Origin of the sequence: Bacteroides sp. 41_26, assembly GCF_949740115.1 — a bacterium.
Lineage (GTDB): Bacteria > Bacteroidota > Bacteroidia > Bacteroidales > Bacteroidaceae > Bacteroides > Bacteroides nordii.
Genome location: NZ_CATJGZ010000041.1, coordinates 1 through 57,671 on the forward strand (window position 1 = coordinate 1; position 57,671 = coordinate 57,671).

A 57,671-nucleotide genomic window follows, 5' to 3' on the forward strand; every position below is an offset into this window, starting at 1 on the left:
AAAGGCTGAAAGCAGGATGGGATGAAAAATACCTGTCAACACTTTTACAGGACAGCGCATTTTAATGCGTCGGCCCTGCACCGAGGCTTTATACGTTACTCTACGAGAGGGGGCTTTGTCAATACCGGAGAAAGAGACTGATGACAATGACAAACACCATTAAGTTCAAAATAGATCGGAAATGAGTAAAACCCACCACAGAGTAACACAGAGTTCCACAGAGTTTAAATCTTTATTGAAACGCGGATTAACACATATAAACACAGATTAAAAGACTGTATTTCTTTATCTTATATTTGTTTCCCTTTGCGAAAATCTGCGTTAATCCGCGTTTCAATAAAGATTTAAACTCTGTGGAACTCCGTGTTACTCTGTGGTGAAATACATTCAAAACCATACAGAAATGAATCGAACTTGCACAGAATTTTTTATCTGCGTTACAATTAGCCATCACCCGGCGTACTCACCGTGCAGGAAGCATTTTAATAGCTTGTCACCTTCTGGTATTCGGCTACTGCCATTTTAGCGGCAAGGTGTGCATTAATAAGATTTGAGTGTGCCTGCGTCCATGAAAGCTGGGCCGAAAGTACATCTACCATACTCGCTTTCCCTTCATTATAAGAGAAGGTGGCCAGACTGAGATTTTCTTCTGCCAAATCCATTGTTTCTTGTGCAGTAGTCACTTGATGTTCCGTTTCCGTTAGTTTGGTAAGAGCGGCTGAGAGTTCTTCGCTGATATTATCTGTCACATAACTTTGCTGTAACTTCTGGATACCAATATAGGCTTTCTGCTGACGGTTCGTTTTGAAGCGTGCCCCCCAACGGAAAATAGGAATGTTTACGTTTAATCCCAAGATCGGAGTGAAAGCAACATCATAGCCCATGTTGGGAGATGCAGTAGCCCATCCTCCGGATAGAAATAGGTTTACTTGCGGGTTGTACTGACTAAGGGCAGCCTTTCGTTGTGCTTCGCTTTTTTCTATGTTGATTTCCGTACTGGCATAGTCGGCACGGCGTTGCAGTACATCGTCCAGGCTAAGGAGTGTAACCGCTTCGCACGGTATCCCAATTTCATACAGACTGTCTACGGGAGTATTGGGACTTTCTCCCATCAGTATATTCAGTTTTTGTAAAGCCAACGTATAGTTCTGGCGTGCTTTGATGTATTGCAGTTCCGCTTCTTTTTTGCGGGTAGAAATCATCAGCAGATCTGTACGGCTTATCATTCCGTCGTCAAAACGGTCTTGAATAATATTGAATTGTTGCTGCACAATGTCCTCATATTGTTTGGCGGACAGGAGCATGGCATGGGCGGCAGAAGCATTCCAGTATACTGCATCACTTTGATAATGGATCTGATCGAGGGTGAGTTCCGTACTGAGTCGGTCCAGTTTCTCGTCTGCCTGGGCCACCTTGTTTTGGGCTTGCAGGGAACCACCGGCATAGAGAGGCTGAGCAACAACAAACGCCCCCTGATAGGTATAATTACGATATTGTCCGGCAGGACCATCCCAGGCATCCATTTCTTTGAGATTCAATGTACCTTCTCCAGTAATATCTATCTGCGGTAGGAATCCGGTGAAGGCAATTTTGCGTCCTTCGGTACTTGCCATACTTTTCAGTTTCTGTTGTTTTAACACCTGACTGTAGTTCTCTACCCGGTTACGATAGGCTTCGCGGGTGAGTTGTGCCGGTTGTGCCAGGAGGTTCAATCCGGAGCACAACCATGCGAATAGTATTATCTGAGTTTTCATTGTCATTATTTTAATCGTTTTAATGATGATGATGATGCACTATGTGCGTCCGGCAACTTTGCGAGTACAAAGTTAATCCTATTTCACCAATCTTATCCTTTAATTTTTAGTATCGTACAATAAGCTACCGGAAGTACAAACAATGTCAGTGCCGATGCTACCAGTAAGCCACCCATAATGGTTGCTGCCATACCGCCAAACATAGCGTCAAACAATAGTGGGAGCATACCCAGAATAGTGGTTCCCGAGGCCATTGCTACCGGAACAATACGGCTAACAGTTGCACTAACTACAGCATCAAGTGGGGTTTTACCCGAACGGGTTTCAATGTCTATCTGATCTACCAGTACAATTGCATTTTTGATATTCATACCAATCAACCCTAACAGACCAAGAACGGCAAAGAAGTCGAACGATTTGCCCAATACGAGTAAACCCAATACAATGCCGATAAAGATGAGCGGCAACATCAGCAGAATAACAATCGGTTTGCGATAGGTTTTAAACAGCAGCAGTAATACGGTAAACATTAAGAAAAATGTCAACGGCATGTTTGCTGCCAGTGCTTCGTTGGATTCTACCTGACTCTCTTGTTCACCAAAATACTTCATGGTATATCCTTCCGGTACTTGTATTTCCTTTTGCACTTGAGACCATACCTGGTTGAAGGCAGTAATGGCATTCACTCCGCGACGTGGATCACACTGTGCCATCATCACCATCTGGCGATTGTAGTCTTTTACATTCGAGAAGCGATATTGGAAATCAAACTCCGATACTACCTGTTCGAGACTGGTGGTTTCTGTGCCTGTACCGAATACGGGTAACGTGCGGAGATCATTGATTTTGAATGAATCCACGGTATTTCCTTTTAGTAAAATAGGGAGTACCTGATCACCTTTGCGGTATTCGCCTAAGGGCATGCCGTTCGTCCCGATCTGGATACTTTGTGCCATTCCCTGGCGGGATACACCGAGTGGTTGGGCACGTTCCTGGCTATATATCGGTTTCCATACCGGAATCTTATTCCCCCAGGAGTTACGTATATTGATCAGATCGGGGTTACGGTGCATTATTTCCAGCGCTTTATTGGTGAGCATTACCAACGTATCGACATTGTTGCCGATAAAACCAATTTCAATGGCGGCATCCACAGGCGGTGATAGTTTGAAGAGGCTGGTGCGGGTGATGGCATTCGGATAGTTTGCCTTCATGTATGCATCGAAATTCTCTTCCTGCTCTTTGGTGTATTTGCTGTCTTTAAGTTCTACCAGTATATTACAGAAGTTAGGTTTGGGTCCTACAGAAGTAGATGCCAGGTAGTAACGCAGCGGGGTACTACCGAAGGTGATGGATACTTTGTCTACTTCTGGTTGTGCCAACAGGTGTGCTTCAACCGTTTTCATCTCTTGGGCTACTTCATTGATACTGTAACCATCGGGGTAGAAGACGTCTGCCCGGTAATAAGGTTTATCAAGAGATGGGAAGAAGTTTTGAGGCATCATTCCCATTATCACTAAGGAGATTACGAAAAGAGCAATTACTGCACTTAGTGTCAATGCTTTTTTTCGTATCAGCACATGCAGGATAGAAGCAAATTTGTGATAGAACGGCTTATCGTACGGATCTTTTGCTCCGTTGGCAGGCTTTGCTTTCAAAATGAAATTACCGAATGTAGTGGTTTGTGTCAGTGCCAATACCCAACTGAGTCCGAGTGATATGGCAAGAACCACAAACAACGGTTTCACGATTTCTGCAACGGCGGAAGGTGCCAGATACAAAGGTAAGAAAGAACAGACGGCGATGAACGTAGCGCCTAATAGCCCCCATTGTGGTCCGGTAGCCCCGTTAATCAGTGCTTTGCGCCGGTCCATACCTCGTGCAATAGCTATCTGGGCATTGTCAGTTACTACAATGGCATTGTCTACCAGCATACCCATGGCTATGATAAATCCTGCTAATGAGGTACGGTTTAGTCCTACTCCCAGGAAAGACATGATAAGCATTGTACCGCCGATAGAAAAGATCAGTGATGAACCGATAAGTAGTCCGGCACGAAGCCCCATTACCAGCATGATGATGATGATAACGATAAGGATAGATTCTACCAGGTTGATAATAAATCCGTTGTTGGCCTCTTTGGCGATCACATTTTCCAGATAGAGTGGCTCCAGTTGCATTCCTACAGGTATGAGTGGCAGGAGTTCGGCAAGCTTGGCATCTACCATTTCGCCTGTTTGTACCACATCACGCTGCGGGTCGGTAGATACACCGATACCGATAGCGCGTTTTCCATTGACGCGCATAATGGTAGAGGCCGGATCCATATATCCACTTTCGATGACGGCAATATCACCCAGTTTTACTTGTCCGGCTTTAGTGGTGATCACCTGATTGCGTATATCGTCGACGGTGGTGTACATTCCGTTTGCTACAACCCGTAGTTGCTGTTCACCGGCACTGATTTCTCCAGTATTGATAATCTGGTTTTGTGATTGCAGTAAGGATGCAAGTTGTTTGGGATCGATACCCATTCCCACCAGTTTGTTTACGGAAATGAAGATATTGACAACTTCCGTTTGTACACCGAACAGAGCAACTTTCATTACTCCATCAGCAGTGACTACCTGCGTTTTGATTCGTTCGGCCCAGTCGCGCATCTCTTCATAGCTGAACCCGTCATCGGCGGTCAGCCCGTAGTAAATGCCGAATACGTCTCCAAAGTCATCCGATACAGTAGGTACGGATGATCCGCTGGGAAGTTGAGGCTGTATATTGAGTACTTTGCGTCTCAGTTCGTCCCATTTTTGTGGGATGGAAGAGGCGGACAGGGAGGGTTGCAGTTCAAAAGTGATCTTTGAAAGACCATACATAGATTCGGACTTTATCTTATATACTCCGCTCATACTTTGTATTTCGCGTGAGATAGGTTCTGTGATGAGCCGTTCCACTTCTGCAGGTTCAGCTCCCGGATAGCGCGTCATGATGACGGCTGATTTGATGACAAACGGTGCATCTTCTTTCTTTCCCAAATTGCTAAAGGAGAAAATACCTCCAAGTAGCAATACAGCAAGGAAAAAATAGATGACTTTGGTGTTGTCTAATGAATATTTGGCTAAATTCATGAAAGTAGTGTTTAGTAAATTAGTGATTAGTGAGTAGTGATTAACGATTAGTGAGTAGTGATTAGTGATTAACGATTAGTGAGTGATAAGTGCTGGATGGTTAGTAAGACTATAATGCCGCATGGCACTAATCACTAATCACTAATCACTACTCACTACTCTAATCCTCTCTCCCTCTACGAGCTGGTTAACTCCTGCGGTGATTATCTTTTCTCCGGCTTTCAGCCCTTTGGTGATGAATGCCTGTGCATCTCCGGTAGGAGACATGACGCTTACTTCGCGACGGTTTACTTTGTTGTCGTTTACTACCCATACATACATCTGTTTTCCATTGCCTTCACTAAACAGGGCGCTCAAGGGGATTACAGTCATACTTTCTTCCAGGAACGGACCTACATTGGCAGAGAAGCGGATGCTACACGTGAATCCCGGTTTTACGTCGTACAGTGCACGGTTAAATGCCGGATCGTCAATCGTGATTGTCACAGGAATACCTGTTCCGTCAGTTGATATATCCAGATATTCCTCTAATTTAGCATTGAATTTCTGTCCTTTATATGTATCGAATTCTACGCGGAATTTCTGATCGCTGGAACGCAACAGATAGAGGTAAGCATCTGGAATGGTGAATTTGATACGTAGCTTTTTGGTATTTACCAGTTGGACGATACCTTCACCGGCATTGACGCGCTGGTAATTTTCTACCAGTCGTGTTTCGATAGATCCATCGAAAGGAGCGGTCAACTTGGTATCGCGCATATTGTTGGAGGATAATTCGAAAGCTGATTTGGCCCGTTGGTAGTTTGATAAACTGATTTCGTACTCTTGTACAGAGATAGCCTGCCGTGCCAGCAAACGTTTGTTACGTTCTACCTGAGCGGCAGCTGTTTCATAAGAAGATTTGTCTGCAGCATATTGCAAGGCGATGTCTCTGGGATCAATGGCAGCTATCAGCTGTCCTTTTTTCACTTTCTCTCCTTCGATGACCGGTAGGTTGATAATCTGTCCGCTCACGCGGAAAGCAAGCTTTACATAGTCTACTGCTTCTACAATTCCCGAAAAATCTTTGTTGATTTCCGATCGTGATTCTACTATTGCTGTCTTTACAGGCCGGATTGTAGTGCCGTTGTCTTCTTGTTTCTGTCCGCATGCAGCCAGAAGAAGGGCCGCAGTCAAAGCGATTACATAGTTTTTTTTCATACTCCCTTGGTTGGTTAAAGTCGTTTAAACAGGGGAGCGTGAGTAGTGATTAGTGAGTAAGTGATGAGGGATTAGTACCATGCGGTATGTAGCGCAGCTATTAATCACTGATCACTAATCGTTAACCACTACTCACTAATCACTTTCACATCTCCTCTGGTGACATGATAAACAACTTTATGGATAAGGATGTTCAGTTCATCCCCTTCTATCATCGAGATTTTTATTTCCTCTTTTCCTATCTCTATCTGTAGAGTACATTGGCGGAAGTGGATTTTGAAGGTGTATTTATTCCATTTTTCAGGGATGACAGGATTGAAGCAGAGCATGTCGTCTTTTATTTGCATTCCTGCAAACCCATGAACGATGGCAAGCCAGCTACCTGCCATACTTGTGATATGTAACCCCTGGTCCAGTTCATTGTTATAATCGTCCAGATCTAATCGGGTGGCATGGAGAAAAAGGTTATATGCTTTTGTTATGTCGCCTATTCGGGAGGCGAGGATGGAATGTACATAAGGAGAGAGTGAAGACTCGTGTACCGTTCGTGGTTCGTAGAACCGAAAATTACGTCGCACGGTTTCATCATCGAAGTTAGAATAATAAAGGTAAAGCCCCAATAGTACATCGCTTTGTTTGATGTAGCACGAACGCAGAATACGGTCCCACGACCAATGTTGATTAATGGGAAGTTCTTCTGTAGGGATGTCGTCTATTGTTTTCAGTTCCTTGTCCAGATAACCGTCGTTTTGCACAAATATTCCCAGTTCCCGGTCCTCGGGGAGGTACATGTTATCTATAATTTTTTGCCAGAGAGTCGTTTCCGGATATTGGAAACCGGTAACTCTGCGGATGCGTGCATATTCTTCCGGATATTGATGGGTTACTAATTCTATGGTTTCAATAGTGGCTTTTAGTGTTTGTACACAAGAGTAATTGGTATACCAGTTATTGTCTACATTATTTTCATATTCGTTGGGCCCTGTTACTCCCAGTATCACATATTTTTGTTTAGGTTGTGAGAAAGAGACGCGCTGGCCCCAAAAGCGCGAGATGGCTATCATCATCTCCAACCCATATCGGGCTATGAAATCAGTATGTCCCGTCATCGTTACATATTGCACTATTTCGTGCACGATGATATTATTGCGATGTATCTCTTCAAAGGTGATCTCCCATTCGTTATGGCACTCATCTCCATTGAATGTCACCATAGGGTAGAGGGCTGCTCCGTCTTTAAAGCCTAATTTCCGGGCATTGTCAATAGCTTTCGGCAGTTGATTATAGCGATAGAGCAGCAGATTCTTGGCAGTCTCTTTCGGACTGGACAGTAAGAAGAACGGTACGCAGCAAAGTTCTGTGTTCCATTGGGTGTTACCTCCGTATTTCTCGCCTGTAAATCCTTTCGGACCGATGTTGAGACGCGGATCGTCTCCACGGTAGCTTTGACTGAGCTGGAAAATATTGAAACGGATGCCTTGCTGTGCTTCCGGATCGCCTTCAATGGTGACATCTGTCTCATCCCAGATATGCTGCCATACATTTTGGTGGTCTTGCAGGAGTTTTTCCCATCCCTGTGCCTTGGCTTCTTTACTCTCTGCCACAGCGTGTTCTACGAGTTCCTGCCGGTCATAGTAGAGTGAGGAGAGGATAGTGGTATATTTGATAAGTGTAATTCGTTCACCCGGTTTGACGTCGGCACCGGCACTGAATCCGGTGAGTTTCTCTTTCTCTATTTTGATAGGACTGATGCTTAGCTCTTTACTGTTTTTGAAAACCTGATAAGTCATAGCGCAACACACTTGTGAGTCCTCTCGTTTGGTTTGTGTCCATAGATAAGCATATTCATTGGTGGTTTCGGCACGCAGTATATTCCACATCTTTTCGTTGAAGTTGGAGTTTTCGTGTTTCACATCTCCGTTAATGTAAGGGACAACGGAGATTTTACCTTCGTAATTGACAGAGGTTACGCTGTATTTAATGAGACACAAGTTCTGATGGGCCATGCTGTTGATATGTTCCACATGTATTTTCAGTGTATTCCCTTTGGGGGAAGTGACTTCAAAGTCGCGATAAGATATGCCCTTTTTCATGTCCAGCCGTCGTTCAAAGCTATCCACATCCCATTGGGCCAGATCTACTTCTTCATCAATGAGGCGCAGATGGATACCACTCCAGTTGGGAGCATTCGGTATACGTGAAAAGAAGTGGGGATATCCGTTTTTCCACCAACCAACGCGTGTACGGTCCAGAAAACTGATACCTGCCACATAGGAGCCTTGCAGACTGTCGCTGCTATAAGTTTCTTCAAAATTGCCTCGTTGCCCTAACCGTCCGTTGCCCAGGCTGAATATACTTTCTGATGCCCGAAGGTTATCTGCATGAAAACCTTCTTCTATAATGTTCCACTCGTCTGTCTTGAGGAATTTTTTCATAGCTATCTTCTTTATCATGTGTTTAATTGCGCAGAAAGATAGTGAAAAAAGTTGAAAGTTGAAAGTTGGGAGTTGAAAGTTAGCTGCACTGCCACGCTGTATAGCAACTTTTAACTTTCAACTCTCAACTACAACAGAGATGTTTTCAGTTTTTCGTTGAAAATGTCTCTGTTATGAAGTGTACACAAACAGCTCCTATAATTAATAGAACACCTGCCAATACAAGCATGTTGACCTGCTGACCACCTACCAGATGAAGTAATCCGCCGCCAATGATGGCAGCAACAATCTGGGGGATACAGATTGTCCCGTTGAATAATCCTAAGTATGCACCCATGTTCTTGCCCGATATTGAGTTGGTCAGGATGGTAAAAGGCATTGCCAGCATAGCTGCCCATGCGCAACCTATCAATAGATAGGAGATGAATAACAGATACTGGTTATCGAAGAACAAAGTAGAGATAAAGCCGATCCCACCTAACACAAGGCTCATTGAGTAAGCCAGTTTCCGGGCTTTGAACATAGGAAGGATAATTGCCCATATAACAGAACCAATGGCTTGTACGGCAAAGAGTACACCTACCCAGTTGCCTGCTTCCTGATATCCTGAAGCCTGTACGTCTGTTGTATTCCATACGGTTTCTGCGATGGCTCCGTTGGTATAAGTCCACATATACATAAATGCTGCCCAGCAGAAAAACTGTACCAGGCCGACTGTCCAGAATACTTTAGGTGCATGTTTCAGCAGATAGAAGAAATTTGTCTTTTCTTTCTTTTCGGCAGCGGTGATGCCATGGAACTCTTCAAACTCTTTGGGCGGCATTTCTTTTACCTTCAAAGTAGTGTAAATCACACAAAGAATGAGAATGGCTGCTCCAATATAGAAAGAATAGATTACAGAATCGGGGACGGTTCCTTTATCGGCAATGTTACTGATACCTATCCAAGTGAAAATAAACGGGAACAGGTAACCTACCAGACTTCCGGCATTGCAGAGGAAACTCTGGATGGAGTAGGCAAGCCCTTTTTGTTTTTCGTTCACCATGTCACCCACAAGCATCTTGAAAGGCTGCATAGCCATGTTGATAGATGTGTCGAGAAACATGAGTGACACAAGTCCGAATATCATAGCTGTACTGACTACCATGCCGAAACTTCCGGCATTGGGCAATAGGCACATAACCAATACAGCAACCAGTGAACCAACAAACAGATAGGGAATACGTCGTCCGAATCGTGTCCATGTTTTGTCACTGGCCGAACCAATGATGGGCTGTACAATAATTCCTGCCAATGGCGGTAATATCCAGAAATAACTCAAACTATGCGGATCGGCACCCAATGTGGCAAAGATACGGCTGATGTTAGCACTTTGCAGTGCATAGGCTATTTGTACGCCGAAAAAGCCAAAGCTGATATTCCACAGCTTCCAAAAACTCAGATCAGGTTTTACTTTCATGGTAATTAATAATGTGCCAATATGCCAATGTAGTAATATACCAATTGGGTGGCACTCGTTTTTTTAATTGGTTAATTATTTAGTTTCATTCTTTTTCCATTCAGTTTTAAATACAGCTCGCCACAGGTTTTCACAGATTTCTCACTGTAATCATCGCCTGGCGTACCTCCCCGTGCGGGAAGCACCTTATTTCGTTGTTCCTCTTACTACCAGGTTGGTTCTTACAATTTTGTTTGCACTTTTGGTATTGGGGTTCTCTTCTATTTTATCGATCAGGATATGTATGGCACTTTTTCCTACTTCCTCACCGTGCTGTTCTACCGTTGTTAGTTTAGGATCGGTACTTTGCGCAATTGCTCCGTCGGTAAATCCACAGATGGATACTTCATCCGGTACTTTCAGTCCCACCAGTTTGCAGGAGTATAGAATGCCCGAAGCAGTTTCGTCATTAATGGCGAAAAATCCATCCGGGCGGTCTTCTCTTTCCAGTATATCGGGGGTAATGGCAATGGCTTGTTCGCGGGTATCACAAAGTTTTATCATGCTCTCGTCCACAGGTATTTTATACTTTTTCATGGCATCCAGATAACCGTTTCTCCGGTTTTTTGAAATTTCGAGGTGGGGTGCAGCGCTATAAAAAAAGATGCGTTTGCAGCCTGTTTGTATCATATACTCCACAGCAGAAAATGAACCTGCGTAATCATCCACTACCACCCGTTCGGTATTAATACCCGTACAGATACGGTCATAAAAGACGATTGGAATATTATTGTCGAGTAATTCCTGATAATGATCATATTGAGAAGTATCTTTGGCGAGTGACGCAATAACACCACAAACCCGGGCTGCCTGAAAAGAGTGAACAATCTTAACCTCTTGCTCATATTTCTCGTTGCTTTGTGCTACAAGAATGTTGTATCCGGCCTGAGATGCCGTTTCCTCAATGCCACTCAATACACATGAAAAGAAATGATGTACCAGTTGCGGGATAATCACACCAATAGTATTGGAACGGCTGGTTCGGAGGTTTAGGGCCAGTGCATTTGGTTTATAATTATGTTCGCGTGCGTATGTATGTACAGCGTTTCGGGTTTCCTGGCTGATGTCCGGATTATCCTTCAGTGCCCTTGAGACAGTGGAAGGGGATACTCCCAATTCACGGGCTATGTCTTTGATGGTAATTTGCGGTTTGCTCATAGATTTCTATTAGTTTCAGCCAAAGGTACTTATCTTTGTCTTTATATGCAAAAATAAGAGAATTGGAAGGAAGAATTTTAAAGAATCTTCCGTTTCTGTATCAGAATTAAGTGCAAACGTTTGCATACTCTGCCGGATTGAAGATATAAATTTTATCTGAAATAGGGTATGTGCTTTTGTTGTTTTAGGTGCCCCCGACCTTCTTAATTGTATAAATACGTATTTAACTGTTACTTAAAATGCATATTAACAGTGTGTTAAAATGCATAGTTTGACCTTATAAAATACGTATTTTAATAATGTAGATTTACTAATGTTTTTTAAGAACAATCCTGTTTTCATAATCGTTTTATATTTGACATTAATAAAAATAAAATTGAATATGGAACAGTCATTTAAAAAAGGAGTTGTGCTCAATCTGGCTTCATTGGTAGAATATTCTGAAGGAGGAGTTATTAGTAAGCAGCTAATAAAAAGTCCGGCTGGAAATGTAACATTGTTTTCTTTTGATAAAGGAGAAGGACTCAGTGAACACCGTGCCCCGTTCGATGCTATTGTCCAGGTGCTGGAAGGTGTGGTAGATATTGTGTTGGATGGAAAAACATTTACCTTAAAAGCAGGAGAAAGCATTGTGTTTCCGGCTAATGCTCCACATGCTTTAACTGCTGTAGAAAAGTTTAAAATGTTACTGACTATGATGAAGGGATAAATACTCCCTGCCTCATGTAGGTAAAGAGTACCTGTGTATCATGTACAATAGTATATCTTTGTTTGTCTTAAATTGAATATTTATAAATAAACACAGTACAAAGATATCTTATTAAGAAAGTACTTTTATACGCGTACCTTGACTATATGCTTCTTTGGGGCTTTGCAATGCAAACGATTGCGTAGTTGCAAGCAGCGTTTTTCATATTTTTTCATTTGTTTGATTGACAATAAGTCTATTTTTGTTTCGTCGTAAGATAGGAACTTGAGTTACGTTCCTGTTTCGATAGAGAGAAATCATATTAATTTATATTGTTAACTTTAACTTATTAAATGCATGAAGCAAGTTAATCTTAGAATCTATCAAATGATTCTGCCCTTATTGTTGGGGCTATTCTTGTCATTAGGCGCTTATGCACAACAAATTTCTGTAAAAGGAAATGTGAAAGATGTTACAGGTGAACCTGTCATTGGTGCAAATGTCGTAGTCAAAGGTACTACTAATGGTTCAATTACTGATTTGGATGGTAATTTTCAACTACAGTCACCTCAAGGTGCAACACTCGTCGTTTCTTTTGTGGGATATCTTCCAGCCGAGGTAAAAGCAGCTTCTAGCGTAAATGTAGTGTTGCGTGAAGATTCTCAGTTACTTGACGATGTTGTAGTTATCGGTTATGCAACCGGTAGTCAGAGAACTATTTCAGGGGCAGTACAGAAGGTGGGGCGTGATGAAATGAATGCGGGTGTGGTGGTAAGTCCACTACAAGCCATTAAAGGAAAGATTGCTGGTGTAAATATCCAGAAGACCGGTGGCGACCCTACAGCTGGAGCCTCTATTCGTGTCAGAGGTACAACTTCTCTTTCCGGCGGTAATGATCCGTTAGTAATTATTGATGGTGTGTTTGGTGATTTAAACATGCTAAATGCTATTTCTCCCGCTGATATTGAAAGTTTTACTGTTTTGAAAGATGCTTCGGAAACTGCTCAGTATGGATCCCGTGGTGCAAGCGGTGTTATTGTAGTTACAACAATTAAAGGTAAAAATGGTACAAAAACATTAAGCTATGATGGTAGTTTCGGTGTTGAGACTGTTTACAAGAATCTGAAAATGCTTGACGGAAATGAATTTCGTAAAGTGGTTACAGACAGAGGTTATGCGAATGCTTTAGATGGGGGAGCTAATACTAACTTCATTGAAGAAATGCAGCGTATGGGTTATACTCAGAATCATCGCGTTTCATTTGGTGGAGGTACCGAAAGCTCAAACTATAGAGCCTCTATTGGTGTTATCGACCAGAAAGGTATCATCAAAAACAATTATATGCGTAATTATACTGCGAAGTTGGATGCTTCTCAAATGATGTTCAATAATAAACTGAAGATTGATTTTGGAATGTTTGCGGCAAGAAAGGATATGCGCTATCTTAATGATTATCAAAAGACATTCTATTCTGCCGCTTCTTTTAATCCTACACTTCCCAGTGTGGCGAATGCCGATGGTACATGGCCGGAAGATCCGAATGCAAATGAAACCCAGAACCCACTGGGACGTTTGACAATTGACGATCAGGAATCTAATTCGTATGTTAATGCAAATGCACGTTTGACGTGGACTGTTGTTGACGGTTTGAAATTGAGTGTATTTGGTTCGTATACTTATAATGTAAAAGAGAATTCCAAGTATGTTCCCAATAATATTAAAGAAGGAATTGGTACAAAAGGATTGGCTTCTAAAAATGACAATAAATCCAATATTCTTTTAGGTAACTTCACTGCTAATTATAAAAAATCTTTTGGAAAGCACTATATGGATGTATTGGGCTTGGCTGAAATACAGGATTATCAATATAGCGGATTTGGTTCGAATGCACGTTATTTTGCTACTAATTTCTTTGGTTTCAATAATCTGATGGCAGGAGCTGATATCAAACACGGAGATGCAACATCTTATGCCAACGGTAATAAACTGGTGTCGTTCATGGGACGTTTCAACTACTCTTATGCTGACAAGTATATTGCTACAATTAATATGCGTGGTGACGGTTCTTCAAAACTTGGAGCAAATAATAAATGGGGCTTCTTCCCTTCTGCTTCTTTGGCTTGGGTACTGAAAGAAGAAGATTTCCTGAAAGATGTAAGTGCTGTATCTAATTTGAAGGTGAGAGTTGGTTACGGATTGACCGGTAATCAGGATGCTATTTCTGCCTACAATTCTTTAATGCTCATGAGTCCTACGGGTACTACTACCGTTAATGGGAAGCCGGTGGTTACTTATGGTATTAATCGTAATGACAATCCTGATTTGCGTTGGGAGGTGAAGAAGATGTTTGATGCAGGTATTGACGCTTCTTTCTTTGATAACAGATTGTCTGCTACATTTGATTATTATTACTCAAAAACTACAGATTTGCTTTATAATTATTCTGTTCCTGTACCTCCGTTTGCATACGGTTCTATGCTTGCCAACTTGGGTTCTATGATGAATGAAGGTGTTGAATTTTCGGTTACGGCAATACCTTTGAAAAAGAAAGATATGGAATTAACTGTTTCTGCAAACTTCTCATGGCAGAGGAATGAATTACTTTCTTTGGATGGAACTTATAATGGGCAGCCTTTGAGTGCTGAAAAATATATGTCGCTCGCAAGTATGAATGGTGCAGGCTTTATTGGTGGTAATAACAAAGTTGTTTATCAGATGGTAGGTCAACCTGTTGGTGTTTTCTATTTGCCTAAGAGTGATGGTTTGGTTGATAAAGAAGGTAATGGCGTATATACATATCACGTTGTAAACTTAGATGGAAATAAGAAAATTGAACTTGAAGACGGAAAAGACCGTTATATCGCTGGTCAGGCAATGCCTAAGTTTTATTTAGGTGGTAACATTAGCTTCCGCTACAAACAGTTTGATATCCAGACTCAGTTTACTGGTGCTTTTGGACATAAGATTTATAATGGTACTTCTTTGACTTACATGAATATGAGCCAATTCCCTACTTATAATGTAATGACCGGTGCTCCCGAAAAGAATATTCATGATCAGACGGTTACTGATTATTGGTTGGAAAGAGGTGATTATGTTCATTTTGACTATGTTACACTTGGATGGAATCTGAATACAAAGAATTTAAAGAACGTCAACGCTTTACGTCTTACTTTCTCTGTAAATAATTTGGCTACTATTACGAATTATTCAGGACTTTCTCCTATGATTAACAGCTCTACGGTAGGTAGCGATCTTGGATTGGATGATAAACGCTTCTATCCTTTAACCCGTACTTATTCATTAGGACTTAGTGTTAACTTCTAAAAAGAAATATATCATGAAAAAAAGAATATTATATAGTTTTATTTTAGCGGCTTCTTTGAGCCTTGTCGGTTGCTCTTCATTCTTGGAGGAGGATCCAAAAGACCAGATGCCGGAATCGGAAGTGTACAAAAATCCCGATTTGATTTATCTGAATACTGTAGCGAATTTGTATACCATGATTGGTGCCGACTATGGTGGCGGTGGTCTCGCCGGTACTGACCGTGGGTTGTATGACCTGAATACATTTACAGCCGATGAGGCTATTCTGCCTACTCGTGATGGTGACTGGGATGATGGTGGGTTATGGCGTGATTTGTTTCAGCATAACTGGGGTACCAGTAATGATTTGGTGATTGGGACATGGGATTATTTGTATAAAGTGATCGTATCTTGTAATCAGTCAATCGATAAGTTAGTTATGTTGCAGAAAGAATATCCGGACAATGAGTTGTTTGGAACTTATAAATCGGAAGTTCGTGCGTTGCGCGCTATGTACTACTATTATTTGCTGGATATGTTTGCACGTGTGCCTATCGTAGAATCTTCTACTATTGAAATCAAAGATGTAAGACAATCCAAACGTTCTGAAGTATTTGCTTTTGTCAGAAAGGAATTGGAAGAGTCACTTCCTGATCTCTCTGATGCAAAAAGTGCAGCAGAAGGCGAATATTATGGACGAATGACTCAGTCTGTAGCGAATTATATTTTAGCTAAACTGGCTTTAAATGCAGAGATATATACCGATGATGACTGGACGGATGCTGTGAAGCCGGATGGAAAGAATATAAAATTTACCGTAGATGGTGAAGAAGTCAATTGCTGGGAAGCTACTGTGAAGTATTGTAATAGAATTACTGCATCGGGATATGCTCTGACTCAAGGTCTGAATGGTTTTTCTGCAAATTTTGCAGCAAAAAACGAAGGTTCTATAGAGAATATTTTTGTAATTCCGATGGATCCGACTCTATATAAAGCAAATATGATGTACCTTACTCGTTCTCGTCATTATGCTGTAGGAGCTGCTTTGGGTTTCGGTAATGGCGGATGGAACGGTTCATCAGCAACTTTGGAAGCAATGAAAGCCTTTGGCTATGGAACAGATACTCCGGATCCACGTTTGGATCGTACTTACTATACCGGCAAGGTGATGGTAAACGGACAATATGTGGAAGCGGATGGCAAAGTGCTTGAATATAAGCCATTGTCGGTGAAATTGAAATTTGATAAGAGTGATGCGGATATGAAAGTTGCGGGTGCGCGTATGTTTAAATATGAAGCTGATCCGGCTGCTACGAATGATGGCAAATTACAGCATAATGACTATGTGTTGTTCCGCTATTCGGATGTATTGTTAATGAAAGCTGAAGCTCTTTTCCGGGATGGAAAAGGCGGACAGTCCGAATTAAATCAGGTACGTGATCGTGTGGGTGCTTCTCAGGTTGTTATTAGTCTGGAAAATATTCTGAAAGAACGTTTACTCGAATTAGCTTGGGAAGGTGTTCGACGTCAGGATTTGATTCGATTTGGCGAGTTTACAAAAGCGATTACTGACAGGCCGAAGTCACAGGCATATAAAACGGTATTCCCGATTCATGAGAAAACTCTTTCTGTTAATAAGAATCTAAGTCAGAATCCAGGATACGGCAAATAAGTATAAGAATAACTAACTATTATAATAAAGAAATGTTATGAAAAAGATAATTCAATATATGGTAGCCGGACTGTTGCTTATGATGGTTAATACCAGTTGCAAGGATAATGAGAACTGGAGAATTATTCCTTATGAACCGGAACCACCTCAAACCATCAACATTACAGGTACTGCCACTGTTTATCCGCAAGTTGGAGAAGCTTCTCTTTTAAAAGAGATTCCTTTGGATAAAGGAGACGGATTCGATGAAAAAGCTGATATGATAGGTATCCTTACCTGGCTAAAAGCAAGTGGTGAATTTACTATTACCGATTCGGGGATTGCGTATGGAAAAGGAGATGTTACTTCTACCGATCCGTTTGAGACGGTTAACTTGAAAGAAGGTGGTGCAGGATTTACTGTTGCCGAAGATGGTTTGTATTATGTTGTTATGAATAATACAGAGCGCCAGTTGACTGTTATTCCTGCAAAAATAGGTATTATTGGCGATGCTACTCCTAATGCATGGAATGGTGAAACAGTAATGGAAATGTCTTTTGATCCTGCCGGATTGGTTGTTACTTCAAAATGGTCCGGTACGCTTAGTAATAAGCAGTTGAAATATCGCTTCTCGGGCGATTGGGGAGCTTCTCTTCCTTATGGCGATGTAAAAGCCAGGGTTCATACCAATTTTGGTAGTGTAGGAGAAAATGATGGCGATATTGAATTGGGAACAGAAGCGGTTCAATGTGTTGGCGGCGGTAAAAACTTTAAAATAGCCAAGAATGGCGAATATGATGTAACATTGGTTATTAATTTGAATACGCAGGATGTAACAGGAACAGCTAAGTTGACCAAAGAAGATACTTCAACAGCTACTTTACCGGAACATATGTATATTAACGGCAGTCCGTTCTCTGCGGATTGGAATTGGAGCGTTGCTCCCGAACTGACTTCGCTTCAGGATCTTGATGGAGTATTTTTCGGAATCTTCTATTTTGAAGCAGGTGCAGGCTTGAAATTTAACTCAAACAGAGACTGGGATGGCGGAGAATTTGGTGCAACAAACGATGAACCTTGTGACTATGGTGAACATGCTACTGGTGGATCTAATATGAATATTGCAGAAGCAGGTTTCTATCAGGTCGCTATTGTTTGTACCCTTTCTGAAGATAAACAATCGGTTTTGAAGAAGATTGTTCTGGAAAAAGTGAAACCTTTTCTGATTGGTGATTGTGTAGGTGCATGGGATATAAAGGAAACTAATGCGTTTACTCTTCAAGAAAATATTTTTATTTCTCCGGCTTGTCCTAATAATGGCGTGTTGCGTATGTGTGTAAAACTTCTTGATTGTCAGTGGTGGCAGTCTGAATTTACCTTGAAAGATGGTGAGATATTTTACCGTGGAAGGGGTGGGGAAGATGCAATGAAATTGACAGAAGTTGCTGCTGGTCAGACTGTAAGACTTGATTTTAAGACTGGTACAGGTAGCGTTAATTAATGGAATATTAAAATAACTATAAAGGTCATCCACACCGGATGACCTTTATAGTTAAAACATTTATGTTTATGCAGAAGATTTATTTTTTGTTATTGATCGTTTTCGGAGGAATTTTTACTGCCAGCGCCCAACTTGTGACAACTACTCCGGATTTTCCACTGGAAGGAAAAGAAGTAACTGTTGTTTTTGACGCTTCGTTGGGATCGGGTGGATTGATAGGATATACCGGAAATGTATATGCGCATACAGGTGTTATTACGAACAATAGTAAGAATGAATCCGATTGGAAATATGCTCCTTCCAAATGGGGAGATAATTCTGAAAAGTATAAAATGCGTTCATTGGGAAATAATAAATGGGAATTCAAGCTAACTCCCAGTATTCGCGAATATTATGGAGTACATGCTGGAGAGACAATTTTTAAGATGGCGTTTGTTTTTCGAAGTGAAGATGGCTCTAAAACAGGAAAAACTGCTGATGGAGGGGATATTTTTATTGATGTGCACAGAGAAGGAGTTACTGTTCGTTTTGAACAACCGGATGTTGCTACCACTTTGAATTTGGGTGATCTGCTTCCTATAAGAGCAAAAGCTTCTGTATTGGCAGATATGAAATTGTTTGTAGCAAATGAGCAGATTGTTTCCAGAACCAATGTTCAGGAAATAATATCATTACACACTTTTTCGCAGACCGGAACTTTTGAACTACGTGTGGAAGCTACGACGGGAGGTAAAACAGCTATTGCCACTCAAGTGGTAACTGTTTTGGGAGAAACAGAGCAGGGGATTCTCCCCCAGGGAGCACGTCCAGGTATAAATTATCTAAATGATACGCAGGCCACTTTGGTATTGCAGGCACCAGGAAAGAGAACCGTATATGTAGTTGGCGACTTTAATGATTGGCAATTTAAATCGGAATATCAACTGAAACAGGATGGAGAGTTTTTCTGGATTACATTGAGCGATCTGGAAAAAGGAAAGGAATATGCTTTTCAGTATGTAGTGGATGGTACGATTTATATAGCCGATCCGTACGCAGATAAAGTACTTGATCCCTGGAATGATCCATATATCTCTCCGGCTGTGTATCCCGACTTGAAACCGTATCCCACAGGCAAAGCAGAAGGTATCGTTTCTGTGCTTCAGACCGGGCAGACCCCTTATCAATGGCAGGTGACTGAATTTAGGAAACCTGATAGAAACCAGTTGATGGTATACGAGATGCATATCCGTGATTTTACTACAGAGCACTCTTTCAGTGCAGCAAAAGATAAATTGTCCTATTTAAAACAGTTGGGGATTAATGCCATTGAATTAATGCCTGTGAATGAGTTTGAAGGTAATAGTAGTTGGGGATACAATCCTTCATTCTATTTTGCGGTAGATAAGTATTATGGAGCAAAGAACGAGTTGCGTGCTTTTGTTGACGAATGTCACCAACAGGGGATGGCAGTGATTATAGACCTTGTTTTGAACCATAGTTTCGGACAATCTCCATTTTATTTACTCTATCGTGATGCTGATGGAACTCCTTCGGCGGATAATCCCTGGTATAATAAGGAATCCAATATTCCCAATAAGGATTTGCAGTGGGGGTATGATTTTAATCATCAAAGCACCTATACCCGTGCGTTGGTGGATAGTGTGGCCGGTTTTTGGATGAAAGAATATAAGGTAGATGGTTTTCGCTATGACTTTACCAAAGGATTTTCCAATACTCCTCAGGATACGTGGGCCAATAAGTACGATACGGAACGTATTGCGAACCTGAAACGGATTTCTTCAGAAATCTGGAAACGCAATTCGGATGCTTATGTCATTATAGAGCATCTGACGGATGGAACTACAGAAGAAAAAGAGTTGGGAGAGGCTGGCATTATGCTTTGGAGAAATATGAACTACGCTTATTGTGAGTCGGCTATGGGATGGCCCGATAAATCTAATTTTTCCGGGTTGTATGGAGGAACATCCAATATGCCTGTGAATAGCCTGATGGGCTATATGGAAAGTCACGATGAGGAACGTACTTCTTTTAAAGCCTGGAAATGGGGTACTGAAAGTATCAAGGGAGGAGGTACCAGTGCCAATCCGGTGAATGATAATAATCTGGAAAATCGTGTGAAACAACTTGCTACCAATGCTGCCTTCTTCTTTACAGTACCAGGACCTAAGATGATATGGCAATTGGGAGAATTAGGATATGACTATTCTATAAACAGTAATTCGGATGGAACAGTGGTTGATGATGGTGGTGCATATCGTACTGATCCTAAACCGATTCGCTGGGACTATTTTGAGAATACAACGCGTAAAGGATTGTATGATACGTATAGCAAGTTAATGGATCTGCGAACTTCGTATCCGGAACTCTTTACTCCTGATGTTGCTTTCAGCTGGAAAGTAAGTGGTAATACGAATTGGAATAAGGGACGTTTCATAACAATTACTACAGAGGATAGAGCCATTGTTATTGCTGGTAACTTTACGGCTGTTGCTGGTGACTATTCGGTTGTATTTCCTAAAACAGGTGTATGGTACGACTTTATGGATGAGAATTCTACACTGAATATCGCGTCGTCAACTGTAGCACAGAGCATTTCAGTTCCGGCTCATGAATTCCGTCTTTATACCAGTTTCAAACCGATACTTACCGGTATTGAGGAGAATGTAGCCAATTCGGATCAGATTCTAGGTTATTATAATAATAGTCTGGACGAATTGGTAATCAATGGAGAGGCTGATTTTGTAGAAATCTATTCTGTTAATGGCATGATGGTACAGAAGCAGGAAAATGTTACTTCTATGGGACTCTCTGTGTTACCCTCAGGATATTATGTAGCCCGTATTCAGACAAAAGATGGTAAAGTTGGTTCTTGTAAGATAATGAAGTAAACGAGCACGAATTACTTACAGGAATGTATCAAAAGCCTGATAAAGCTGTTAAAAGGCAGTTTTAGAAACACAGATTAACGCTAACTTACGCAAAGATTAAATCTGCGATAATTAGCGTTAATCTGTGTTTTCTTAAAAACTTGTAAGCATATCCTCTTCACTTCCTGCCAGACTATCGGGCAGGTATACCGTTATCGAATCTGTATCTTTGGGATGATAAATCCCTTGACAACCGTATGATTTATGGATTACCTCTTTAGGTTTAGGGAATTTTCCTCTATACTTTGTGAGATGTTTATCTTTTAATACACCCTCCATGAAGTAAGCAAAAACGGGTAGCGCAGTACGACTTCCTTGTCCCAACTCTCCGGTACGAAAGTGGATACTACGATGTTCGCTTCCTACCCACGAGCCTCCCACCAGGTTGGGAGTAACACCAACAAACCAGGCATCAGAATGATTGGAGGAGGTTCCTGTTTTACCTCCGAATTCTGTGTCATAGCGGAAAAGATCATACGCCCATAATGCTTTGGATGTACCACCCGGCTCAGTCAGTCCTCCTTTGAGCATGTCTGTAAGCAAGAAAGCGGTTTCGTAGGGAATAGCCTGTATTTCCTGCTGAGACTGGTACTTGAAAAGTTCCTTGCCATCTGCATTTTCAATACGGGTGATGAGTATCGGGTCATGTGCTCTTCCTTCATTAATAGCTGTTGTATAGGCATTAACAAGCTCAAGCAATGATACGTCAGAGGCTCCCAGGCTGAGTGCCGGTGTCTCTTCAAGCGGTGTGTTTATGCCCATGAGTCTGGCTGTCCGAGCCACTTCATGAATACCTGTTTCTTTGGCCACCTGTACCGCAATCGTGTTTACAGAACGGGCAAACGCACATTTTATTGACATGGTATCTCCGGTAGCCATTCCGTTCGCATTGTGGGGAATCCACTGGGTAGGTTTACCTTTTTCGATAACATCCCATACTACATTTTCATCAATTCGCTCGTCGCAAGGAGAAAGGCCTTTGTTTAATCCGGTGGCATAAACGAAAAGTTTAAAGGTAGATCCCGGTTGGCGTTTGGATAGAACTTTATCATATTTCCAGGAGTTGAAGTTTATATCACCCACCCATGCTTTTACATATCCGGTTTGTGGTTCTATGGCTACAAAGCTACAGTGCATAAAACGTTCCATATAGCGTATGGAATCCATAGTACTGATAGTCGTATCTCGTGTTCCGGTTTCATAATCAAACACCTTTAGGCGATGTGGCAGGTTCAGATAGTAGTGAATAGAGTCCGGCTGATCGGGATACTTTTCTGCCAGTTGTTTGTAGGCAATGGTGTGGGTGGCAAGGTCCTCTATAAAATGTGGAATTTCCTGATGGTTACGGTCGCGCCATGGATTCTGGTTACCCCAATGGTTGTCAAAATTGCGTTGTATCACTCGCATTTGTCTGTTCACAGCTGCTTCGGCATATTTTTGCATTCGGGCATTTACGGTTGTGTATATTTTCAATCCGTCGGCATAGAGATCTATCTTATTCTCTTTGCACCATTCTTCCAATTCTTCGGCAATGGCTTCGCGAAAGTACAGAGCTTGTCCGTCATAATTACTTTCAACGTTATAATTCAGCTTGATAGGAATCTGTTTGAGTGAATCAAACTCTTGTTGGCTTATAATCTGGTGAGTCAATAGATTTTCCAGTACTACATTACGACGTTTCAGACTGTTTTTGGGATTGAGACGTGGGTTGTAAGTGGTCGTTGCTTTCAGTAACCCCACAAGTGTAGCTGCCTGTTCATAAGTTATATCTTGAGGGTTGGTATGGAAATATGTACTGCTGGCTGTTTTGATGCCATAAGCATTACTGCCGAAGTCTACCGTATTGAGATACATGGTCAGGATCTCTTCTTTTGTATAAAAGCATTCTATCTTGACAGCAGTAATCCACTCTTTAGATTTCATTATCAGCAATTTCACTCCCGGGATTTTTCCTAATAGCCCTGTAGAATATTGAGAGCGCACCTTAAACATATTCTTTACCAGTTGTTGGGTAATGGTACTTGCGCCTCGTGCCTGCCCTCGTGCCATATCTTTAATGGCCGAGAAAACTCCTTGGATATCTATTCCGAAGTGATTATAAAACCGTTCGTCTTCTGTACATATCAGCGTCTTGATAAGTTTTGGAGATATCTCTTCGTACTTCACCGGACTACGGTTCTCACGAAAGAACTTACCGATAAGCACACTGTCCGCACTATAGATTTCTGAAGCTATCGGCTGACTCGGATTGTGTATGCTTGACAGGCTGGGAGATTTACCAAACATCCATAAAAAATTGATGTCCACCATACCCAAATAAAGCAGGAACAGAACAAGAAAAGTTGTACAAGAGAGGATTACTTTTTTATACCAACGAGCTTCGTGGTAAAGGTTTGTGTACCAGCTCCAAAAGGCTTTACATCGATCAGTAATAAAATGGAGGACGCTTTTGCTGCGTGATACCCATTTGTGGGAATCAAATGTTATCATATAAAGATATATAATAAAAACGGCTGCAAAAGTACGAAGGAGTTTTGGTATAGCAATGCGTTATACCAGAAAGTTTTATCATTGGGTTACAAAAATGTTTACCTCTTATAAAAGCGGATGTATAAATACAAACAGGCTTCCTTTTTTATACTCATTGTCAAGATAGAGGCTACCCTGAAGCCTTTGAACCAGAATCTGACAAAGAGATAATCCTAATCCGGAACCTTGTGTAAATGAATTTACTTTGTAGAATCGTTCAAAGACTTTCTTTTGTTCTTCTTTAGGAATACCTATTCCGGTATCACGTACCAGGAAATGGATTTCTTTTTTATCAGGAGTGATCTCATAACTTAGTTCAATTTCGCCTTCAGAGGTGAACTTTACAGCATTGTGCAATAAGTTGAACAGTATCTGATGAATCATTTTCTTGTCGGAGATCATTGTAAAGTCTTCTTCTTTGAGAGTGGCATGCAGATGAACATTGGTATTTGCAAACTCTTTAACTTCATCGATGACATGGTTGCAACATTCATTGACAGAGAAAGAACTCTTCATTGGTTCTTCACTGTCGCTGTCAAGACTTGCGATGGATAACATATCGCTGATAAGTCTTAAAAGATGGTCGCTGTTGGTTTTTATTGTGTTACTGATTTCTTTTATTTCATCAGAAGAAAAGGTGTTAGGAGTTGCCAGACAATCAGCGAAACCTACTATCGTGTTTAATGGAGTGCGGATTTCATGATTCATATTTTGTATGAATACATTTTTCATCTCATTTGCCTTTTGTATTTTTTCGTTTGCTGCAATCAATTGTAAATCCTGTTGGTGTATCTTGGCATTCAATTTTAATTGTCGTCTATAAACAGTCATGCGGAAAAACAGAATAAAGAGTAAGATTATACCAATACCAATGGTTAGTAATAATTGCATATTACGTGCTTTCAGACTGAGTTCCTGCTTCTCCAGTTTTAGCTTATTGACATCATATTTGGTCGATAGATAATTCAGCTGTTTCTGGGTCTTTTCCCATGAAAGGGTATCTCCCAACTCAATCACTGAAATCAGTTTGTGGTAGGCTTCATCGTATTTGTTTGCCATGGCAAGTGCATTTGCCCCGTTCAGATACATACGCCTCATATTCTCTTTACTGTTTCGCAATTTGTAGTAGTTGGCACACGAATCTATATAAGCAGCCTGCATAATATAATCTTTCATCAGATATGCGTAGGTCTGTTTGCTGTCAAATAGATAGAACCGGGGGATAGAAGGATATTTTCTATATACTTCTTCCAGCTCGGACAGATATTTTTTGAATGTTTTTATGTCGCCGCTACTGACGCATTTACCGAATACCAGATATTTGGTCATGGCAATATTTCTGGGTGGGAATCCATGTAATTTGCCTGCCAAAGCTAAATTGGCAAGTGAGTCTAATTGTTGGAATACTTTTTGAGATTCTGTTTCGCGATTTGCTGCCGACAGAAGAATTATCTCATTAGAGGCCAATACGGCATAGATATCCCATCGTTTCATCTGATAGAATTTCTGCATGGCCTGGATGAGGTATGGTTCTGCTTTTTGATTGTCTCTGGCTGCAAGATAACCGGAAGCAATGGCAAACTGATTGTATGCCATACCTGTTTCACTCTTGTTTTCTCTGGCATAGTTGTACATTTGTTCGTTTTCAAAAGTACCAGCCTTTCCATTTCCTACATTATTATAGCCTTCGCTAAGTAGGAGCCAGTTGTAATAAAATCCATGTATGTCTTTGTATTTCAGACATAGATCTTTTACTATGGCTGTGTATTTACGTAGACTGTCTATCTCTCCACCTATATAGTGAAAATAATTTCTGTCTTTGTACAAAAAGAACTCATCCCTTACACTATTTATTGAATCTGCCCTTGCCTTTAGTATATTCCAGTGTTTGATATATTCCTGGGGCTTTTGATAATATTCTTCGAGTGCTTGTATGGAAGCTGGTACAGAATCGGGATGAAATAAAAGAGAGTTACCGGCCTTGAGCGTAAGGCATGAGAATAAAAAGAGTATTAAGCCTGTACTTTGTATATAGGTCTTCATAGGAGAATATATTGCTTGTTGTTGTTTAGGATATGTTTTTGTATACAAAGATATATTTTTTACCCGGTTGATCAATGAATATCTATAAAAAAAGAGGAAGTTTCATTTGAAACTTCCTCTTTTTTATGGTCAACCGACTAACGGATTATTTTTTCTTACGGTCACCGTAACGGCTCATGAACTTATCAACGCGACCTGCTGTATCTACCAATGTAGATTTACCAGTGTAGAACGGGTGAGAAGTACTTGAGATTTCAATTTTCAGCAACGGATAAGTTTCACCTTCGAACTCGATGGTTTCTTTAGTGTTTACTGTTGATTGAGACAAAAACATATCACCATTTGACATATCTTTGAATACTACCGGACGGTATGATTCTGGATGAATACCTTTTTTCATTTCAGTATTTGTTTTTTTAATTATTATATCGTTTACTATTTGGTAAGAATAGTGTAATGGTCATTTTCAGTGCGCAAAGATAATGCTTTTCTGTGAAATAGAAAAAAGATTGGGAAAAAAACAATGATTCTCGCTTTTTTTTAAGACTTTTGTGGAGAATAATGTGCCAATATGCTAATATGCCAATGCGCCAATTGGCTGCGCTATGATACTGCATAGTAATTGGCACATTGGCATATTAGCACATTATTAAATTATTTATAATATGAAAAAACTGATTATTGCATTGAACTTTTTGTTGCTGATTGCTATTGGCGGACGGGCACAGGAATCTGGAAAGCGCTTGTATAGCATCGCTTTTTATAATCTTGAAAACTTGTTTGATACTATCCATGATCCTGGTAAGAATGATTTTGAATATCTGCCGGACGGACCCAAACAGTGGAATACTGAAAAATATATGGCAAAGTTAACGAACTTGGCGAAAGTACTGGGTGAGATCTCCCGGGATAAAGTTCCTGGTGGTCCTGCTGCTATCGGTGTGGCTGAAGCTGAAAACAGGCGAGTGCTTGACGACTTGGTGAAGCAACCTGCATTGGCTTCTTCCGGCTATGAGATTGTACATTATGAAGGACCGGATAAGCGGGGGATTGATTGTGCACTGCTTTATGATCCGAAACAATTTACGGTTTCATCAAGTAAATTGGTACTCTCTACCCCTTTTGAAGGAGATACGATACACAAAACACGGGGTTTTCTGATTGTAAATGGTAAGATGGCGGGAGATAACGTTTGTTTTATTGTAAACCACTGGCCTTCGCGTGGAGCTGCCGAACCTGTGCGTGTACATGCTGCCCGACAGGTACGTGCATTGATCGATTCTTTGCAACAAGATAATAAGAAATTGAAACTGATTGTTATGGGAGATATGAATGATGATCCGATGGATCAGAGTATGGCTACCCTGGGTGCAAAGAAATATAAGAAAGAGGTGAAGAAACATGATATGTTCAATCCCTGGTGGGAAACACTGGAAGATAAAGGAGTAGGCACGTTGCTTTATCGTGGCAAGTGGAACTTGTTTGATCAGATTGTTATTTCGCCTACGTTGCTCAATGCCAAAAAAGGATTGAAATACGATCACAATGAGGTCTTTATCCGTGAATATCTTTTTCAGCAGGATGGAAAGTACAAAGGTTCGCCTTTGCGTACACATGGCGGAAAACTTTGGCTGAATGGTTATAGTGATCATTTGCCGACTATTATTTATTTGAAGAAATAAGCTCTCCCTTTGCTACGTAGAGATTACAATCGACTATTAAATGATATTTAAGACTCTGAAATAGGATTGATTTGTACTCATTATCGAGGATATTTCTTACGCTTTGGTTTTGTATTAAAACTATAATGTGTACTTTTGCATAGAATTTTTATTCACTAACAATAAACTTTTAAACAAAATGGTAAATTACAAAGATTTAGGACTGGTAAACACAAGAGAGATGTTTGCTAAGGCTATTAAAGGCGGATATGCTATTCCTGCTTTTAACTTCAACAATATGGAACAGATGCAGGCCATTATCAAGGCTGCTGTAGAAACAAAATCTCCGGTTATTCTTCAGGTATCTAAAGGTGCTCGTCAGTATGCTAACGCTACTTTATTGCGTTATATGGCTCAGGGTGCTGTAGAATATGCAAAGGAATTGGGTTGCGCTCATCCTGAAATCGTTTTGCATCTTGACCACGGAGATACTTTTGAAACTTGCAAGAGCTGTATCGATTCAGGTTTCTCTTCAGTAATGATCGACGGTTCTCATCTTCCTTACGAAGAAAACGTTGCTCTGACTAAGAAGGTAGTAGACTATGCTCATCAGTTTGATGTAACTGTAGAAGGTGAGCTTGGTGTATTGGCAGGTGTTGAAGATGAAGTTTCTTCAGACCACCACACTTATACTGACCCTGAAGAAGTAATTGATTTCGCTACCCGTACAGGTTGTGATTCATTGGCTATTTCTATTGGTACTTCTCACGGTGCTTATAAGTTTACTCCGGAACAGTGCCACATTGATCCGAAGACTGGCCGTATGGTTCCTCCTCCTTTGGCATTTGAAGTATTGGATGCTGTAATGGAGAAACTTCCGGGCTTCCCAATCGTGCTTCACGGTTCATCTTCAGTTCCTGAAGAAGAAGTTGAAACTATCAACAAATATGGTGGTGCACTGAAAGCTGCTATCGGTATTCCTGAAGAAGAATTGCGTAAAGCTGCTAAGTCAGCAGTTTGCAAAATTAATATCGACTCTGATAGTCGTCTGGCTATGACTGCTGCTGTCCGTCAGGTATTTGCTGAAAAACCGGCTGAGTTCGACCCACGTAAATACTTGGGCCCGGCTCGTGATAATATGGAAAAACTGTACAAGCACAAAATCCTTAATGTACTTGGCTCAGACAATAAATTGGCTAAATAATTTTCCACTTTGATATGTAGAAAGCTGTGCCTGCAAATGGTACAGCTTTTTTTGTGTTTTTTCTTGCAATAAAATTTTTTTGATTCAGATTTTGTTTATATTTGTGGTTATAATAAGTAGTTGATTGACAAACATATTCTACTTTAATTGAAACATGCTATCCTATGTGAACAGTTTATTTTCTGATAGCATATAACAGGAAACGTTATATGTTTTTGTAATTCAGATACTTACAATAGAGCTTAGGGTGAGGTGCTAACGGATTTGCAACGTGGTGCATTCTGTTTATTGCTTGTGATTGCATCGCAGATTTGCTGCTTATAACGTTCCTTGCTCGTGAAGACAAAGGTATAAAAAATGGATGAATTTACAAGAAATCCACCCATATATTTGATTTACTCGTTTTCGTTTTTATCCTCAATGCTTTTATGAATTGACTTGGCGTTGAGTGATGTTACGACCTTCTCTCCGATAACTTGCTCCATCTCTATGCGTGCGTTGCGAGCTACCGTTGCGCCTTTAACAGCTACTTCTGTGTGCTCTTGCATCGTTTGAGGATCACTGTTTTCTGAAATACCTTTAGTTGTTAACTCTGCAAGCATATTCAAAACTAATTCGCGATTGGTCATATTATCTCTAAGGTTTTCCTTTTTAAGATTTTTCAATCGCTTATACTCCTTTGCAGTGTGGTCGCTCCAAGTTTTGTAAATTATATCGGTAAGTGTTGCAAATTGCACACCCTCTTCCAATCCACATCGCTTCCACTCATCTGTAAGCTCTTTGCGTATCTCGATGGACTTGATGCGTTGATTGATCCAATTCTCTGAATATCCAAGCCTGCGATAATCAGTCATCGCCTGCTCAATCGAAAGTTCTGGGTCTTGCATCTGATCTAACCGTTCACTCGCCACTTGTGCCATCCACTGTTTGAAAGGCTCTGCCTTTGGCGATGGGATGGATTGAATTAGACGGAATAGTTGCTCTGTATCTGCCACATCGGTAAGATAGTTTTTGCCATCTGCTGCACGCATTTTCAGTTGACTACAATTTGTAGTCAACTCACTTCCTTCCTTTTTCAGTCGTGTTTTAAGCACACTCCAATATTTTCGTGGGTTAGGGCTATCTGTAAGTACTGCAACCACATCGACAATAGAGAAATACCATTTCTCTTGCTCATCGTCCCAAACGGTACGAACCTTCTTCTGTTCAAAGAGCTGTATTTTATTTTGTTGCGCCATAAAGTTAAGATATCAATCTCATTTTCAATTCATAATTATCTGCTTTGAAATCTATATACATTTCATACTGCTCAATATTTTTGCTTTCACATAGTTTTTGTAATATCTTCTTGTTAATTGGAGAAATTTGAGCCCCATAATATATTGCTGTTGGCTTATTGTTTTCCAACACCATAGAATCTACTCCTACATTATTTCTGCAATCACATATCAGTCTCCATTCACACTCATACTTCCATATCTCAGATTTGTTCAAATAAGTTTTTTCGGCATATAAACTATCTGGTTTTTGTAATGTAAACTCTATGTTTAATGAATGTGCATTAGCAAAGCCCATATACCACTCCACAAATTCAGTCGCATCATATTGTTGATTTGAATAAATAACAGGATAGAGTTTTACATATTTACGTTGTGGGCAATGAGAACGATTTGTGACATCACAACTATCGCATTTGCATTTAGGTGCATTGTTTGAGAAATTATATTTTAAAGCAAAACCTTTGTGGTAGTCTGCATAATGAGCCCACATTAGACTGTTATCTATGCGCTCACTTAGGCAAGCTATTTTTGTATTGTTTCGCATAAAATTCTGCGCCTCATTGATTACAGATGACACCTGATTAAAAGATGGAGGTGTTATATCTGCATTTTCTGCTTCCTCAATAGTTATTTCAGATAATCGTTGCTCAATCTGTTTTACAAATATTTTACCATACATTTTATGATATATATCAGGTAGACATTTATGTTCGTGAAAGAATTTCCAAAGATTTATTCTAAACTCAGTAGAAAATCCAAAACAAACACTATTATACAGATAATCTCGATTAGAAAAGAACAGACTATCGTGAGGATCGTTAAATTTAGATGGATTTACAGCCCAAATTGTGTCCTTATCAAATGAGTCTATATTTAATTCATTACAGGATCTATATCTGAATAATTCTGATGGAGTATTCAACGCAACGAGATTTTCTATTGGTGCTAGTCTTTCAAAATATTGCTCATTGGTTAATCCGCCTTGCAGAATGGTTTCGTTTAGTAACTTGCCAAACTCTTTTTTAAACTCTGAAGTTTCCATATTATATTATATCCACTATAAAATTAAGATTCAATGCTTCAGATATTTTTTCGATTTGCTGCTTTTTAGTTGCGGTAGAACTTAGGGTCATAAGATACCAGCCCTTAGCTATGTCTTTTTGTGAACTTGAATAGGCGTTATCCAATGTATTTGAGATGAGAGGGACACCACATTGAATGATACCCAACTCTCGCACCTTATCAACTCCTGCTCGTTGAACGACCTGCTTGAGCGTATCTAACGCAAAGCGATTCTCAAAGACTGTTCCGTCTGGAAACGTTACACGTAGATTTGTATTCTGCGCTCGACCACTTACCTTGCGTTTGATTTTCCCTACATTGTGTTCCACTTGTGGGTCTGGAATGATCTCGATAGTCTCCATTTGCTCCGTGAAGTTCCGTTTTCGTGAAATACGAACACTTAAAGGCTCATTCGGAACATAATCAACCACCAAGACCAGTTCTCGTTGAATTTGACTAATTATAGGCTCAACCCTTTCAGAGACAACAGGTAATATCTCATTCTTGATAATCTCTTGTTCCAACTCCGATGTTTGTTTCAAAAGGTCATCTCCCAGCTCCAGTCCCAACTCCTTTAGATTCTGAATCGTGCTGTATAGTTTCTGTAACTTAGTCATAATTATTTTACTACGGTTTAGACGCTTTTATTTTTGCAGTAATAATATCTAATGTTGCTGCTGCTTTTTTTGTCTTTTCAGTCTTCTGTAAAGCCTCAAGTCGTTCGTCTAGTATAAGTTCAATACTTACACGCATTATGTCAAAATAACTCAAGCACTCCTCTTCTGATAATTCATGAATACCGGCACTTAAGATTCCGTATATCTTTTGATTGCTTACTAAAAAAGATGGTAGTTCTGATTTCAACATATCAATCTTTTCATCCATACGAGCCTTTTCAAAATCATCTCTATTTATTCGGCATTCTTCTATTACAGTCTCTGCTATTTCAAAAATAAGCGATTCTAATATACGTCGTAAATAGACAAAAGATCCAACACCTACACCGTTAGCAACTAAACCTATGGCACGAGTAAACTCCCTAAGCTTTTCGTTTGACAAAACTTTTTTATACTGTTTTATCTCTCCTATATGAATATCTGCAATTGATGGATATTGTCCAATTTTTGTGATGGTTTTCTGGGTAACATCGAAATAAACATAGATATATAGCAAATCTTTATATCTGCCACATCTTAATATCATGCTCTTAGCCCCTGATTCTTCAATCAATTTCGAGTTAAAATCACCTGATTCATAATTGCATATCCCTTTGATTAAAGAGAAGGTGGATTCTTTTTTTTGAAATGGATTATAACCATCATATATACCACCTTCCCTCAAGATCTCTTCCCAAAATGTAATCTCATCAAGGGATATTTTTTGATATAACGGAGTGTTAAAAATGAATTCTTGCGCTGTCATATTTATTTTTTTTGATTATTTTTATTTTGCTATTCGTCAGGTTATTAATTTATGAATCATTTCATCGATTTAAATTTTAAAGTCGTAGATGTCAATTTTGTAGATAATGTTTCTATCAACCCTGACTACTTTTAAATCTGCCCTCCTATACCCTTAAACTTCTCAACAAAAGAAGCTAACTTCTGGAATACACTTTGCTTTTTAGTTAAATATTGAGGATTCAATGGACTCATTTTAGGCAGTATACTATTGAGTTCCGTTCCGTTTTCGCTTGCATACTCACGCTTCAAAGAGGTTGATATGTAGCGTTTTGCCTCTTGTTCATTTAGGTTCTCATCAACAATTAACTGTACTGCCTCTTCTCTCAGTTTTTCTTGCGCATAACTGTAGAACGAATCAAGAATACTTGGCTTATCACAGATAGCGTCAATATCAGTTTCGTTGATATAATCAACCACTAAGCTCTCTTTGGCTCGGTTTCCGATACTGGCACGAATAACACGACGAATTTCCTCTATCAATGCAACTTTGTCGCTGGTCTTTTTATTATGCTCAAAGATTAGTTCGAGAATATAGTCGAGGTTTATCTCTTGAGATTTTAGCAAATCGACCTCAAAGACTACATCGTCCCAATCGACTTTTGATTTATCCTCTTCTTTGCCACTTCTCTCCCGTCTTAACCAGTCACGAATATCATTATAAGTAGAGCGATAATCTTGAACCGTGCGGTCAGGCAATATGTCAATTTCTTGCATTGTGGCAATATCCTCGTCTGTTACGAAATAAGCCTCTTTGAATGCTTCAATGGCTTGAGGATCGTTTATATCTATTGCTTGAAGTGCTTTGAGGTGCGTAAATTCATCGTAGTTTTGCAGGATGTTTTCCACACGCAAATACTCACCAAATAGTTTTGTGAACTCCTTTTTATCTTTATCTGTGACTATTTCCTCCGGACTTGGAAACTTTTCGTTTAGCTCCTTTACAACCTCTATATAACCTCTACGGGCTTCACCTGTAACAATATCTGTAAAACCTTCCAGATATTCTTTGTAGCTTTTTTCAAGCACTACATTCCTTGTACTACTATCCCCGAATGTTTGAATAGCTTCAATGGTGGCAGCCTCCAAATCTCTAAAAGTGACGATATTACCAAAAGTCTTAGTAGCATCATAAATTCGGTTGGTGCGAGAAAATGCTTGCATAAGCCCATGATAACGCAAGCTTTTGTCTACAAATAGCGTATTGAGTGTAGGAGCATCGAATCCCGTAAGGAACATACCTACAACAATAATAAGGTCAACCTCTTTGCTCTTTACACGTTTAGCAAGATCACGATAGTAGTTTTGAAACTCCTTACTATCAACACCATAACTTGTTTTAAACATTCTGTTATAATCATCAATAGCCTTTGTTAGGAACTCTTTTGCACTCAGATCCATTGCTGATGGCTCAAAGGTCTCATCTGGTATTTCACCTACTGCATTTTGCTCTTCGTTGGCAGCAAAAGAGAAGATTGTCGCAATTTTGAGAGGTTTCTCACTATCCTTTTGCAGAAGGTTCAATTCTTCATAATAGCATTTTGCAGCATCAACGCTACTTACGGCAAACATCGCATTAAAACCTTTACCTCCCCCTTGGTTTCGGTGTGTTTTGATTCTGAAATTCTGCAAGATATATTCTGATATCTCTTTTATACGAGCAGGGTGAAGCATCGCTTTCTTAAATTCCGCCGAACTTAGCTTTTCTTCATTTTGTTCTGATTCTAAGTCTTTAAATTTAGGTCGGACATCGTTGTAATCAACCTTAAACTTTAACACCTTTTCATCTCTGATTGCGTCGGTAATGACATACGAATGCAATTCACGTCCAAACACACTTGCGGTTGTCTCATCTCCCAAAGCATTTTCGGGGAATATCGGCGTTCCGGTGAAGCCGAATTGATAGTATCGTTTAAACTTCTTTCTTAAGAGCTTTTGAGCCTCCCCGAATTGAGAGCGGTGGCATTCGTCAAAGATGAAAACAACCTGTTTTTGATAGATTGATAGTTCACCTTCGCTTTTCATTAAGTTATTTAGCTTCTGAATAGTGGTAACAATGATTTTATTATCATCCTTGTCGAGATTTCTTTTTAAACCTGCAGTGCTTTCTGAGCCGTTTACACTATCGGGAGAAAATCTTTGATACTCTTTCATTGTTTGAAAGTCCAAGTCTTTGCGATCCACAACAAAGAAGACCTTATCAATAAAGTCAAGTTCTGTCGCCAGTCTTGCCGCCTTAAAGCTGGTGAGTGTTTTCCCAGAGCCTGTTGTGTGCCATATATATCCGCCACCTTCGGGCTTAGACCATTGTTTCGATTGAAAGGAACTTTTGATTTTCCACAAGATACGCTCTGTTGCTGCGATTTGATATGGGCGCATTATGAGGAGCGTGTCGCTGGTGTCAAAAACCGAGTAGGTGAGCAACACATTTAGGAGTGTGTTCTTTTGGAAGAATGTAGCCGTAAAATCCTTTAAGTCTTTGATTAGCGAGTTATCGGCTTTCGCCCAGTTCATTGTAAAGTCGAAGCTATTTTTATTTCGCTCTACAGTATTTGCAAAATAACGGCTATCTGTACCGTTCGAGATAACGAAGATTTGCAGGTACTTAAATAGAGAATTTTCTTTATTAAAACTCTCTTTTGTGTAGCGATGCACTTGATTAAAGGCTTCACGAATAGCTACTCCACGCTTTTTTAACTCAATTTGCACCAATGGCAACCCGTTGACCAATATGGTAACATCATACCGATTGGCGTGCGTTCCCATTTGCTCAAATTGTGATATTACCTGTAATTTATTACGAGTAACATCCTTTTTGTCCACTAAGTAGATATTTTGGATATGCCCATCGTCAAATACAAAGTCATAGATATAGTTATCGTGTATCTTTCTCGTCTTTTCAACGAGATTGTCACTTGGTTTATCCAAATACTCCTCAACATAGCGAGCCCATTCGCCATCACTAAACACCATATTGTTAAGTTCTTGAAGCTGTACTCTTGCATTGGCAAGCATAGCTTCTGCACTTTTTATCGTGGGATTTTCGTATCCTTGGTTGATTACGTCTTGTATAAACTCACGTTCAAGGGCAAATTCCGTTTGATAACCAACAGGAGGCTCACTCACCATTGAATACTTGGCATAATCATCAAGAACTATGAAGTTTTTCGATTCTGCTATGGTTCTATACTGTGTCATTTCCTTCTGCTTCGTTATTGTTAATACTTGATTTGAAATGATATGTGGGTATTATCACCTCATTTACTAGGAACCTTAACACCCGTTTATCATTTTCTTCTACAACAGAAATCTCTTCTCCATGATGTTTAGAGTGGCTGGATAGATTAAGTATTCTACTGTAATACGCACTCCGTGATTCTTCAGGCAAAAGCATTTCCCATTTGCCGTATCCGAGAAATGTAGATGTTTTTTCTAAGATATTACGAAGAAAATTAAAATGATACTTTTGAATCTCACCTGACACCGTAACCTTCTCTAATTCAGATAAAAGGAAAAGATGGTAAGAAAAAGGGGAATCTTTGGCGTCTTCAAGTAGAAAAGTGCCATCATCCAATTTTTCTAAACGTCTTTTTTTTGAATGTTTTACCTTAAAGCCATAACGTGAGTCTTGATGATCAAATTCATTGAAAAGCACATTGTAGAACAATGGATTGTGCGTTGTTATAATAAATTTCAAATCTGACTTACTTGATTTTATTAACTCCGCTATATTTACAGCCAATTCTATTAAGTGATTATCATCTAATGAACTTACAGGGTCATCAATAAAGACATATTCCAACTTTTTAAATTTATCAGGTTCGGACTCATTCTTTATGGCATCATTGAAAACCTCAATAACTTGCTCAAGTAGGCTGTAAAAAACACACCAAATTAAGCAGCTCTCTTCTCCTTTTGAAATCTTTATATTCTCAATCTTTTGTTCATTACCACCTTCAATAGAGAAGGTTATTTCAGAATATGCCTTTATAGTAATATCATTACCATCTTTATCTTTTGTGGTATATTGTTCATTAAAATAAGGCGTTAATTTATCATTTGTGTAACGCTGAAAGTGAGTTATAATATTATTTCCCTGTCCTTCATCACGCAATACCCAGTTAGTGAATTCATTGGGACGGATGATCAATTTTCTATTCTTATCGGCATCCAAATCATTGTCCCAAAAGAATAGATCTTCGGTAAAAGCATTATAGTAAAGCATTTTAACGCCTGAATCTTCTGGATCTTCTTCTTCTACTTCTTTGGGAGCTATCAATTCTTTAAACTCACGCGATAGACGGGTCTTTCCTGTGCCATTAAAGGCATAGATTAGCTGTACTTTTTTATCCGCATCTCTAAGAGTTTGCGCTATTTCTGTTAATGTCTGTCCCATATTATACCTCTATGTTATCGGTTGGAAATGTTAGTAACATATCTCGGTAGTATTCATACTGTTTTTGGCGTAGTTCAATTTCCTTTGGCAGACCCTCACTTATTGATGTGGTGAGGGTGTCAAACTTATCGAGAATAGAAACTATACGTTCTTGTTCTTCTGGTGCAGGAATAGGAATTATTGCCTTACTTAGACCGTTTGCATTAATCGCAGAAATTTTACCTGACGAGATGTGTTTCTTTATTTGGTCATGAAAATGTTTAGTTCGTGTAAAATACGCTACGTATTTAGGGTTTAACTGACTTCTATATGAAAAACAAGCATCGTGTATAACAACACCTTTGTCACTTAACCAAGCTGTGCCTTTCCCAATATCTTCAATTGTTTCGCCTGCAGCTACGATAACAACATCACCTTTTTCAGCGATTCTTAGTTTTTTATTGTCAACTAATTCTTCACTAAGGAATGACTTGCTTTCATTTGCCCAAGTCCCATAATGAGTATACATTTCGCCATAATGGATGCAAGGAACTCCATCTGAAGTTATATCAGTTCTAACAAATCGTTTACCTCGTTGAAATTCGCCAATTTCTCCTAATGACATCCACTCGACCGTACCCTTGTCAAAATTAAAAAACTCTTCACGATAGTAGTTATACTGCTCTTTGCGAGCTGTAAGCTCCGCTGTAAGCTCCGCTGTAAGCTCCGTAAAAGTATCTAAGATACGAACAATTTCTTTCTGAATCGCAAGCGATTTTTCAGAATTATCAGGACACGGAATAGGAATCTGGATTTCTAAAATTTCATTAGTACGTAATGCTGGGATACCAGCACCATGTTGTTTAGTCATCAACCTTTCTTGGTTTTGCTTTAAGAAATGATAAACGAATCTACTTTCAATTTTATTGATGTTTGGTAAGACTACATAACAATGTGCATTCGCATAAAACTTTGTGGTGACAAAATTGACAAAACCTGCGGAAGCACCCCCTTGACTGATTATAATAGTATTTTCATTGTAGTTATATAAATCAGTAAACCCCGAAAATGAAACGCCACCATTATAAGCGGGATAAAGTCCATTTTCGGAAAGTAATTCCTTGTTAAGTTGTTTCCCTTTCTCGAGGTTAATTACCTCCCCTAAGGCTTTCCACTCAACCTCAACACCATCTAATAATTTATCTAAATAGCTCATGCCTCAATCTCCTTTACAATAGCATCAATATCAGCTCGGAGTGTATTTATCTTCTTCACGGTTTCTGAAATTTCAGCATTTAGTTTCTTAATATCCACTATTTCACGATTGTCCTTAGCTTCCACATAAGAACTAACAGAAAGGTTATAATCGTTCTCGGCAATTCGTTTGTTGTCCACTGATTTTGCTATGTGTTCAACATCCTCTTTGCGGTCGAAGATGTACATAATCTTCTCAATATGCTTCTTCTCAAGCACATTGTTATTCGTTACTTTCTTGAAGAAATCTTCGCCACTTGCATCTATAAACTGCGTTTTTGTATCTCGCTTGTTTTTAGCAAGAACCAAAATGTTTACAGCTATTGAAGTGCCATAAAATAGATTTGGAGCCAGTGAAATAACGGTCTCTACAAAATTATTATCTACCAAGTACTTTCTAATCTTCTGCTCCGCACCTCCACGATAGAATATACCGGGGAAGCAGACGATAGCCGCTCGACCTTTACCCGAAAGATAGCTCAAGGCGTGCAGCACAAAGGCAAAGTCTGCTTTTGATTTAGGAGCAAGCACTCCGGCAGGAGCGAAACGGTCATCATTAATCAGCGTAGGGTCATCTGATCCAATCCAATTTACCGAGTACGGTGGGTTAGAAACGATGGCATCAAAAGGCTTGTCGTCACCAAATTGAGGATCTCTAAGCGTATCTCCAAGTGCAATATTAAACTTATCGTAATTAATGTTATGCAAAAACATATTCATACGAGCAAGGTTATAGGTCGTGTGATTTATCTCCTGACCAAAGAACCCCTCTTCAATAATATGATTGTCAAAGTGTTTTTTTGCTTGCAAAAGCAATGAGCCCGAACCTGCGGCAGGGTCATATATCTTATTAACACTTGTCTGCTTGTGCATAGCAAGCTGTGCAATGAGCTTGGAAACGTGTTGGGGCGTAAAAAACTCACCTCCCGACTTTCCTGCATTAGCCGCATAGTTAGAGATAAGAAATTCATAGGCATCGCCAAATAGGTCTATCTGATTATCTTCGAAATCCCCGAAATTCAGATCCTCTACGCCTTTCAAGACGGCTGCTAAACGGCTATTCTTATTCTCAACAGTATTACCAAGTCGTGTACTGGTGGTGTCAAAATCAGCAAACAATCCTTTTATATCTTGTTCGGACGGATAACCATTTGCAGAACTCTCAATTGCGTCAAAAATCACTTTTAGGTCTGTATTAAGATTGGGATTTGTATTGGCGTTTTTTGCAACGTTTACAAAAAGCTGACTGGGATAGATAAAATACCCTTTCGTTTTAATAGCATCATCTTTAATCTCCGGCGTTATTACGCTGTCAGGTAAATTAGCGTAGTCAACGCTATCATCACCTCCCTCAATGTAGTTCGTGAAATTTTCGCTTATAAAACGATAGAAGAGTGCACCCAGCACAAACTGTTTGAAATCCCATCCATCAACAGCACCACGTACCTCGTTGGCTATTTTCCATATCTTAGCCTGCAATTCGGCTCTTTGTATTGTACTTGTCATTCTGTAATTTTTTAGTGTTCAATAAGTAGTTACTTGCTTTTATTCAGTAATTCTCGGCGGTCAATATTTAAAATTTCAGCTATTTTATCTAGCGTCTCAATGGATGGTTGTGCGTGGTTATTGCACCATCGAGAAATTGTAGCAGGGTCTTTTTTTAGTTGTTCCCCCAACCACTTACCTGTCCTTTTCTGCTCCACAAGCACTACTTTCAATCTATTTAGCTCTTTCATTTTTGACATTTTATTGACCTAATGTACAAAGATATTAAAAAAGGCAACAACTTGTATGGCTTTCCCAAACAATTATTTATCAACCTATTTTGGGTGCGGAAATCTGTGCGCTACATTCGCCTTCCTTTCTTCTTTTTACGTTGCATTCGTCGGCGGAACATCTCTTCCTCTGGATCGTCGCCATTAGGCAATATCGGGATCTCGAAGAGCGAACCGATAGAGTTACCAATATTACCGCTTTCGAGGTATTGTTCCGTGCGGTGAATTGGTTGTGTCTCTTGCCTTGGCAGGGGCTGTTGCTGTGGAGTAAATGGGGCAGAGCCTTGAGTTTGTGCAGTCGTGGTTAGATGCTCATATTGAGGAGTATTTTCGAGCCTATCGACGATTGCGTTTGCTGCATACTCTTTGCCCAAGCATGAACCATTGAGAACAACGCCAGTATTATGATCGATGAAAGTAACACCATATAGGCGACCTGCTGCATTCTCTCGATATACTACACCGATGCCACTTTGGAATAGGTTGTAGCGAAGCTGATCTTTGTTGGTAGCTCCTGCAAATGCTTGGTTGATCGTTCTCTTCAATGGAGCTGCCGGACGACTTTTCTCCAGAAACTCTTTTGAAGCTTGGTATTTTTTCTCTAACGCTTCGCTACCTGCAAATTTGCCAAGCGTTGCTGCCGAAAATGGATTGCTAACCTTGTTGTCGTCATTGTCGGTTGCAGAGTAAACGATGCCGCTAAATGGGTTGCCATAGTGCGAGCCTTTGACCTCTTCGGCTGCGATATTGAACTTCGTTAGCACCGCTTTATACTCATTGAAAGTAATAAAGTGGTATTTGTCGATTACCTCACGAACAACATTTTCAACTTGTTCTTTGATATTTCCCTGACTAACATCCACCATTTTAAGCTCTGGCTTTTTCTCTTTTGACACCTTTTCGGCTGTGTGTAGTCCATATTTTTGCTCCAAAGAACGAGTTATATCTTTGCTTCTACGTCTCTCGAATTTATCGTTTATCTTCTTTCCTTTCTCATTCACACGCACCGAAACGACGTGGAGATGATGGCGACTTATGTCTTGATGCTTGAAAACGACATAAGGTTGAGAGCCATATCCCATACGCTTCATATACTCCTCGGCTATTGCCGAAAGCTCCACATCCGATAGCTTATCATCGGGATGTGGGTTGAGCGATACGTGAAAAACAGGGTTTTCAGTGCGGTATTTTTGGGGCATAAAGAGTTCAAAGTCCTTCATCATATCACTCGCTTTGAACACTTCGCCTTGCTGTGGACAGAGCATTTTATTGGTTAGAATAATCTTAGCTGTGTCGGCTTTGAGCTTGTTCATATTGTAATTTACTGCCCCTGCGAGTGATCCGCTGACGCTGATTTTTGCAACCATAGTTCTTTGAATTCTAGTGATAATGCTGAAATTTGTCTACTGATTTGAACCAACTCTATCGTCTGCTGTTCCAATTTATAGAGCATTGCCAGAGCTTTTCGCTCCTCAAATTTGCTCTTTAGAGTTGCGACAGTTTGGTTGTAATTAACCCCGATTGCTCGGTATTGGTTGTAAAAAGAGGATAGTTGTTGCGTGTAATCAAGCAACGATCCATCAACTTTTACCATCCGAAAGGTCTCGTTAAATATCCGTGCCTTGATGAATGATGCCATACTATGAACTCCTGATTTCTCATACAGCGTGAAGAAATCGGCATACTCAACATCGTTCAAATTGACACTGATACGATTCTTGGCAGGGTCTATTTTTGGTGGTCTGCCACCCATTTTATTCTTTATTCTATTCATACTATTTTCTATTGATATACGACTTCGGAGTATATCTACCCCATTTATGGGCGAGGCTTTTGCGTTGCGCAAAAGGTTTTCCGCAGCGGAAAACACACCTCGCCTATATCTCTAATCAAGATATAGAGTTCGCCCCGAAAGGCGAACCTATGAATCTTCGATAATTTAGTGTGCTACATTCGTTTCCACCCGTCAAGTTCACTGGCATAGTCACTTAGATGCGCACGGACAAGGTTTTCTACAAAGCCCGATACACTTAGTTTTCTATCTCCTAACCGTCTGACGACTATATCGACTTCATCTCGTAGAGTTCGGCTAATAAATATGGTCTGCCTATCAACTATCTTGGGAGTAGTGAGATAGGTTTGTTGATATTCCTCCATAGATGCTCTGCGTTGCTTGGACGAACTACGTTTAATCTGTTCGCCTTGCGTGGTGGGTGTAGTAGGTAAAGTTGGTACACCCTGCTGGGTTCGCTCATTTGCGAAAGGGGGAGTTTTCTCTTTTGGCAAATCAAAAGTCTGTCCCGGTGTGATGAATTTTTCTAAATTGTCTGACATCGTTTTTACTTGTTAAATTAATACTATTTTGCTGTGCCGAGTTCACTCGCTCGACACGATTTCCAGAGCAAAGTAATAGTGTTAATTTTCAATATACAAGCAACTTAGATGAATCGGATAACTCTTCACTATCTGGTTGCAAATTGCATTTGGTTGCCTCCATCGAGTCGGTTTAGTTTGCGTTAAATTGCGGAGTGACCAACTTGGCAGATTAAATTTGTGGAGTCGGCAGTGCGATCACTGAAAGTGCAGATAGCCCAGTTGGTTAAGATAGCAAAGTGGAGCAATTTAGTGAATAAGAACCCATTGGCGTGCCGGATTTGTTATTATCAAAAAAGATTTGCTACATTTGCCCTCGAAGTCCTGAAGCTCGCCCTTGGATAAGGCGAAAAAAAGCGAAGGGCATCATTTTGTTATGGATTTTAGTGGTGGTTTAACTCGATAAATTATTAACGATTAAATCACTAAAACAATGAGAATTTTAAATATTGAAGAGAGTGCCTTTGAATTGATGATGGCACGCTTCGAGGCTCTTACCCAAAAGTTGGAGCAGCTATGCAGCAATGCTGGCGACAAGAGAGCCGAGAAGTGGTTAGATGCTACTGACGTATGTTTTTTGCTTAATATCAAGAAACGACAGTTGCAGAATTATCGTGATAGCGGTAAGATCGGCTTCTCTAAAATCGGTAACGTGATCATGTATCGTCCCGATGACGTTATGAAACTATTAAAAAAAGCGGAGTAACTATGTCGGAGATTATCACACAGCAGAGTGAGAGAGTAACAAGGTTTCTCTCTACTATTGACCGCATGATGGGGGCTTTAGATAATTTATCTAAGAGCCATGCTCCACGATTTGGCGGTGAACATTATGTTACGGATGCTGAACTTACCGAGATGCTTAAAGTCAGTGACAGAACCACACAGGATTGGCGAAGTAGCGGCAAGATTGATTACATCCAGTTTGAGAAAAAGGGCAAAATCCTCTATCGAGAGTCGGATATTCAAAAATTCCTCGAAAAGCACTACCTAAAGTCATGGCAGTAGGTGCGAATAAATTTATCCTGATTAGAGGGAGTCTGAAGCTGCAACATTAACAGATAAAAGCGATGAGCGGAGATTGAAGAATCTACCGTTCATCGCTTTTATTTTAAGTTTTATCCGTCATATCGGTCGCCCTTGCTGCTATGACTTTAAATTGTATTTAGCTAAGAATTAGACAAGCTTTACGACTGTAAGAAGTAACCCTTTAGGGCTTGGGCTTGGCTATTTCGTGCGAAATACTCCCTTTGTCATAGCAGCAAGGGGGATTGATATGATTAATTGAAAAAATTATCTTTTGCTTTCAGCTCATTCATTCCAATGTATATTGGTGGTGTATTGCTCTGCATAATCTTACGCATTATCCATTCACGAAATATGCCAGCCTGACAACTATCAACAGAGAATGCAATAGCCACAACCATCTCAAGGTCAAAATATTCTGGAATTAGACTGCTGCCCGAAACAACATTATAGCTACAGTTGTTAAAATGACGATTTTTAAGCAGGGTTTTAATTTTTCCTTTCACCGTAGGCAGCATCACTCCGAACAGTTCGGCAATCTCAAAATCACGCATCTGCACATTGGCAGGTACGTTTACCTTGCCATTATCACTGATTATTACAATATCTCTTTTCATATCTATCTCTAAATTCAAAATAATTATAATCCTCCACTATGGGCATATCCTTGTCTTCAAAGACTTTAAATTTACTGTTGCAACTCCCCACTATTCGCTTCATATCATCACCCACCTTTTTGTTACTCATTCGAGCATAGATTTCGGTAGTTTTCAAATCTTTATGTCCCATCATCTTAGCAACCGTCTCAATAGGTACATCGTTAAGGAGGGTAATCAGTGTTCCAAAATTATGGCGACTTTGATGGTATGAGATTGGCTCTTTTAGTCCGCAAAGCTTCTGCATCTTACCCAGATTCTCATACATTGTAGCCCACGTAGTCATATTAAAAAGCCTTTCGCTTTTACGCTCGCTCCGATATTTTTCAATGATTTTCAACGGAATATCAAGCAGGGGAACATAACATTCTGTACCCGTCTTTTGTCGATTGAAAGAGAGGTATTTATCACCTCTATTGTTAATGCCTATATTTTTATCCGTCAATTTCACGACATCCGAAAACGAAGTGCCTGTAAACGTGGAGAATATAAACATATCACGACTAAAACATAGGGCTTTGGATTTAATCTCCGTTGTCATCAGCTTGTGCAAGTCCTCTTCTATTTGATGGCGACACTCCGGTGCTACTACATCAAACTTATATCCAACAAACGGATCTTTGCGTAGTGTCCCTTGGTTTATGGCACGTTTGATAACTCGCTTGAGTGAAATAGCAATCCCATTGGCTGTATTTATTGATAATCTCTTTTCGCCTCTTAAAAAGAGCATCATATCCTCTAAGAATCTCAGATTCAATTTGATTAGCTCTATATCCTCTGCATCATATTGGGCTTTTACAAAATCCGCAATGTGGTTAATCGCATAGTGGTATATCAGAAAGCTTTTCTCCTCTCTATTCACCCCAACCATCTGTTTGTATTGCTCATTATGCTCCCGAAAGAGTGCAAGTAACATATCGGTTTTCTGTCCTATGTTACAAACTCTGTTTTTAAGAAGCTCGGCTGTTACATATCCCTGCTGTTTGATAAAATCCTTGTGATAGCCGGTGATAGCATCTGTTAGCTCTTGCAATTTGTCATTGATTTCAATTGACTCACGCTCTCGCCCTTTCAGGCAATACCTTTTAGCATCCCAAGGGGCAGGGGCTACGTCAATCTTAGTTGAGAATTGAACCATCTCACCGCTAACGGATATACGCCCCATAACGGTGGTTGTGCCGTTTTTCTTGATTCGCCCTTTGTTGATGTAAAACATCACCGCAAAGGTGCTATACTTTACTTTTTCCATCTTATAAGTTCGCTAAATGATATTTTCCTTTGATATTCTTGGCGAGTCGCCTCATGTCGCTATCCACTTTCTCGTATGATATTTGAGCATAGATACGAGTGGATTTTATTGTGCTGTGTCCCAGCATCCGACTGACGGTCTCCATCGGAATACCTTGAGATAGAGTGATTACCGAAGCATAGCAATGTCGGGCTGCATGAAAGCAGAGACACTTCTCTATACCGCACATTTGAGCTATCTTTTTCAGGTGTAAATTGGTCTTTACATTGCTCAACATTCTGAATAGATGTTCGCCATCTGTTGAACCTCGATATTTTTCAATCAATTTGATAGGCAAGTCTAATAACGGGACGTGAAATTCAACACCTGTTTTCATACGTTTGGAATGAATCCAGACTGTCCCATCATCATTTTTGGTGAGGTCGCTATACGTTAAGTTACGAATATCGCTGAACGATATGCCTGTAAAGGCTGAAAATAGAAATAGGTCTCTCACCAGATACCTGCTTGGAATATCAAGAGGTGTAGTCATAATCTGCGTAAGCTCCTGACGTGTTAATGTCTTGGGCTTCGATTCTTCTCCCTCTGAGCGGAATGATATAAATGGGTCAAACACAATTACATCATCTGTAATTGCACGTCTTATCATTAGTTTAATACGACCGATGATACCAACCACGCTATTCGGTTTAAATTTTCGCTCTATGCGCAGATAATGGTCGAATTTCTCAATGAAGGAGTAATCCAACGCACCAAATGAGATGTCTTTAAGATTATACTTAGCCTTTATAAACTCGTTCAGATATTTAAAGGCTATGCGATATTGTTCGCAACTCTTTGCTTTAAGGTTGATGCCGACACGCTGAAGCATCATTTTGTGGAATTTATCGCAATAACCGAGCAAGGACTCTTGCCCTGATGCCATACCTTGAAAGGCTACTGCCACTTCCTTGGGAGTTGCCGTGCCTTTTCGATCGATTAATTCTTCGTAGCTTGTGTGAATAGCTACCACTATCTTGTCTAAGGCACGATTTAGCTCCGTGGCTACTTTGCTTTTGCCCAATGCTCTTGCTGCTTTAATATCCCATAGGGATATAGCAACACTTAATTTGGCACTAAATTGTGCCATTTGCTTGCCGATGGTTATGCGCCCCATGATTGGAACGGTCCCATCCTTTTTTATCTCTTTGTGCCGGAGATAAAAACTAACTTTTAGTTCGTTACCCATAATAATAAATTTTACTGTGATTTTTAAGTCACAAAATTACTTTATCACGAGCAAGGGAACGCTATCAAGACATACGCAAAATGGCGAATAGTAATCTTACTATCAAATAGTTAGTTGTTACAAACTACACCATCTTGCATTCAGAGAAACTGCTAACGCAATCGTAACGTATCCGGTTCTTAAAACCACTAAAAACTGCATTTTCACCACTTAGCAATCCATTGCGGTATTCGGCATATAACACCGAATATCAGCGATTTACTTCATTTCTCACTCTATTGCATTTTTAGATTGTTATCTGATTGCTTAATGATGGCTGAATTGTTTCTGGTTCGCTGTAGAGCGCATCACACACAAATATATAGAGAAATCTTCTAAGAAATCACTTTTTGCTTGGTGAGCATACCTTTTTTCAGAAGAAAAAAGAAATGAATCGGTGGATGTTATTATCCGATACCTTCTCATTGTTACTACTGTTAGCCGATTCTGGTGAAGAATTAAGAAGATAGAGGCTGTTCTCTTAGCGTAAGGGAGCAGTCTCTATTATTTATACCATATCATCTCCCGTTTTTACTACTGCCACCTTTATCGTTTTGTGGAATGGAATAAAGCAACAGATAATGGCGATTGCCAATGCTGCTATCAGTACATAGCCGAAAATTGTTTTCAATCCGAGTAACAGACTTTGTTGTTGAAGGATAGAATAGAATCCATTGGTTGCTATCTGACTTGCTTCGCTGAAATCATGCCCCTGTGTCAGTGCGCTGTTCAATGCCTGAGTATAACGGCTCGCTGTAGTGGGATTAGTCAAGGTCATGTTTTCAGCCAGAATGTTCATGTCCTGTATTTGCAGGCGATAGAGCATATTGCTAAAAAATGAGGCCGAGAGTACCGGTGCAAGTACCGACCGGAACGTAATTAGAAAGAAAGCATTGGAGAGCATTAATTGGGGATCGAGATCTTCTACCACATATACGCCAAAGGCGATGAAAAGCGTCATCATGCCCAGTCCACGGAGAATCATCGGGATAAAAAGCATTTCGTATGTGCTGTAGGAGGTTATACCGAAATAAAGTATGCTCAGATATATGACGTAACAAAACATGCCTCCGCCAATGAGGAAACGAAACCGCCAGCGTTGCCATCTGAACCACCAGAAGCAGATGATAGCTCCCAGGATAAAACCGGGCAGTAACCATAGATTGAGTGCATTGGTATGTACACTGTCTATACGGATGATACTGTTCATGTAGTTGGTGATGAGCGAACTGGTAGCCGAAAAGAACATAACCAGTACCATGAAAATGTATCCGATAATAGATTTGTGTTTGCTGAGAGGTTTCAGGCTGACGTAGGGCTTTTCTTGTGTTCGCTGCCTATAGATAAAGAGCCCTGCAAGGAGGGGGATAATCAGGGAGTAGATACATATCCGGGGAGAGTCGAACCAGTCGAGTGTTTTGCCGTACGTGAATATATAAATTGTCATCAGTAAGGTAGTGGAGATGATCAGAATACTTTTTCCGTCTATTTCTTTATGAGGGATACATGTGGGGCGGCGGGCATAACGGAAAAAACAGAGTATAAATAGGATGGCAATCATCATCAGCATAGATACGAAGTAATACATGTACTGCCACTGATAGTAATAGGCCAGTTGTGCTGTGATGGCTATTGAAATTTGCCCACCTGCAAAAACAAGCGGGTAGAAATAAGCATAGAACTCACTGCGTACGTTCTTTGGGCTGAAAAAGGGACGGACTTGTATGATGAATTCCAGCATGATGAAGGCTTTGAGAAACCCAATGAAGAAACTACATACGATGATGATATCCATGTTGGTGACATGTGCGCAAAAGAGACTGATAAGAATTTGCAGGGGCAGGTCAGTCAGTAAGAGTGTTTTAGGAGTAGCTATGGCGCGGAATTTTGGTACGATGGGGTAGGCTACTGCCATACCTATTGAGGTAGCATAATACCCCATTGTAATGTCTTCGCTAAGTACGCCCAGTGTATTGCTAACCTCTACGATACTTCCCGTATAAGCTCCGTTCAGCATCATGACGGGCAGCATAATGACAAACATGGTGACGATACCCAACCATTGGGGAACCCAGGGACGAAGGGGGAGATTGAGCTTTACCATGGAATTATTGCTTTAGTGCCTCTGCTTCTACCATCATTCCGGCACGTAAACGTTTCATTTCCTGTGATGAAGCGTTAGTAAACTCTATGCGGACAGGAATACGTTGTTGTACCTTGACAAAGTTACCTGCAGAATTGTCTGTAGGAACCAGTGCATACTTGGAACCGGTAGCTTCGGAGATAGCTGTTACTTTTCCTTCAAAAATCTGTCCTTTCAGAGCATCTACTTTGATGAGTACTTTTTGCCCGATAAAGATGTGGTCAATTTGAGTTTCTTTATAGTTTGCTGTAATCCATTTGTCATTGCTGCGTACAAGATATGAAAGTGTTTGCCCGGCTTGTACGAATTGTCCGGGTTCCAGCGTACGTCGTCCCATATACCCCTCATAAGGAGCAGTGACTACGGTGTAAGATAAGTTGAGTTGTGCCATTTCCACTTCTGCCTCTTTACGGAGGATGTTGGCCTCGATGCCGATACTCTTTTTACTTGTTTCCGAGTATTGTGAACTGGCAGAGTCTTTCTGCCTCATCAATGCTTCGTAGCGTGCTTTGCTGGCTTCGTAGTTTGCTTTTGCTTGTTCGTATTCCTGCTGACTGACGGCTTGCTTTTTTATAAGGCTGGCATAACGGTGAAGTTCCGTTTCCTGTTGTGAGAGTCGGGCATGGGTTTCGGCTATATTGGCATCCTGTACAGCAATATTCATGTGCGATGTTTCGATGCCCGAACTGAGTACATCTTTTGAACCGCGTGCATCCATTAGGGCTGCTTCGGCATCTTTCAGACGGATGCGGTATTCCCGGTCGTCGAGTACGAGGAGAGTATCCCCCTTTTCTACATGCTGATGCTCGGTAAAGCGCACCTCTTTGATATATCCGCTGGCACGTATGTTGAGCGGAGCAATGTACTGGTCTACCATGGCATCATTTGTAATTTCATAATTGGCATATCTCCAGAAGTAATTTACTGTCCATACAATACCTGTCACTGCCAGACAAATACATACAGTATTAAGGGTAATATTTCTGATTTTCAGCTTTTTCAGTCTGGCTTGTTTTTTGTGTAATGTAGACATAAACTATATCTTATTGAGTATCTCTGTTATTTTATTCATCCCGGCAAGGCAGGATTGTATCTGTTTTTCAGAGATGTGTTGCTCTATCTCTTTATAGACACCTTTGGTGAGAGGATTGACTCTCTGTGCCAGTTTCTCGCCCGATTCGGTGAGGTATACCAACCGGCTACGTTTGTCTTCCGGATCTTCCCGGCGTATGACCCAACCTTTTTTTTCGAGGTTATTTATCAGGTTGGTCAGGCAGGCTTTATCTTTGGCGGTTTGTTCCGCCAGGCTTTGTTGGCTGATCCCTTGATTTTTCCAAAGGCAGTGCATGACTTGTAGCATTTCGAAGGTCATATCAATATTACCCGCTTTCAATACTCGTTGGATGGTTTGGCGGAATGCCATTCGGGTGTGGAGCATTTGCAAAATAAGCTCTCTTGCCGGTTCACTATTTGCCATTGTTTTGCTATTTTAGAATCGGATGCAAAGGTAGTGTTTTCTTTTAGGAAATAGTCAAATATTTGACTATATTATCAAGGGTAAGTTTACTTATTGTTAATACTCTAATCCTCTTTTTTTTTGCAAAATGTGTGCTCTTTGATAAGAATAGGAGAAACCTTTTTTTTATACCGGGAAAAACTATTTTTGATTACGGTAAATGTTCGGTTTGCTACCGGCATATTTCATGTTTCCCGATAGTATATGGGCGATATGTACCCTTTGTAAGAGGATTTCTGAGAGTATATACAAAAAAAGACCGGAGAAGCCATCGCCTCTCCGGTCTATTGCAGTTTAACTGAAACTACTTTATTAGTATGTTTGTAAAGATACGATAAAAAAGAGATATATCAAACTTTTCCCGGATTATATTCCTTCTCTTTCTTGAATAGTTTCAGTGAAAGTTTCAGGCTTTGCCGGTTAGTTACTTTATAGCTCTATTACCAGAGACTCTCTCGGTGCCATTTTCAGTTCACCGTTTAGATTGATTATCTTTCCGGTCAGGATGTCTTTTCCTTGTACCTTATCTTTTAGAATTTCTTTGTAGAAAGTCAGTGGCAAAGTTGTTTCTTTATCTGTACCGTTTAGCATTACAAATACGGTTTTACCTTCATATTGGCGGGCATAAGCATATACACCGTTTTGTACCATGAATTGTGTCATACTGCCTTTACCAATCACATCGTTGCCTTTACGCCAGTTCAGCAATGTTTTGTAGAAGTTGTAACATTCGTTCTGCAATTTAGTACGTCCTTCGGTTGTCAGTGCATTCTCTTTATCACCTGCCCATCCGCCGGGAAAGTCTTTACGTACATAACCATCGCTTTTACTCTTTACTCCGTTCATCATGATTTCTGTTCCATAATACAGTTGCGGGATACGGCGTGTAGTCAATAATAGGGTAGAGGCTTGTTTCAGCATAGCCAAGTTATCACCTTCACCCAGAAAGCGGTCTGTATCATGGTTTTCGATGAATGCCAGTACGGAAGCCGGGTTAGGGTAGAGGAAATCGTAAACAAAACTGTTATATACGCGGTCCAGGCCTTTAAACCAAGTCTCTGTTTGTTCATTCTTTGCTGTATTGATCTTATCAAAGAAACTGAAATCCATAACTGTTTTCAGATTACTGTTTTGAGGAGCCGACAGCTTTGAATCTTTCTGCCACCAGGCTGTATAAGCCGGTTCTGTCACCCATGTTTCTCCTACTGTGTTGTAGTTGGGATATTCTTCATTCAGTTCCTTCATCCAGTTACTCATGGCATTGTAATCTGCATACGGATATGTATCCATACGGATACCGTCAATATTGGCATATTCTATCCACCAGAAACTGTTTTGTACCAGATACTTATAAACATGTGGATTCTTCTGATTCAGGTCGGGCATTACCGTCACAAACCAGCCATCGTTCATCTGATCGAAGTCATATTTAGAGGCATATGGGTCAACGTGCGGAGTTAGTTTGAAAGAGGTTTGCACGAAGTTTTTCTCATGATCAGGATTATTGAAGAAATCCTTTGACGGCATGTCTTTTATCCAGGGGTGTTCTACACCGCAATGGTTGAAAATCATATCCATCACAATCTTTATACCACGTTCGTGAGATTTGGCAATGAGTTGGCGATATTCCTCATTTGTCCCGAAACGTGGGTCAACTTTGTAATAATCAGTAGTAGCATAGCCATGATAGGAACCACCTTCCATATTGTTTTCCAGTACCGGAGTAAACCAAAGAGCGGTTACACCTAAATCTTCAAAATAATCCAAGTGTTGCTCGATACCCGCCAGATCACCGCCATGACGGGCGTTGGGGTCATTACGATCTACTTTATAAGGTGACATACCCGGAATATTATCATTGTCTGGATTTCCATTTGCAAAACGATCCGGCATCAACAGGTAGAGAGCGTCGGATGCATCGAAACCTTTGTGGTCGCATCCCTTTTTACTGCGTGCCTTCAGTTCGTATTCTTTTACCAGTTTCTTTTTTCCGATAGTAAAAGTGAGAGGTAATTTACCAGGTTTCACCTCTTTGTCCAGGTGCAGGTAAACGAGCAGATAGTTATTACTTTCCAGCTTTACGGTGCTGCTGAGTGATACTCCGGGGTAGTTGACGGATACGGAGGCATCACCAATACCTTCACCGTAAACCATAAGCTGGAGTTCCGGATTCTTCATGCCAGCATACCAGAAAGGTGGGTCAATTTTGTTCACATTCATAGCTGCATAAGTATTAAGAGACAGTAGAAAAGAACCTAAGATAAATAACAATTTTTTCATGATAGTAGTGTGTTATGGATTTTACCGATGCTAATATAGGACAAATTCCTGAAATGAGTTATTTTCTTTTCCTGCTGCCTCTTATATATTTATGCAAACGTTTTCATTGTTGTGCCGGGGAGGGCGTTTAGGAGTTGACTGCATGCAATAAAGGCGCCCTCTGCATGCAGAGAACGCCTTTACTCTTTTGATAATTAAATGATGGTTTACATAAGGAATCCCAGCAAGATACCGGCTGCAACTGCTGAACCGATAACACCTGCCACGTTCGGACCCATAGCATGCATTAACAGGTAGTTGGTCGGATCATATTCCAGACCTACAATCTGTGAGATACGTGCAGAGTCAGGAACGGCAGATACACCTGCGTTACCAATCAGCGGATTGATCTTATTATCTTTCTTCAAGAAGATGTTGAAGAATTTCACAAATAGAACACCAGCTGTTGTAGCAATAATAAATGAGATAGCACCCAGAATAAAGATCTGTACAGAACTCCAGGTTAAGAACTCGGAAGCCTGTGTAGAAGCACCTACTGTCAATCCCAATAAGATAGTGATCGTATCAATCAACGGACCACTGGCCGTATTTGCCAAACGACGGGTTACACCACTTTCTTTCAATAAATTACCGAAGAACAACATACCTAACAAGGGTAGACCCGAAGGAACAAGGAATGTTGTAAGCAACAGACCTACAATCGGGAAGATAACCTTTTCTGTATGAGATACGGTTCTTGGCGGTTTCATACGGATAACACGTTCTTTTTTAGTAGTCAACAGACGCATGATAGGCGGTTGTATCACCGGAACCAATGCCATGTATGAATAAGCCGACACGGCAATGGCACCCATCAGGTTCGGAGCTAACTTAGATGAAAGGAAGATAGCCGTAGGACCATCCGCACCACCGATAATACCGATAGCACCGGCCTGGTTCGGCTCAAATCCCATAAGAAGTGCAATGATGTAAGCACCGAAAATGCCAAATTGTGCAGCAGCTCCGATCAGCATTAGTTTTGGATTGGAGATCAGTGCCGAGAAGTCCGTCATGGCTCCGATACCCAAGAAAATGAGTGGCGGATACCAACCGGAGGTTACTCCCTGATAGAGTATATTCAGTACGGAACCTTCTTCATAGATGCCTATTTTTAGTCCGGCTTCCATGTTGAAGGGAATATTACCGATGAGGATACCAAAACCAATAGGGATAAGAAGCATCGGCTCAAACTCTTTAGCTACCGCAAGGTAGATAAAAAAGAGTCCAACCACCAGCATGACAAGATGTCCCGGCGTTGCATTTGCAAAACCCGTATATCCCCAGAAGTCAACAAGGTTATTCCCCAAAAATGATAAGAAATCTCCCATAATTATTCAATGATTACGAGGTCTGTACCTTCCAGTACGGAGTCTCCTTGTTTAACTTTGATTTCTACAACCTTTCCATCCTTGTGTGCGTTGATATTGTTTTCCATCTTCATGGCTTCGAGGATGATTATGGTCTGGCCTTTCTTTACAGTATCGCCCTCTTTTATTTTAATATCGAGAATAACACCCGGTAGCGGAGATTTCACACCGTCTTTCTTTCCGGAACCAGTGTTTGCAGGGCGTTGTACCACAGGTGCACCACTATCTGTCTTTGGAGCAGCAGCGGGGCGAGTTACAGGTTTCGGAGCGACAGCAGGTTTTACCGGTTTGTCCAGTTCCACTTTGTAAGGGGTTCCGTTGACTTCAACGCTCACGATATTTTCCTCCGGATCGTTTACTGTAACGTTGTAGAGGTTTCCGTTGATTTTATATTTATATTGTTTCATTGCTTCAATTTATTAGGGTTAATAATTATCTTTTCGGAGTCTGGCGTAAAGTGTAGATTTTAGAACTCCACGGTGAATAGCTACGCTTTACTTTGTTGATAGTCAAAATCATGTCTTCAACATCATGTGCATCATTCATGAATTCGTGCAGAGCCATAGCGATGGCGGCAGCTTCTTCTCCGGAATGACTACCCAGATTCTTTTCTTTGGCTTCTGTCTTATCAGTGATACCAGTTGCTTTCATTGCATTTTTCTTACCTAGTTTAACTGCAATATTACCTACTATTTTGAATGAAACATACAATAATATCAAACCGATAAACACAACCGACATTGCAATGATAGCCATACCAAAACCATCCTCATCGTGTTTCTTGAAGTTTTCTATTTTTTCATTCTTATCCTGAGTCATATTATTAGTACTCGGAGTTACATAACTGTGTTCTCCTCCTCCTTTAATAACCCAATTTGCACTTCCGTCCTCTTGGCGGGCATATGACTGGTCAGCAAGCATTCCGGCAGGAATAGTAACTTCGTCAATCAATGTTTTGCCGTTCGAGTCATACAAAGCAATGTAATTTTCCTTATTGGGGTCAAGCGTAAAGTTCACATGGAACGTTCCACGATTTGGCATTCCGTCTGCCCAAAACAGAGTGTGTTGACGAGGTTTAATCTGCGTCAATACATCCCCTTTGGGAATAGGATATTTGGTCGGATTATCTTTATCGTTCGTCAGAAAACAGCCTTCGATATTGACCGTGGCAAAAGAGGTGTTGAATATTTCTATCCATGCATTATGCAAGCCATAATCATCCTGATAATTCTGCTCATTGGTTACCAGAACTTCGTTGATTTTAAGACTTGTGGCTCTTTGTGCGTTCAGCCCTAAGCAAACTATTGCTACTAACGCGATAAATATCCCAATTCTTTTTTTATTCATAACAATCAGGTTTTATTTGTTACAATGGAATATTACCGTGCTTCTTGGCAGGGTTTGTTAGTTTTTTAGTCTGCAACTGTTGCAATGCACGAATGATGCGGAAACGGGTGTTTCTCGGTTCAATCACATCGTCAATGTAGCCATATTTAGCTGCATTATATGGATTAGCAAACAGCTTACTATATTCTGCTTCTTTGTCTGCGAGGAACTGAGCCGGGTTTTCCTGTTCTTTGGCTTCTTTTGCATACAGTACTTCTACAGCACCTGCACCACCCATTACAGCAATTTCAGCTGTTGGCCATGCATAGTTCATATCGCCACGGAGCTGTTTACAACTCATTACGATGTGTGAACCACCATATGATTTACGTAATGTTACAGTTACTTTAGGCACAGTAGCTTCACCGTAAGCGTAAAGCAACTTCGCACCATGCAGAATAACACCATTGTATTCTTGTCCTGTTCCCGGAAGGAATCCCGGAACGTCTACCAAGGTTACCAAAGGAATGTTGAATGCATCGCAGAAACGAACGAAGCGGGCACCTTTACGAGATGCATTGCTGTCGAGTACACCTGCCAGATATTTGGGCTGGTTGGCAACCACACCTACAGATTGTCCGTTCATACGGGCAAATCCGATGATAATATTCTTGGCATAATCTTTTTGTACTTCGAGGAATTCGCCATTATCGATGATAGCACCAATCACCTCATACATATCGTATGGCTTGTTCGGGCTGTCCGGAATAATCTCATTTAGAAGATCATCCATACGGTCGATAGGATCTGTACACTCCATTAGCGGAGCTTCTTCAAGGTTGTTCTGTGGGATGAAACTAAGAAGGTGGCGGATAATTGACAGACCTTCTTCACCGGTTTCGGCAGTAAAGTGAGTTACACCCGATTTGGTTGCATGAACACTTGCGCCACCGAGGTCTTCCTGTGATACGTCTTCACCTGTCACAGTCTTTACCACTTTCGGGCCAGTGAGGAACATGTAAGAAGTTCCTTCAGTCATCAACGTAAAGTCTGTCAGCGCAGGAGAGTAAACAGCACCACCGGCACAAGGACCAAAGATACCAGAGATCTGTGGGATCACTCCTGATGCCATAATGTTACGCTGGAAAATCTCAGCATAACCGGAAAGTGCATTGATACCTTCCTGAATACGTGCACCACCCGAGTCGTTGATACCGATAACAGGAGCACCCATTTTCATGGCCATATCCATTACTTTACATATTTTCTGTGCCATGGTTTCCGATAGTGAGCCACCGAATACAGTGAAATCCTGTGCGAAAACATATACTAATCTTCCTTCAATTGTTCCGTAACCGGTCACAACACCATCACCTAAGAAGTGCTTTTTTTCCTGCCCAAAGTTAGTACATCTGTGTTGTACAAACATATCCAATTCTTCGAAACTGCCTTCATCCAGCAGTTGTGCAATACGCTCGCGGGCAGTGTATTTGCCTTTTGCGTGTTGTTTTTCAATAGCCTTTTCGCCACCACCTAAACGAGCCTGAGCGCGAAGTTCAATAAGCTCTTTTACTTTTTCAAGCTGGTTACTCATGAGTCTTTCTTGTTTTAAAGGATTTATAGAAATTACGATTAGACGATTTACGATTGAAGTTTCTTTTACTACATTGCTAATAGTAATTTCAATCGTAAATTGTCTAATCGTCAATGATTTTAGTGTTCACAAAGTTCAGTCAATACGCCCAGTGTTGATTTTGGGTGAAGGAAAGCGATGTTGAGTCCTTCGGCACCTTTACGGGGAGCTTTATCGATGAGACGGATTTCTTTACTTTCAGCTTCTGCCAATGCATTAGCTACGCCGTCTTCAACGGCAAATGCCACGTGGTGAACGCCAGCACCCTTATTTTCAATAAATTTAGCAATAGTACTTTCGGGGCAGGTTGGTTCTAACAGTTCGATTTTTGTTTCGCCTACTTTAAGGAAAGCTGTTCTCACTTTCTGGTCTTCTACTGTTTCAATATTGTAGCATTTCAGACCTAATACATTCTCGTAGTACGGTAGGGCTTCTTCGATGCTTTTTACAGCAATGCCCAAGTGTTCAATGTGTGAAATCTTCATAACTGTGTTCTTTATATTGGCTTTAAATTAGTTTTTGGTTCCTTTTAAACCAGCACAAAGAAAATCAATTCTTCGTTAATAAAGAAATATTTCAGCATTTAATTTCAAAAGTCAATCAGCAGTCTGACGTTGATTTGACGAGATGTAAGGTAATTGGGCACTGCAAACTGATTATTGTGTACGTCGGTCACCCAATAATAGGAGTTAACGTTACTGATATTTAGCAAATTGAAAACGTCCAGCCCTAACCACATACTGCGAATATTGCGTCCGAATCCGGTTTTATGCTTGTCTGTATTGTCTATCAAAACACGAGACATGCCAATGTCTACACGGCGATAGGAAGGCGTACGGAATACAGCTTCTTCACGTCCGCTGTGAGGAGGTCCGAAGGGAAGTCCTCCAGCAAGAGTACCTTTAAG

At 40.5% G+C, this 57,671-nt stretch carries 43 protein-coding genes (1 of these 43 running past the window's edge); 9 read left to right on the forward strand and 34 right to left on the reverse strand.

All coding sequences use genetic code 11. The annotated features are described in order from the left end of the window. Window positions 1-482: 482 nt before the first annotated feature. From QX565_RS01450 to QX565_RS01475, 6 genes are all read right to left on the reverse strand, one after another. A complete protein-coding gene (locus tag QX565_RS01450; protein ID WP_289290847.1) occupies window positions 483-1,754 on the reverse strand; it encodes a TolC family protein in 1,272 nt (423 codons plus the stop codon). A 92-nt stretch (window positions 1,755-1,846) separates the two neighbouring features. Next, complete coding sequence (locus QX565_RS01455; RefSeq protein WP_289290849.1) at window positions 1,847-4,879, reverse strand: efflux RND transporter permease subunit; 3,033 nt, start codon at window positions 4,877-4,879, stop codon at window positions 1,847-1,849. 141 nt (window positions 4,880-5,020) lie between these two features. Next, window positions 5,021-6,079, reverse strand: coding sequence for an efflux RND transporter periplasmic adaptor subunit (locus QX565_RS01460; protein ID WP_195349078.1), 1,059 nt, complete (start codon window positions 6,077-6,079; stop codon window positions 5,021-5,023). A 128-nt stretch (window positions 6,080-6,207) separates the two neighbouring features. Next, window positions 6,208-8,514, reverse strand: a complete 2,307-nt coding sequence (locus QX565_RS01465) for a family 65 glycosyl hydrolase domain-containing protein (RefSeq protein WP_289290850.1) — start codon at window positions 8,512-8,514, stop codon at window positions 6,208-6,210. 145 nt (window positions 8,515-8,659) lie between these two features. Then, on the reverse strand, window positions 8,660-9,973 hold the full coding sequence (locus QX565_RS01470; RefSeq protein WP_025867027.1) for an SLC45 family MFS transporter: 1,314 nt from the start codon (window positions 9,971-9,973) through the stop codon (window positions 8,660-8,662). 186 nt (window positions 9,974-10,159) lie between these two features. Continuing rightward, window positions 10,160-11,170: a LacI family DNA-binding transcriptional regulator gene (locus QX565_RS01475; protein ID WP_007486243.1), complete on the reverse strand. Its 1,011-nt coding sequence runs from the start codon at window positions 11,168-11,170 to the stop codon at window positions 10,160-10,162. Window positions 11,171-11,552: 382 nt separating this feature from the next. Here QX565_RS01475 and QX565_RS01480 point away from each other — a divergent pair, with 382 nt between their 5' ends. The 5 genes from QX565_RS01480 to QX565_RS01500 all read left to right on the forward strand — a co-directional run bounded on the left by QX565_RS01480 (window position 11,553) and on the right by QX565_RS01500 (window position 21,207). Next, window positions 11,553-11,879 carry a cupin domain-containing protein gene (locus QX565_RS01480; protein ID WP_025867028.1) on the forward strand — a complete coding sequence of 109 codons (327 nt, stop codon included), beginning with the start codon at window positions 11,553-11,555 and terminating at the stop codon, window positions 11,877-11,879. A 336-nt stretch (window positions 11,880-12,215) separates the two neighbouring features. Then, complete coding sequence (locus QX565_RS01485) at window positions 12,216-15,185, forward strand: SusC/RagA family TonB-linked outer membrane protein (protein WP_007486245.1); 2,970 nt, start codon at window positions 12,216-12,218, stop codon at window positions 15,183-15,185. 13 nt (window positions 15,186-15,198) lie between these two features. Then, entirely contained in the window at window positions 15,199-16,836 is a 1,638-nt protein-coding gene (locus QX565_RS01490) for a RagB/SusD family nutrient uptake outer membrane protein (RefSeq protein WP_223381335.1), read from the forward strand. Between the two features lie 37 nt (window positions 16,837-16,873). Continuing rightward, the gene (locus tag QX565_RS01495; protein ID WP_195349073.1) at window positions 16,874-18,316 is read left to right on the forward strand and encodes a SusF/SusE family carbohydrate-binding protein; all 1,443 of its coding nucleotides are present in this window, start codon (window positions 16,874-16,876) and stop codon (window positions 18,314-18,316) included. Between the two features lie 68 nt (window positions 18,317-18,384). Then, a complete protein-coding gene (locus tag QX565_RS01500) occupies window positions 18,385-21,207 on the forward strand; it encodes an alpha-amylase family glycosyl hydrolase (protein ID WP_025867029.1) in 2,823 nt (940 codons plus the stop codon). Between the two features lie 132 nt (window positions 21,208-21,339). Here the strand turns inward: QX565_RS01500 and QX565_RS01505 are convergent, their stop codons facing one another. The 3 genes from QX565_RS01505 to QX565_RS01515 form a co-directional block, all read right to left on the reverse strand. Beyond that, window positions 21,340-23,736 carry a transglycosylase domain-containing protein gene (locus QX565_RS01505; protein ID WP_223381332.1) on the reverse strand — a complete coding sequence of 799 codons (2,397 nt, stop codon included), beginning with the start codon at window positions 23,734-23,736 and terminating at the stop codon, window positions 21,340-21,342. A gap of 105 nt (window positions 23,737-23,841) precedes the next feature. After that, window positions 23,842-25,818, reverse strand: coding sequence for a sensor histidine kinase (locus QX565_RS01510; RefSeq protein ID WP_044166657.1), 1,977 nt, complete (start codon window positions 25,816-25,818; stop codon window positions 23,842-23,844). Window positions 25,819-25,963: 145 nt separating this feature from the next. Beyond that, window positions 25,964-26,218: a type B 50S ribosomal protein L31 gene (locus QX565_RS01515; RefSeq protein ID WP_002561096.1), complete on the reverse strand. Its 255-nt coding sequence runs from the start codon at window positions 26,216-26,218 to the stop codon at window positions 25,964-25,966. A gap of 265 nt (window positions 26,219-26,483) precedes the next feature. On the opposite strand from QX565_RS01515, the gene QX565_RS01520 reads away from it, so the two are divergent. Together QX565_RS01520 and QX565_RS01525 are read left to right on the forward strand one after the other, a co-directional pair. Beyond that, on the forward strand, window positions 26,484-27,500 hold the full coding sequence (locus QX565_RS01520; RefSeq protein WP_289290860.1) for an endonuclease/exonuclease/phosphatase family protein: 1,017 nt from the start codon (window positions 26,484-26,486) through the stop codon (window positions 27,498-27,500). A 178-nt stretch (window positions 27,501-27,678) separates the two neighbouring features. Next, window positions 27,679-28,683 (forward strand): class II fructose-bisphosphate aldolase, encoded by a 1,005-nt coding sequence (locus QX565_RS01525; RefSeq protein ID WP_002561098.1) that lies wholly within the window; start codon window positions 27,679-27,681, stop codon window positions 28,681-28,683. A gap of 395 nt (window positions 28,684-29,078) precedes the next feature. On the opposite strand, the gene QX565_RS01530 is transcribed toward QX565_RS01525, so the two are convergent. The 12 genes from QX565_RS01530 to QX565_RS01585 all read right to left on the reverse strand — a co-directional run bounded on the left by QX565_RS01530 (window position 29,079) and on the right by QX565_RS01585 (window position 42,223). Further along, complete coding sequence (locus tag QX565_RS01530) at window positions 29,079-29,921, reverse strand: BRO-N domain-containing protein (RefSeq protein WP_289290863.1); 843 nt, start codon at window positions 29,919-29,921, stop codon at window positions 29,079-29,081. A 4-nt stretch (window positions 29,922-29,925) separates the two neighbouring features. Next, window positions 29,926-31,005 carry a DUF2971 domain-containing protein gene (locus QX565_RS01535; RefSeq protein WP_289290865.1) on the reverse strand — a complete coding sequence of 360 codons (1,080 nt, stop codon included), beginning with the start codon at window positions 31,003-31,005 and terminating at the stop codon, window positions 29,926-29,928. Between the two features lies 1 nt (window position 31,006). Beyond that, window positions 31,007-31,642, reverse strand: a complete 636-nt coding sequence (locus QX565_RS01540; RefSeq protein ID WP_289290867.1) for a hypothetical protein — start codon at window positions 31,640-31,642, stop codon at window positions 31,007-31,009. Window positions 31,643-31,652: 10 nt separating this feature from the next. Continuing rightward, window positions 31,653-32,447 (reverse strand): hypothetical protein, encoded by a 795-nt coding sequence (locus QX565_RS01545; RefSeq protein ID WP_289290869.1) that lies wholly within the window; start codon window positions 32,445-32,447, stop codon window positions 31,653-31,655. Window positions 32,448-32,578: 131 nt separating this feature from the next. Continuing rightward, entirely contained in the window at window positions 32,579-35,683 is a 3,105-nt protein-coding gene (locus QX565_RS01550; protein WP_289290871.1) for a type I restriction endonuclease subunit R, read from the reverse strand. Continuing rightward, entirely contained in the window at window positions 35,670-36,881 is a 1,212-nt protein-coding gene (locus QX565_RS01555; protein ID WP_289290873.1) for an AAA family ATPase, read from the reverse strand. The genes QX565_RS01550 and QX565_RS01555 overlap by 14 nt, the downstream gene beginning before the upstream one ends. Before the next feature lies 1 nt (window position 36,882). Next, the gene (locus QX565_RS01560; RefSeq protein WP_289290875.1) at window positions 36,883-38,076 is read right to left on the reverse strand and encodes a restriction endonuclease subunit S; all 1,194 of its coding nucleotides are present in this window, start codon (window positions 38,074-38,076) and stop codon (window positions 36,883-36,885) included. Then, window positions 38,073-39,620: a type I restriction-modification system subunit M gene (locus QX565_RS01565; RefSeq protein ID WP_289290876.1), complete on the reverse strand. Its 1,548-nt coding sequence runs from the start codon at window positions 39,618-39,620 to the stop codon at window positions 38,073-38,075. Before QX565_RS01565 ends, QX565_RS01560 begins: the two co-directional genes overlap by 4 nt. 29 nt (window positions 39,621-39,649) lie before the next feature. Next, the gene (locus QX565_RS01570) at window positions 39,650-39,859 is read right to left on the reverse strand and encodes a helix-turn-helix domain-containing protein (RefSeq protein WP_289290878.1); all 210 of its coding nucleotides are present in this window, start codon (window positions 39,857-39,859) and stop codon (window positions 39,650-39,652) included. 101 nt (window positions 39,860-39,960) lie between these two features. Next, on the reverse strand, window positions 39,961-41,256 hold the full coding sequence (gene mobB, locus QX565_RS01575; protein WP_289290880.1) for a conjugal transfer protein MobB: 1,296 nt from the start codon (window positions 41,254-41,256) through the stop codon (window positions 39,961-39,963). Then, complete coding sequence (gene mobA, locus QX565_RS01580; protein WP_289290881.1) at window positions 41,211-41,663, reverse strand: conjugal transfer protein MobA; 453 nt, start codon at window positions 41,661-41,663, stop codon at window positions 41,211-41,213. Before mobA ends, mobB begins: the two co-directional genes overlap by 46 nt. Before the next feature lie 173 nt (window positions 41,664-41,836). Further along, a complete protein-coding gene (locus QX565_RS01585) occupies window positions 41,837-42,223 on the reverse strand; it encodes a DUF3408 domain-containing protein (protein ID WP_289290882.1) in 387 nt (128 codons plus the stop codon). Window positions 42,224-42,695: 472 nt separating this feature from the next. On the opposite strand from QX565_RS01585, the gene QX565_RS01590 reads away from it, so the two are divergent. Both QX565_RS01590 and QX565_RS01595 read left to right on the forward strand, forming a co-directional pair. Next, window positions 42,696-42,968, forward strand: a complete 273-nt coding sequence (locus QX565_RS01590) for a helix-turn-helix domain-containing protein (RefSeq protein ID WP_289290883.1) — start codon at window positions 42,696-42,698, stop codon at window positions 42,966-42,968. A 2-nt stretch (window positions 42,969-42,970) separates the two neighbouring features. Beyond that, complete coding sequence (locus tag QX565_RS01595) at window positions 42,971-43,270, forward strand: helix-turn-helix domain-containing protein (RefSeq protein WP_289290884.1); 300 nt, start codon at window positions 42,971-42,973, stop codon at window positions 43,268-43,270. A gap of 272 nt (window positions 43,271-43,542) precedes the next feature. Here QX565_RS01595 and QX565_RS01600 read toward each other — a convergent pair whose 3' ends face one another. The 13 genes from QX565_RS01600 to QX565_RS01660 all read right to left on the reverse strand — a co-directional run. Further along, window positions 43,543-43,905 carry a hypothetical protein gene (locus tag QX565_RS01600; protein ID WP_289290885.1) on the reverse strand — a complete coding sequence of 121 codons (363 nt, stop codon included), beginning with the start codon at window positions 43,903-43,905 and terminating at the stop codon, window positions 43,543-43,545. Continuing rightward, window positions 43,877-45,193 (reverse strand): site-specific integrase, encoded by a 1,317-nt coding sequence (locus QX565_RS01605; protein WP_289290886.1) that lies wholly within the window; start codon window positions 45,191-45,193, stop codon window positions 43,877-43,879. The genes QX565_RS01600 and QX565_RS01605 overlap by 29 nt, the downstream gene beginning before the upstream one ends. A gap of 1 nt (window position 45,194) precedes the next feature. Further along, window positions 45,195-46,421 (reverse strand): site-specific integrase, encoded by a 1,227-nt coding sequence (locus QX565_RS01610; RefSeq protein WP_289290887.1) that lies wholly within the window; start codon window positions 46,419-46,421, stop codon window positions 45,195-45,197. 547 nt (window positions 46,422-46,968) lie between these two features. After that, window positions 46,969-48,564, reverse strand: a complete 1,596-nt coding sequence (locus QX565_RS01615) for an MFS transporter (RefSeq protein ID WP_289290888.1) — start codon at window positions 48,562-48,564, stop codon at window positions 46,969-46,971. Between the two features lie 4 nt (window positions 48,565-48,568). After that, complete coding sequence (locus tag QX565_RS01620; protein WP_289290889.1) at window positions 48,569-49,636, reverse strand: HlyD family secretion protein; 1,068 nt, start codon at window positions 49,634-49,636, stop codon at window positions 48,569-48,571. 3 nt (window positions 49,637-49,639) lie between these two features. Further along, entirely contained in the window at window positions 49,640-50,080 is a 441-nt protein-coding gene (locus QX565_RS01625) for a MarR family winged helix-turn-helix transcriptional regulator (protein WP_289290891.1), read from the reverse strand. Window positions 50,081-50,548: 468 nt separating this feature from the next. Next, the gene (locus tag QX565_RS01630) at window positions 50,549-52,399 is read right to left on the reverse strand and encodes a glycoside hydrolase family 13 protein (RefSeq protein ID WP_221649827.1); all 1,851 of its coding nucleotides are present in this window, start codon (window positions 52,397-52,399) and stop codon (window positions 50,549-50,551) included. A gap of 206 nt (window positions 52,400-52,605) precedes the next feature. After that, on the reverse strand, window positions 52,606-53,766 hold the full coding sequence (locus tag QX565_RS01635) for a sodium ion-translocating decarboxylase subunit beta (protein ID WP_221649826.1): 1,161 nt from the start codon (window positions 53,764-53,766) through the stop codon (window positions 52,606-52,608). A 2-nt stretch (window positions 53,767-53,768) separates the two neighbouring features. After that, complete coding sequence (locus QX565_RS01640) at window positions 53,769-54,212, reverse strand: acetyl-CoA carboxylase biotin carboxyl carrier protein (RefSeq protein ID WP_221649825.1); 444 nt, start codon at window positions 54,210-54,212, stop codon at window positions 53,769-53,771. 25 nt (window positions 54,213-54,237) lie between these two features. Beyond that, a complete protein-coding gene (locus tag QX565_RS01645; protein WP_221649824.1) occupies window positions 54,238-55,152 on the reverse strand; it encodes an OadG family transporter subunit in 915 nt (304 codons plus the stop codon). A 19-nt stretch (window positions 55,153-55,171) separates the two neighbouring features. Beyond that, window positions 55,172-56,725 carry an acyl-CoA carboxylase subunit beta gene (locus tag QX565_RS01650; protein WP_221649823.1) on the reverse strand — a complete coding sequence of 518 codons (1,554 nt, stop codon included), beginning with the start codon at window positions 56,723-56,725 and terminating at the stop codon, window positions 55,172-55,174. 119 nt (window positions 56,726-56,844) lie between these two features. Further along, window positions 56,845-57,249: a methylmalonyl-CoA epimerase gene (gene mce / locus QX565_RS01655; protein WP_002561104.1), complete on the reverse strand. Its 405-nt coding sequence runs from the start codon at window positions 57,247-57,249 to the stop codon at window positions 56,845-56,847. Between the two features lie 104 nt (window positions 57,250-57,353). Next, window positions 57,354-57,671 carry the 3' portion of a TonB-dependent receptor gene (locus tag QX565_RS01660; protein ID WP_221649822.1) on the reverse strand. 2,088 nt of this gene lie beyond the right edge of the window, so only the last 318 of its 2,406 coding nucleotides appear in the window; its start codon lies beyond the right edge, outside the window; the stop codon is at window positions 57,354-57,356.

Bases quoted from the DNA above. Each gene is read 5' to 3' on its own strand.
- QX565_RS01450 (WP_289290847.1), bottom strand. From the start codon at position 1,754: ATGAAAACTCAGATAATACTATTCGCATGGTTGTGCTCCGGATTGAAC.
- QX565_RS01455 (WP_289290849.1), bottom strand. From the start codon at position 4,879: ATGAATTTAGCCAAATATTCATTAGACAACACCAAAGTCATCTATTTT.
- QX565_RS01460 (WP_195349078.1), bottom strand. From the start codon at position 6,079: ATGAAAAAAAACTATGTAATCGCTTTGACTGCGGCCCTTCTTCTGGCT.
- QX565_RS01465 (WP_289290850.1), bottom strand. From the start codon at position 8,514: ATGAAAAAATTCCTCAAGACAGACGAGTGGAACATTATAGAAGAAGGT.
- QX565_RS01470 (WP_025867027.1), bottom strand. From the start codon at position 9,973: ATGAAAGTAAAACCTGATCTGAGTTTTTGGAAGCTGTGGAATATCAGC.
- QX565_RS01475 (WP_007486243.1), bottom strand. From the start codon at position 11,170: ATGAGCAAACCGCAAATTACCATCAAAGACATAGCCCGTGAATTGGGA.
- QX565_RS01480 (WP_025867028.1), top strand. From the start codon at position 11,553: ATGGAACAGTCATTTAAAAAAGGAGTTGTGCTCAATCTGGCTTCATTG.
- QX565_RS01485 (WP_007486245.1), top strand. From the start codon at position 12,216: ATGAAGCAAGTTAATCTTAGAATCTATCAAATGATTCTGCCCTTATTG.
- QX565_RS01490 (WP_223381335.1), top strand. From the start codon at position 15,199: ATGAAAAAAAGAATATTATATAGTTTTATTTTAGCGGCTTCTTTGAGC.
- QX565_RS01495 (WP_195349073.1), top strand. From the start codon at position 16,874: ATGAAAAAGATAATTCAATATATGGTAGCCGGACTGTTGCTTATGATG.
- QX565_RS01500 (WP_025867029.1), top strand. From the start codon at position 18,385: ATGCAGAAGATTTATTTTTTGTTATTGATCGTTTTCGGAGGAATTTTT.
- QX565_RS01505 (WP_223381332.1), bottom strand. From the start codon at position 23,736: ATGATAACATTTGATTCCCACAAATGGGTATCACGCAGCAAAAGCGTC.
- QX565_RS01510 (WP_044166657.1), bottom strand. From the start codon at position 25,818: ATGAAGACCTATATACAAAGTACAGGCTTAATACTCTTTTTATTCTCA.
- QX565_RS01515 (WP_002561096.1), bottom strand. From the start codon at position 26,218: ATGAAAAAAGGTATTCATCCAGAATCATACCGTCCGGTAGTATTCAAA.
- QX565_RS01520 (WP_289290860.1), top strand. From the start codon at position 26,484: ATGAAAAAACTGATTATTGCATTGAACTTTTTGTTGCTGATTGCTATT.
- QX565_RS01525 (WP_002561098.1), top strand. From the start codon at position 27,679: ATGGTAAATTACAAAGATTTAGGACTGGTAAACACAAGAGAGATGTTT.
- QX565_RS01530 (WP_289290863.1), bottom strand. From the start codon at position 29,921: ATGGCGCAACAAAATAAAATACAGCTCTTTGAACAGAAGAAGGTTCGT.
- QX565_RS01535 (WP_289290865.1), bottom strand. From the start codon at position 31,005: ATGGAAACTTCAGAGTTTAAAAAAGAGTTTGGCAAGTTACTAAACGAA.
- QX565_RS01540 (WP_289290867.1), bottom strand. From the start codon at position 31,642: ATGACTAAGTTACAGAAACTATACAGCACGATTCAGAATCTAAAGGAG.
- QX565_RS01545 (WP_289290869.1), bottom strand. From the start codon at position 32,447: ATGACAGCGCAAGAATTCATTTTTAACACTCCGTTATATCAAAAAATA.
- QX565_RS01550 (WP_289290871.1), bottom strand. From the start codon at position 35,683: ATGACACAGTATAGAACCATAGCAGAATCGAAAAACTTCATAGTTCTT.
- QX565_RS01555 (WP_289290873.1), bottom strand. From the start codon at position 36,881: ATGGGACAGACATTAACAGAAATAGCGCAAACTCTTAGAGATGCGGAT.
- QX565_RS01560 (WP_289290875.1), bottom strand. From the start codon at position 38,076: ATGAGCTATTTAGATAAATTATTAGATGGTGTTGAGGTTGAGTGGAAA.
- QX565_RS01565 (WP_289290876.1), bottom strand. From the start codon at position 39,620: ATGACAAGTACAATACAAAGAGCCGAATTGCAGGCTAAGATATGGAAA.
- QX565_RS01570 (WP_289290878.1), bottom strand. From the start codon at position 39,859: ATGTCAAAAATGAAAGAGCTAAATAGATTGAAAGTAGTGCTTGTGGAG.
- mobB (WP_289290880.1), bottom strand. From the start codon at position 41,256: ATGGTTGCAAAAATCAGCGTCAGCGGATCACTCGCAGGGGCAGTAAAT.
- mobA (WP_289290881.1), bottom strand. From the start codon at position 41,663: ATGAATAGAATAAAGAATAAAATGGGTGGCAGACCACCAAAAATAGAC.
- QX565_RS01585 (WP_289290882.1), bottom strand. From the start codon at position 42,223: ATGTCAGACAATTTAGAAAAATTCATCACACCGGGACAGACTTTTGAT.
- QX565_RS01590 (WP_289290883.1), top strand. From the start codon at position 42,696: ATGAGAATTTTAAATATTGAAGAGAGTGCCTTTGAATTGATGATGGCA.
- QX565_RS01595 (WP_289290884.1), top strand. From the start codon at position 42,971: ATGTCGGAGATTATCACACAGCAGAGTGAGAGAGTAACAAGGTTTCTC.
- QX565_RS01600 (WP_289290885.1), bottom strand. From the start codon at position 43,905: ATGAAAAGAGATATTGTAATAATCAGTGATAATGGCAAGGTAAACGTA.
- QX565_RS01605 (WP_289290886.1), bottom strand. From the start codon at position 45,193: ATGGAAAAAGTAAAGTATAGCACCTTTGCGGTGATGTTTTACATCAAC.
- QX565_RS01610 (WP_289290887.1), bottom strand. From the start codon at position 46,421: ATGGGTAACGAACTAAAAGTTAGTTTTTATCTCCGGCACAAAGAGATA.
- QX565_RS01615 (WP_289290888.1), bottom strand. From the start codon at position 48,564: ATGGTAAAGCTCAATCTCCCCCTTCGTCCCTGGGTTCCCCAATGGTTG.
- QX565_RS01620 (WP_289290889.1), bottom strand. From the start codon at position 49,636: ATGTCTACATTACACAAAAAACAAGCCAGACTGAAAAAGCTGAAAATC.
- QX565_RS01625 (WP_289290891.1), bottom strand. From the start codon at position 50,080: ATGGCAAATAGTGAACCGGCAAGAGAGCTTATTTTGCAAATGCTCCAC.
- QX565_RS01630 (WP_221649827.1), bottom strand. From the start codon at position 52,399: ATGAAAAAATTGTTATTTATCTTAGGTTCTTTTCTACTGTCTCTTAAT.
- QX565_RS01635 (WP_221649826.1), bottom strand. From the start codon at position 53,766: ATGGGAGATTTCTTATCATTTTTGGGGAATAACCTTGTTGACTTCTGG.
- QX565_RS01640 (WP_221649825.1), bottom strand. From the start codon at position 54,212: ATGAAACAATATAAATATAAAATCAACGGAAACCTCTACAACGTTACA.
- QX565_RS01645 (WP_221649824.1), bottom strand. From the start codon at position 55,152: ATGAATAAAAAAAGAATTGGGATATTTATCGCGTTAGTAGCAATAGTT.
- QX565_RS01650 (WP_221649823.1), bottom strand. From the start codon at position 56,725: ATGAGTAACCAGCTTGAAAAAGTAAAAGAGCTTATTGAACTTCGCGCT.
- mce (WP_002561104.1), bottom strand. From the start codon at position 57,249: ATGAAGATTTCACACATTGAACACTTGGGCATTGCTGTAAAAAGCATC.